Source organism: Pseudomonas sp. PARCl1 (assembly GCF_947311875.1).
Taxonomy (GTDB): Bacteria; Pseudomonadota; Gammaproteobacteria; order Pseudomonadales; family Pseudomonadaceae; genus Aquipseudomonas; species Aquipseudomonas juntendi.
The window spans coordinates 1-40,858 of the sequence record NZ_CAMZMX010000047.1 but is presented as its reverse complement, the minus strand read 5'-3'; the positions used below and the strand labels follow the sequence as shown (position 1 = coordinate 40,858).

The 40,858-nt window shown below is 62.9% G+C and carries 33 protein-coding genes; 17 read left to right on the top strand and 16 right to left on the bottom strand.

Going from position 1 to position 40,858, the window contains the following annotated elements; all coding sequences use genetic code 11:
• Nucleotides 1–128: 128 nt before the first annotated feature.
• Nucleotides 129–1,652, bottom strand: coding sequence for a fumarate hydratase (locus QME24_RS20600; RefSeq protein ID WP_009685641.1), 1,524 nt, complete (start codon nucleotides 1,650–1,652; stop codon nucleotides 129–131).
• Nucleotides 1,653–1,931: 279 nt separating this feature from the next.
• Between QME24_RS20600 and QME24_RS20595 the strand changes: the two genes are divergently transcribed.
• A complete protein-coding gene (locus QME24_RS20595) occupies nucleotides 1,932–2,852 on the top strand; it encodes an iron-sulfur-binding ferredoxin reductase (protein ID WP_054905765.1) in 921 nt (306 codons plus the stop codon).
• 129 nt (nucleotides 2,853–2,981) lie between these two features.
• On the opposite strand, the gene pyk is transcribed toward QME24_RS20595, so the two are convergent.
• Complete coding sequence (pyk, locus tag QME24_RS20590) at nucleotides 2,982–4,436, bottom strand: pyruvate kinase (RefSeq protein ID WP_009685639.1); 1,455 nt, start codon at nucleotides 4,434–4,436, stop codon at nucleotides 2,982–2,984.
• 234 nt (nucleotides 4,437–4,670) lie between these two features.
• Between pyk and QME24_RS20585 the strand changes: the two genes are divergently transcribed.
• The 3 genes from QME24_RS20585 (at nucleotide 4,671) to sbcB (ending at nucleotide 7,033) form a co-directional block, all read left to right on the top strand.
• Nucleotides 4,671–5,057: a hypothetical protein gene (locus QME24_RS20585; protein ID WP_009685638.1), complete on the top strand. Its 387-nt coding sequence runs from the start codon at nucleotides 4,671–4,673 to the stop codon at nucleotides 5,055–5,057.
• A 123-nt stretch (nucleotides 5,058–5,180) separates the two neighbouring features.
• Complete coding sequence (locus QME24_RS20580) at nucleotides 5,181–5,540, top strand: PilZ domain-containing protein (protein WP_009685637.1); 360 nt, start codon at nucleotides 5,181–5,183, stop codon at nucleotides 5,538–5,540.
• 59 nt (nucleotides 5,541–5,599) lie between these two features.
• Nucleotides 5,600–7,033: an exodeoxyribonuclease I gene (gene sbcB / locus QME24_RS20575; RefSeq protein WP_235768043.1), complete on the top strand. Its 1,434-nt coding sequence runs from the start codon at nucleotides 5,600–5,602 to the stop codon at nucleotides 7,031–7,033.
• 74 nt (nucleotides 7,034–7,107) lie between these two features.
• On the opposite strand, the gene mvaT is transcribed toward sbcB, so the two are convergent.
• A complete protein-coding gene (mvaT, locus tag QME24_RS20570) occupies nucleotides 7,108–7,485 on the bottom strand; it encodes a histone-like nucleoid-structuring protein MvaT (protein WP_009685634.1) in 378 nt (125 codons plus the stop codon).
• Nucleotides 7,486–7,769: 284 nt separating this feature from the next.
• Here mvaT and purU point away from each other — a divergent pair, with 284 nt between their 5' ends.
• The gene (gene purU, locus QME24_RS20565; RefSeq protein WP_047149623.1) at nucleotides 7,770–8,621 is read left to right on the top strand and encodes a formyltetrahydrofolate deformylase; all 852 of its coding nucleotides are present in this window, start codon (nucleotides 7,770–7,772) and stop codon (nucleotides 8,619–8,621) included.
• A 209-nt stretch (nucleotides 8,622–8,830) separates the two neighbouring features.
• Here purU and QME24_RS20560 read toward each other — a convergent pair whose 3' ends face one another.
• From QME24_RS20560 to QME24_RS20545, 4 genes are all read right to left on the bottom strand, one after another.
• Nucleotides 8,831–9,823 carry a lysylphosphatidylglycerol synthase transmembrane domain-containing protein gene (locus tag QME24_RS20560; RefSeq protein ID WP_235768042.1) on the bottom strand — a complete coding sequence of 331 codons (993 nt, stop codon included), beginning with the start codon at nucleotides 9,821–9,823 and terminating at the stop codon, nucleotides 8,831–8,833.
• Entirely contained in the window at nucleotides 9,820–10,584 is a 765-nt protein-coding gene (locus QME24_RS20555) for a DUF2334 domain-containing protein (protein ID WP_235768041.1), read from the bottom strand. Before QME24_RS20555 ends, QME24_RS20560 begins: the two co-directional genes overlap by 4 nt.
• Nucleotides 10,577–11,698, bottom strand: a complete 1,122-nt coding sequence (locus tag QME24_RS20550; RefSeq protein WP_235768974.1) for a glycosyltransferase family 1 protein — start codon at nucleotides 11,696–11,698, stop codon at nucleotides 10,577–10,579. Before QME24_RS20550 ends, QME24_RS20555 begins: the two co-directional genes overlap by 8 nt.
• A gap of 159 nt (nucleotides 11,699–11,857) precedes the next feature.
• Nucleotides 11,858–13,732, bottom strand: coding sequence for a methyl-accepting chemotaxis protein (locus QME24_RS20545; protein ID WP_280091754.1), 1,875 nt, complete (start codon nucleotides 13,730–13,732; stop codon nucleotides 11,858–11,860).
• Nucleotides 13,733–13,901: 169 nt separating this feature from the next.
• Here QME24_RS20545 and QME24_RS20540 point away from each other — a divergent pair, with 169 nt between their 5' ends.
• Nucleotides 13,902–15,377 carry a helicase HerA-like domain-containing protein gene (locus QME24_RS20540; RefSeq protein ID WP_192440882.1) on the top strand — a complete coding sequence of 492 codons (1,476 nt, stop codon included), beginning with the start codon at nucleotides 13,902–13,904 and terminating at the stop codon, nucleotides 15,375–15,377.
• 287 nt (nucleotides 15,378–15,664) lie between these two features.
• Here QME24_RS20540 and QME24_RS20535 read toward each other — a convergent pair whose 3' ends face one another.
• Entirely contained in the window at nucleotides 15,665–17,137 is a 1,473-nt protein-coding gene (locus QME24_RS20535; protein WP_009685626.1) for an inorganic phosphate transporter, read from the bottom strand.
• A 308-nt stretch (nucleotides 17,138–17,445) separates the two neighbouring features.
• Nucleotides 17,446–17,646 carry a hypothetical protein gene (locus QME24_RS20530; RefSeq protein ID WP_009685625.1) on the bottom strand — a complete coding sequence of 67 codons (201 nt, stop codon included), beginning with the start codon at nucleotides 17,644–17,646 and terminating at the stop codon, nucleotides 17,446–17,448.
• Between the two features lie 540 nt (nucleotides 17,647–18,186).
• Here QME24_RS20530 and pcaR point away from each other — a divergent pair.
• The 7 genes from pcaR to pcaC all read left to right on the top strand — a co-directional run bounded on the left by pcaR (nucleotide 18,187) and on the right by pcaC (nucleotide 26,210).
• The gene (gene pcaR / locus QME24_RS20525) at nucleotides 18,187–18,996 is read left to right on the top strand and encodes a pca regulon transcriptional regulator PcaR (RefSeq protein ID WP_033690932.1); all 810 of its coding nucleotides are present in this window, start codon (nucleotides 18,187–18,189) and stop codon (nucleotides 18,994–18,996) included.
• A gap of 341 nt (nucleotides 18,997–19,337) precedes the next feature.
• On the top strand, nucleotides 19,338–20,684 hold the full coding sequence (locus QME24_RS20520) for an MFS transporter (protein ID WP_054905772.1): 1,347 nt from the start codon (nucleotides 19,338–19,340) through the stop codon (nucleotides 20,682–20,684).
• A gap of 261 nt (nucleotides 20,685–20,945) precedes the next feature.
• Nucleotides 20,946–22,151, top strand: coding sequence for a 3-oxoadipyl-CoA thiolase (gene pcaF / locus QME24_RS20515; RefSeq protein ID WP_192441727.1), 1,206 nt, complete (start codon nucleotides 20,946–20,948; stop codon nucleotides 22,149–22,151).
• A 201-nt stretch (nucleotides 22,152–22,352) separates the two neighbouring features.
• Nucleotides 22,353–23,642, top strand: coding sequence for an MFS family transporter (locus tag QME24_RS20510; protein WP_280091755.1), 1,290 nt, complete (start codon nucleotides 22,353–22,355; stop codon nucleotides 23,640–23,642).
• Between the two features lie 9 nt (nucleotides 23,643–23,651).
• Nucleotides 23,652–25,004: a 3-carboxy-cis,cis-muconate cycloisomerase gene (locus QME24_RS20505; protein WP_192440879.1), complete on the top strand. Its 1,353-nt coding sequence runs from the start codon at nucleotides 23,652–23,654 to the stop codon at nucleotides 25,002–25,004.
• An 11-nt stretch (nucleotides 25,005–25,015) separates the two neighbouring features.
• On the top strand, nucleotides 25,016–25,807 hold the full coding sequence (pcaD, locus tag QME24_RS20500; RefSeq protein ID WP_280091756.1) for a 3-oxoadipate enol-lactonase: 792 nt from the start codon (nucleotides 25,016–25,018) through the stop codon (nucleotides 25,805–25,807).
• A 10-nt stretch (nucleotides 25,808–25,817) separates the two neighbouring features.
• Nucleotides 25,818–26,210: a 4-carboxymuconolactone decarboxylase gene (gene pcaC / locus QME24_RS20495; RefSeq protein ID WP_047583944.1), complete on the top strand. Its 393-nt coding sequence runs from the start codon at nucleotides 25,818–25,820 to the stop codon at nucleotides 26,208–26,210.
• Between the two features lie 180 nt (nucleotides 26,211–26,390).
• Here the strand turns inward: pcaC and QME24_RS20490 are convergent, their stop codons facing one another.
• From QME24_RS20490 to ttgA, 5 genes are all read right to left on the bottom strand, one after another.
• Nucleotides 26,391–26,903 (bottom strand): Mpo1-like protein, encoded by a 513-nt coding sequence (locus QME24_RS20490; protein WP_029887531.1) that lies wholly within the window; start codon nucleotides 26,901–26,903, stop codon nucleotides 26,391–26,393.
• Between the two features lie 205 nt (nucleotides 26,904–27,108).
• The gene (locus QME24_RS20485; RefSeq protein ID WP_054906003.1) at nucleotides 27,109–28,365 is read right to left on the bottom strand and encodes an OprD family porin; all 1,257 of its coding nucleotides are present in this window, start codon (nucleotides 28,363–28,365) and stop codon (nucleotides 27,109–27,111) included.
• A 199-nt stretch (nucleotides 28,366–28,564) separates the two neighbouring features.
• A complete protein-coding gene (locus tag QME24_RS20480) occupies nucleotides 28,565–30,019 on the bottom strand; it encodes an AdeC/AdeK/OprM family multidrug efflux complex outer membrane factor (RefSeq protein ID WP_054906004.1) in 1,455 nt (484 codons plus the stop codon).
• Nucleotides 30,016–33,168: a multidrug efflux RND transporter permease subunit TtgB gene (ttgB, locus tag QME24_RS20475; RefSeq protein WP_280091841.1), complete on the bottom strand. Its 3,153-nt coding sequence runs from the start codon at nucleotides 33,166–33,168 to the stop codon at nucleotides 30,016–30,018. Before ttgB ends, QME24_RS20480 begins: the two co-directional genes overlap by 4 nt.
• A 3-nt stretch (nucleotides 33,169–33,171) precedes the next feature.
• Nucleotides 33,172–34,326 carry a toluene efflux RND transporter periplasmic adaptor subunit TtgA gene (gene ttgA / locus QME24_RS20470; RefSeq protein ID WP_009685610.1) on the bottom strand — a complete coding sequence of 385 codons (1,155 nt, stop codon included), beginning with the start codon at nucleotides 34,324–34,326 and terminating at the stop codon, nucleotides 33,172–33,174.
• A gap of 259 nt (nucleotides 34,327–34,585) precedes the next feature.
• On the opposite strand from ttgA, the gene ttgR reads away from it, so the two are divergent.
• On the top strand, nucleotides 34,586–35,218 hold the full coding sequence (gene ttgR / locus QME24_RS20465; RefSeq protein ID WP_054906006.1) for an efflux transport transcriptional regulator TtgR: 633 nt from the start codon (nucleotides 34,586–34,588) through the stop codon (nucleotides 35,216–35,218).
• Between the two features lie 105 nt (nucleotides 35,219–35,323).
• Here the strand turns inward: ttgR and QME24_RS20460 are convergent, their stop codons facing one another.
• Nucleotides 35,324–36,775, bottom strand: a complete 1,452-nt coding sequence (locus QME24_RS20460) for an MDR family MFS transporter (RefSeq protein ID WP_054906007.1) — start codon at nucleotides 36,773–36,775, stop codon at nucleotides 35,324–35,326.
• Between the two features lie 438 nt (nucleotides 36,776–37,213).
• Between QME24_RS20460 and QME24_RS20455 the strand changes: the two genes are divergently transcribed.
• Nucleotides 37,214–38,083, top strand: a complete 870-nt coding sequence (locus tag QME24_RS20455; RefSeq protein WP_009685607.1) for an oxaloacetate decarboxylase — start codon at nucleotides 37,214–37,216, stop codon at nucleotides 38,081–38,083.
• A 97-nt stretch (nucleotides 38,084–38,180) separates the two neighbouring features.
• On the opposite strand, the gene QME24_RS20450 is transcribed toward QME24_RS20455, so the two are convergent.
• On the bottom strand, nucleotides 38,181–39,095 hold the full coding sequence (locus QME24_RS20450; protein ID WP_192440872.1) for a LysR family transcriptional regulator: 915 nt from the start codon (nucleotides 39,093–39,095) through the stop codon (nucleotides 38,181–38,183).
• Between the two features lie 103 nt (nucleotides 39,096–39,198).
• Here QME24_RS20450 and QME24_RS20445 point away from each other — a divergent pair, with 103 nt between their 5' ends.
• Together QME24_RS20445 and QME24_RS20440 are read left to right on the top strand one after the other, a co-directional pair.
• Complete coding sequence (locus tag QME24_RS20445) at nucleotides 39,199–40,074, top strand: MBL fold metallo-hydrolase (protein ID WP_054906009.1); 876 nt, start codon at nucleotides 39,199–39,201, stop codon at nucleotides 40,072–40,074.
• A 27-nt stretch (nucleotides 40,075–40,101) separates the two neighbouring features.
• Complete coding sequence (locus QME24_RS20440) at nucleotides 40,102–40,716, top strand: NAD(P)-dependent oxidoreductase (RefSeq protein ID WP_054906010.1); 615 nt, start codon at nucleotides 40,102–40,104, stop codon at nucleotides 40,714–40,716.
• The last annotated feature ends 142 nt before the right edge of the window (nucleotides 40,717–40,858 follow it).

Below are 40,858 nucleotides of genomic sequence, written 5' to 3'. Positions count from 1 at the left end.
TTAAACTGTCTGGTGTACTTGCTCATATGAAACGCCCCTGAGGTTGGATTTTTGTCCAACGTCAGGGGCGCAGTTCACCCTGTAGGAGCGGGTTCACCCGCGAAGCCGGCGCCGCTGTTACATCAGGCTTACTTGACTTCGACTGCCAGGCTCTGGGCAATCTTGCTCTGCCACAGGGCAGGGCCAGTGATGTGCACCGACTCACCGTTGCTGTCTACGGCAACAGTAACTGGCATGTCCTTGACCTCGAACTCGTAGATCGCTTCCATGCCCAGTTCGGCGAAGGCCAGTACCTTGGACTTGCGGATAGCCTGGGCTACCAGATAGGCAGCGCCGCCCACAGCCATCAGGTATACGGCCTTGTTGTCCTTGATCGCTTCGATCGCGGTGGGGCCACGTTCGGACTTGCCGATCATGCCCAGCAGGCCCGTCTGCTCGAGGATCTGGCGGGTGAACTTGTCCATGCGGGTCGCGGTGGTCGGGCCGGCAGGGCCAACCACTTCGTCACCGACTGGGTCGACCGGGCCAACGTAGTAGATGAAGCGGCCTTTGAGGTCCACTGGCAGCGCTTCGCCACGGTTGAGCATTTCCACCATGCGCTTGTGCGCGGCGTCGCGGCCGGTCAGCATCTTGCCGTTGAGCAGGATGGTTTCGCCCGGCTTCCAGCTGGCGACTTCTTCCGGGGTGATATCGTCGAGGTTGACGCGACGTGCGCTTGGGCCGGCTTCCCAGACGATTTCCGGGTAGGCGTCCAGCGATGGCGCTTCCAGCTCGGCCGGGCCGGAGCCATCGAGCACGAAGTGCGCGTGGCGGGTGGCGGCGCAGTTGGGGATCATGCACACCGGCAGCGAAGCGGCGTGGGTCGGGTAGTCCATGATCTTCACGTCGAGCACGGTGGTCAGGCCACCCAGGCCCTGGGCACCGATGCCCAGTTGGTTGACCTTCTCGAACAGCTCCAGGCGGATTTCTTCCAGGCGGTTCTGCGGGCCACGGGCTTTGAGCTCATGAATGTCGATGGACTCCATCAACACTTCCTTGGCCATGACCGCGGCCTTCTCGGCGGTACCGCCAATGCCGATGCCGAGCATGCCAGGCGGGCACCAGCCAGCACCCATGGTCGGTACGGTCTTGAGCACCCAGTCGACGATCGAGTCGGACGGGTTGAGCATGGCCATCTTCGACTTGTTCTCCGAGCCGCCGCCCTTGGCGGCGACATCGACCTCGACCTTGTCGCCAGGCACGATGGAATAGTGGATAACGGCCGGGGTGTTGTCCTTGGTGTTCTTGCGGGCACCGGCCGGGTCGGCCAGGATCGAGGCACGCAGGACGTTTTCAGGCAGGTTGTAGGCGCGACGCACACCTTCGTTGATCATGTCGTCGACGCTCAGGGTGGCACCGTCCCAGCGCACATCCATACCCACGCGTACGAACACGGTGACGATACCGGTGTCCTGGCAGATCGGGCGGTGGCCGGTGGCGCACATGCGCGAGTTGATCAGGATCTGGGCGATGGAGTCGCGGGCAGCAGGCGATTCTTCGCGCAGATAGGCCTCGTGCATGGCCTGGATGAAATCGACGGGGTGGTAGTACGAGATGAATTGCAGGGCGTCGGCGACGCTCTGAATCAGGTCGTCTTGCTTGATCACGGTCATGCAGCGCGCTCCTCTTAAAGACGGGAACATTCATAGAGACGCTCGACGGTGCCGACCAGCATGTCGAGACGCCTTGCAAAGGCGCGCCGGCAGCATGGCCGACGCAAAAGGGCGCGGCAGTATAGCGTGCCTCACCGCGTGACACACCTGCGAGTGGTCTGGACCTTGGTCGGTTGGGGCTGGGCATCCTTTTTGCTGCTGACGCCTGTGGTTGGCCTTACTATCGACGGGCGCGCAGAGCGCCCCCCCACAACCTGAAGCGGGAAGAGATACCTGAAGATGCCCGAACTTTGCGTAGGCGAGCACCGCTGGGCGGTGCCGACCGGCAGCAACCTGCTCGATGCCCTGAACGAGGCTGGGCTCAACGTGCCCTACAGCTGCCGCGCCGGAAGCTGCCACGCCTGCCTGGTGCACTGCCAGGCCGGGCAGCCGCTGGACGCCATGCCTGAGGCCCTGGCCCTGGACCAGCACGCCCTGGGCTGGCGCCTGGCTTGCCAGTGCAGGGTGATCGAGGACTTGAATGTGGCGCTGTTCGACCCGCAGCGCGATGGTGTGCCGGCGCACGTCTGTGCGCTGGACTGGTACGGTGACGTGTTGCGTGTACGGCTACGGCCCGAGCGGGCGGTGCGTTACCAGGCGGGGCAGCATGTGGTGCTGTGGAATGGTTCGGTAGCGCGGCCTTATTCACTGGCCAGCCTGCCGGGGGAAGATGACTTCCTGGAGTTTCACATCGATTGCCGGCGCCCCGGCGCCTTTTGCGACAAGGCTCGTGGTTTGCAGGTAGCAGATGTGCTGCGCCTGGGCGAATTCAGGGGGGGGGCGTTGCACTACGACCTGGATTGGCAGGATCGGCCGCTCTGGCTGCTGGCAGCCGGAACCGGGCTTGCGCCGTTGTGGGGGATCTTGCGTGAGGCTGTGCGGCAGGGGCATCGCGGCGAGATTCGGGTGCTGCATGTGGCGCGCAACAGCGCCGGGCACTATCTGGCTGAACCCCTGATGCAGCTGCAAGGCGTGCAGGTCGAGCTGGTGCTGGAAGCGCAGATGGATGAAGCGCTGGCGCGGTTGCGCCCGCCTTCGCGGCAGACGGTGGCGCTGGTGTGTGGGGCAGCGGGGAGTGTGGATCGGTTTGCGCGGCGGCTGTTCATTGCCGGCGTGCCGCGGGGGCAAGTATTTACTGACGTCTTCGTTGAACATGCCTGAGGCAGCCAGGTTGACTGTGCCGGCCTATTCGCGGGCTCGCCCGCTCCCACAGGGGTGAGGCTGACGCTGTACCTGTAGGAGCGGGCATGCCCGCGAAGGGCCGCAGAGCGGCCCCTCTTTGAGGCAGGCTCAGCCGACCAGCGGATCACCCACATGCAGGATCTTCATGCCATTGGTGCCACCGATGGTGTGGTAGCTGTCCCCTTTGGTCAGGATCACCCAGTCGCCTTGTTCTACCAAGCCACGCTTGAGCAGTTCGTCGACAGCTGCCTGGCTGACTTTGTCGGCGGGCAGCGAAGCGGGGTCGAAGGCAATCGGGTAGACGCCACGGAACATGTTGGCCCGTGCCTGGGTCGCGCGGTGCGGCGAGAGCGCGAAGATCGGCACGTGCGAGCGCAGGCGCGACATGATCAGCGGGGTGTAGCCGCTTTCAGTCAAGGCGATGATCGCCTTCACGCCCGGGAAGTGGTTGGCCGTGTACATCGCCGCCAGGGCGATGCTTTCGTCGCAGCGCTCGAAGGTGGTGTGCAGGCGGTGGCTGGAGCGCTGGCTGGTCGGGTGCTTCTCGGCACCGGAGCAGATGCGGGCCATGGCCTGTACGGCTTCGATCGGGTACGAACCGGCAGCACTTTCCGCCGACAGCATGACCGCGTCGGTGTTGTCGAGCACGGCGTTGGCCACGTCGGACACTTCGGCACGGGTCGGCATCGGGTTCTGGATCATCGACTCCATCATCTGGGTCGCCACGATCACTGCCTTGTTGTTGCGGCGAGCGTGCTGGATGATCTTCTTCTGAATGGCGATCAGCTCGGCGTCGCCGATTTCCACGCCCAGGTCACCGCGGGCGACCATGACGGCATCGGAAGCGAGGATCAGCTTGTCCAGGGTCTCGTCGTCGGCAACGGCTTCGGCGCGCTCGATCTTGGCCACCAGCCAGGCGCTGCCACCGGACTCGTCACGCAGCTTGCGCGCGTATTCCATGTCGCTGGCGTCCCGCGGGAACGACACGGCCAGGTAGTCCAGGTCCATTTCCGCAGCCAGCTTGATGTCGGCCTTGTCCTTTTCGGTCAGGGCCGGTGCGGTCAGGCCGCCACCTTTACGGTTGATGCCCTTGTGGTCCGACAGCGGGCCACCGATGATCACCACGCAGTGCAGGGCATCGGCGGTGGCGGTTTCGACGCGCATGACCACGCGGCCATCGTCGAGCAGAAGTTCGTCACCGACACCGCAGTCCTTGACCAGGTCCGGGTAGTCGATGCCGACGATATCCTGGTTGCCTTCGGTCAGCGGGTGGGCGGTGGAGAAGGTGAACTTGTCACCGATCTTCAGTTCGATGCGCTTGTTGGCGAACTTCGCGATGCGGATCTTCGGACCCTGCAGGTCGCCCAGCAGTGCAACATGGCGGCCGTTCTTGGCAGCGATGTCGCGGATCAGGCGCGCGCGGGCCTTGTGCTCGTCCGGCGTGCCGTGGGAGAAGTTCAGGCGTGCCACGTCGAGACCGGCGAGGATCAGCTGTTCGATCACTTCCGGCGAGTTGCTGGCGGGGCCAAGGGTGGCGACGATTTTGGTACGGCGGATGCTCATGCACAGACTCCTATAGTGAAGCGCAGCGAAAGGCTACTCCTGAATCTCGCTGTAGTCATTGTTCCGTTGCACTACCTGTGACTTCCGGGGTAGGGCAGCTGCAAGCTACAAGCAGTAAGCTACAGAGAAAAGCGCGTGCGGCATTCATGCCCCTCGTGGCGGCCTGGCACTTGTCGCTCGCCGCTGAAGAAAACCCGACAGCGGCCGATAGGTTTGCTATCAAAGGAGATTGCCATGCGAGCCCTGATCGTTTTCGCCCTCGCCGCCAGTGCTGTCGGCTGTACCCGCTGGTCCATGGACCACCACCTGAACAATGCCTATCGCGCCTATGACCGGGGTGATTGCGCGCGGGTGATGCTGGAGCTGTCACAAGTAGACCGTACCAGCCGCGCGCGCCCGTTCATCCACCCCGAAGTGTCGCTGCTGCGCGGCCAGTGCCTGGAGCGCCAGGCGTTGTACGTGGACGCCGCCCAGACCTACCAGTACCTGATCCAGCAATACCCGCGCAACGAGTACGCCTATCGCGCCCAGGCCCGCCTGCAGACGCTGGAGAAGCTCGGCCATTTGCGCGGTACCGAAGCGGCCGTGGCCCGGCCGGCGACTACTGCACCTTGGCGCTAATACAAAGGTGTGGTTTATTTCACGGGATTCGCGGCGCGTGCTGCGCTAATCTGTAACCCAGCTGTTACAACAACCGCCAGTACCTTGTATTCCTGGCATCAGGTACGGAATACACTCGCCATCATGTTCAACAAACGCCGCATCGAACGCCATCAGCTCCCTTGTGCCCTCAAGGTGTTCAACCGCTTTACCGACCAGGAAATCGGCCTGCTCGGCAACGCCTCGGAAGACGGCCTGATGGTCATCAGCCAACTGCCCGTGCTGGTAGGGCCCGATTATGAACTGCAACTTCGCATGCCGCTGGCCGGCGGCGGGTTCCAGTTCGTCAACTTGACCGCCAGTTGCCTGTGGTGCAGTGAGGACCAGACCCCTGGGCATTACGATTCGGGCTTCATGCTGCTGCAGGCCCCGCGCGAGTACGACGATTTCGTGCGCTCGCTGCGCGACTATTTCAGCTTCCGCCCGGCCAACGCCTCTGCCTGAGCCTTGGCGCCCTGGAATCGCGTTAGAATCGGGTCGACCTCGCAAGACAGGACGACCCCGTGACCCCCAGCATTTTCTGGCACGACTACGAAACCACCGGCATCAACCCGCGCTGTGACCGGCCGCTGCAGGTCGCCGGCCTGCGCACCGACTTCGACCTCAACGAGATCGACGAGCCGATCAGCCTTTACTGCCGCCCCGCCGACGATATTCTGCCGCACCCGGCTGCGTGCCTGGTGACTGGCATCACCCCGCAGTTACTGGCCGAGCAGGGCCTGTGCGAAGCCGAATTCATGACCCGCGTGCATGCGCAGCTGGCCCAACCAGGCACCTGTGGGGCGGGCTACAACACCCTGCGTTTCGATGACGAAGTGACCCGCTACAGCCTGTACCGGAATTTTTTCGACCCCTATGCCCGTGAATGGCAGGGCGGCAACAGCCGCTGGGACCTGATCGACATCGTGCGCACGGCCTACGCCCTGCGCCCGGAGGGCATCGAGTGGCCGCAGCAGGACGGGCGCACCAGCCTGCGTCTGGAGCTGTTGAGCAAGGCCAACGGCATTGATCACGGGCATGCGCATGAAGCGCTTTCCGACGTGCGGGCAACCATTGCCCTGGCGCGACTGATCCGGCAAAAACAGCCCAAGTTGTATGACTGGCTGTTCCAGTTGCGCAGCAAGCATAAAGTCATGGAACAGATCCGCTTGCTACAACCGCTGGTGCATGTATCCGGGCGTTTTTCAGCAGCGCGTAATTACCTGGGGGTGGTCTTGCCATTGGCCTGGCACCCGCACAATCGCAATGCACTGATTGTCTGCGACCTGCATCAGGAAACCCTGCCATTACTCAGGGAAAGTGCTGAAGTATTGCGTCAGCGCTTGTACACCCGGCACGAGGATTTGGCCGAGGGCGAACTACCGGTGCCGCTTAAACTGGTACAGATCAATCGCTGCCCGGTACTTGCGCCACTGTCGGTATTACGCCCTGCCGATCAACAGCGGCTGGGTATCGACTTGACGTTGTTACAATCGCGCGGTGAACAGTTGGCCGATCAACAGGCGCAATGGCAGGACAAGCTGGAGCACATTTACGGCAAGGACGATTTCGCGCCGAGTGAGGACCCGGAGCAGCAGTTGTATAACGGTTTTATTGGTGACCGTGACCGGCGTCTATGCGAGCAAGTTCGTGCGCTGGAGCCGGCGCAATTGGGCCGGGGGCAGTGGCTGTTCGATGACCCGCGCTTGCCTGAGCTGTTGTTCCGTTACCGGGCGCGCAACTTTCCGGACACCTTGACCCCCGAGGAGCGCCAGCGGTGGTATGCGTTCTGCCAGCAGCGCCTTAGCCAGCCGCAGTGGGGGGCGCCGAACACATTGGGTGATTTCGAGCAGGCGCGCCTGCAAGCCTGGGAGCGCGCCGACGAGGCCGGGCGGCGGGTGCTGGAGGCATGGCAACTACATGCCCGGAACTTGCAACAACAGTTTGCAATTGACTGAAGGGCAGACAAACAAAAACGCCGGCAATGTGCCGGCGTTTTTGTTTGCGATAAGCAAAGGCCCGGGCTGAACAATCAGTCCAGCAGGGTAGCCCAGCTCTCGACCACGTCGCCGCCCCACTTGGCTTTCCACTCTTTCAGGGTCTTGTGGTTGCCGCCTTTGGTTTCGATCACTTCACCGTTGTGCGGGTTCTTGTATTGCTTGACCTTGCGGGCACGCTTGGTAGCAACAGCCTTGACGGTGCCACGCGGTGCTTTGCTCAGTTTCGACTCTGGGTCGAGCAGGGCAATCACGTCGCGCAGGGACTTGGAGTACTCGCCCATCAGGTTGCGCAGTTTGCCTTCGAACTCCAGCTCTTTCTTCAGCTTGTCGTCCTGCGACAGGTTGGCCAGGCGAGCCTGAAGTTCTTTGATGGCTTCTTCGGTGGCGCGGTACTCGTTGATCAGGGACATGGAGTGTTCCTTAATGCGTGTTCAGAAATGTGTGGGGCAATAATAGACAGCCGATACTCGCAAGTAAACATAATGTTGGGCAATTAACTGTTGATTAAGCTGTGACAATATTTCTCAGGTGAACAAAAATTTACATTAGCGTGTGCCATTTCGCCGGCTGTGTCAGATAGTGTCCACATTGCCAGCGTGGTTGCTACAGTGGCCGCGGCCGCTGCAATCAATACTGCGCTTTTCCTTGCGTGCCGCTAGAATAAGCGCCTTTGCGAAGTTCTGGAGTCTCATTCATGCGCACCTATCGTCTGGTGATCGCCTGCCCCGACCGTGTAGGGATCGTGGCGAAAGTCAGTAATTTCCTGGCCTTGTACAATGGCTGGATCAACGAAGCCAGCCATCATTCCGATGAGCAGAGCGGCTGGTTCTTCATGCGTCATGAAATCCGCGCCGAATCATTGCCCTTCGGTATCGAAGCCTTCCGTGAGGCGTTTGCGCCGATTGCCGAAGAGTTCTCCATGACCTGGCGGATAACCGACTCGGCGCAGAAAAAGCGCGTGGTGCTGATGGCCAGCCGCGAGTCGCATTGCCTGGCTGACCTGTTGCACCGCTGGCATACCGATGAACTGGACTGCGAGATCCCGTGTGTCATTTCCAACCACGACGACCTGCGCAGCATGGTCGAGTGGCACGGCATACCGTTCTTCCATGTACCGGTCGACCCCAAGGACAAGGCCCCGGCCTTTGCCGAAGTGTCGCGCCTGGTCGAAGAACACGCGGCCGATGTCGTGGTGCTGGCCCGCTACATGCAAATCCTGCCGCCGCAACTGTGCCGGGACTACGCGGAGAAGGTCATCAACATTCACCACAGTTTCCTGCCGTCGTTCGTGGGTGCCAAGCCTTACCACCAGGCCGCGCTGCGTGGGGTGAAGCTGATCGGTGCAACGTGCCACTACGTCACCGAAGAACTGGATGCCGGCCCGATCATCGAGCAGGACGTGGTGCGCGTGAGCCACGCCGACAGCATCGAAGACATGGTTCGCTTTGGCCGTGATGTGGAAAAGATGGTGCTGGCACGTGGCCTGCGTTATCACCTCGAAGACCGCGTGCTTGTGCATGGCAACAAGACGGTGGTCTTCGACTGATACCGTTGGGTTGCCTGCAAGCCTTTGGGGCTGCTCGGCAGCCCTATCGCTACGCTTGAGGAACATACCGATGGCCAAACGGCGCAACCAACCCACCGCCACGGCCCCGCCCACCGTAGGTGAAGGCTGCCTGGCGCGCTATGACCCGCAAGCGCTGGCCGACACCGACGGCACCGATTTCCCCGGCGCCGCCGAACTGTGGCAGCGGCTCAACCCGCCTGGCGCCGCCAGCGCGTCAGCAACGGACGCGCCAGCAGGCACACGAACACCGGCCCGCCTGCCAGCAGGTAAAAGTAATAAGTGACTGCCCGCCAGATGAGGATCGCCGCGGCGGCGGTGGAGCTGCCCACCAGCGGCGTCAGCAGGCTTGCAGACGTCAGCTCGGCCGCACCTGCCCCGCCCGGTAGCAGGCTGAATTGCCCGGCACTGAGCGACAGCATCTGCACCAGAAAGCTGGGGATCCATGCCAGCTCCCCGCCCAACCCGCGCAATACCAGGTACAACACGCTGTAGCGCAGCCCCCAGTGGATGCAGGTGAGGGTAAACACCAGCGCCAGCGTGCGCTTGGGCAACTGCCAGGTCTGCGCCAGTGCGGCGATGAAGTGCAGCAGTTTGCGGGCCCAGCGGCGCTTGCGCGGCGCGGCCACGCCCAGGCGTTGCAGCAGCCTGCCGTTGAGGCGCATGAGCGCGCGGCGGTAGCGCAGCAAGCCGATCACCCCAACCAGCGCACTGCACAGCAGCAACGCACTGCCCAGCAACATGTTTTGCTGGCTGTGGCCCAGGCTGTGAAACAATGCGTAGCCCGCAATCGCCAGCATCGCGCAGAAAAAGAACAGCAGGTCGTTCAATTGGTCCATGGCGAACACGGCGCCACTGCGCGCCGGGCCGATGCGCTCGCGTGCCAGCAGCGCCATCAGGGTTAACGGGCCACCACTGCCGCCGGGGGTGGTGCAGATGGCGAACTCGGTGGCCATCACCACGCCCAGGCTGCGCAGGTGCCCAAGCCTTGCGCCTTGCTGGCCCAGCAACAGGCGCAGGCGCATGGCGTTGATCACCCAGCACAGCAGGATCATGCCCAGCAGGGTCAGCAACAGGCCAGGATCGAACCCTTGCAACCGGGGCAGCAGGTCCCTGCCGCCAAGCAGGGCTGGCACCAGCATTGCTGCGACAAGTGCCAGGCCTAGCCAGGCCAGACGGCTCATGCGCTTACCTGGCGGTCAAGCCAGGCGGACTTGGTGAGGGGTTCGCGACCTTGGGCCATCAAGGTGCGCAGGGTATTGAGCCAGTACTCGCGGGAGCTACGGTGGCGCATGTCCACCGGGTGCAGGCCCAGGCGCAGGGTTTCGGCGTTCTGCCACCGTCTGCACTGCCAGTCGCACAGGGCCCGCGACAGCCCCCGGCGCCAGGCACTGCGGGCGCTCCACACCAGCCCTGGCGCCTTGATCGGGGTGAACTCGGGCAAGCGGTACAGGTGCTGCGGTGTGCTGGTGTAGCGCAAAGGCAGCTGGCGCAGCGCCTGGCGGGTGCCTTCGCTCATCAACCAGGCTGGCGCCACGAAACCTGCCACCGGCCATTGCTGTTGTGCGAACACGGCCAGGCCCTGTTCCAGGCGCTGCATGGCCTGCTGTTGATCAAGGCCATAGAACTCGCCTTCGTGGGTATAGATACGGCGCATGAAGAAGTCGCCTGGCGTGCGCGGCGGCGGGCCGTTGTCGGCATGGTAGTAGCCATGCAGCGCCAGTTCGTCGCCCTCGGCCAGGCGCCGTTCAAGCAGGCGGCAGAACGCCGGTGAGCGCAACAGCGGGTTGCGCTGGTGAAAGTCCGGAACCACCAGCCAAGTCATGGGCACACCGCCGATAGCATCCACCGCCTCCACGAAAGGTTGGTAGTCGGGCCATGTTTCAGGCGCGACATCGTGCAGTACCAGCATCAGGCTACGCGGTGCGGGGCGTGACTCAAGCATGGGCGCGCACCAGAGGCTGATGGCCGAGCACGGCCTGGTAGTGCTGCAGCAGGCCCGCGACCACGTTGTCCCATGAATAGTGCTGCTCGACGTGGCGGCGGGCCTGCGCGCCCAGCTTGCGCACACCTGCCTCGAATGCCTCGCGCACGGCTGTGGCCATGGCCTGGGCATCGTTGGCTGTACACAGGCGGCCGCACTGGTCATTGACGATTTCGCCGAAGGCACCCGCGCGCACGGCGACCACTGGCGTTGCACTGGCCATGGCTTCGAGAATCACCAGGCCGAAGGTTTCCTGGTCGCCGGCATGCACCAGCAGGTCGGCGCTGGCCATCAGCCGGGCGACCTCCTCGGGCGGGCAGAACTGGCCGATGACACTGACGTTGTCCGGCACATTGGCGGGCATGCCGGAGCCCACCAACAGCAGGTGGTAGGGGTGGCCCAGCTGCTGCATGCAGGCCAGCAATATCGGCAGGTTCTTTTCCCGGGAGCCACGCCCGGCGTAGATCAGCAGGCGGGTGGTATCGGCGATACCCAGTTCGGCACGCACATTGGCGTCGCGTTTGGACGGGTGGAACGTGGTCAGGTCCACGCCCAGCGGTTGTACGTGTACATCGCGCACGCCCAGACGGCGCAGTTTGTCGGCCATGACCCGGCTGGGGGCCAGCACCCGGTCGAAATTCCCATATAGCTTGCTGACATAGGCCTCGACATTGGGCGTGAACCAGTTGCCCATGCGGTTGCTGACCAGCAGCGGCAGGTCGGAGTGGTAGAAGCCGATTACCGGCACGTCCAGCTGGCGCCGGGCCTCCAGCGCCGCCCAGGCAGTCAGGTACGGGTCGCCGACCTCGATCAGGTCCGGCTTGAGCGAACGCAGGGTTTTGCACCACGGGGCCAGGCGTACCGGGAAGCGGTAGCCTTTGCCAAAAGGTAGCGGCAGTGCCGGTACTTGGTAGATGCCGTCGGCATTGTGGGCGCTGGCACCAGGAATCAACAGGCTATGGCGTACGCCCTGGATGGCGTCGAGGCGGTGATGTTTGGCATCAAGATAAGTTCGTACGCCACCGCTGGCGGGGGCGTAGAACATGGTGATGTCGGCGATGTGCACGATCAGCATCCCTCCGGGATCGTCTTTCGGGTCTGTCATCTGGCGCTTGGTTGGCGGCGATGACACGCCTAAAGGTTGACCTTTCAGAAGGATAGTTTGTTCGATCGGGGTTGCGCGGCAAGCTGCCCCAGGGGAGGAGGTGTACCTGCTCCCCTGGGGCACGTGGGACTAGATCCGGAAACTGCCCACCAGGTGCTTCAGGCGCCCGGCCTGCTGCTCCAGGTCGGAGCACGCACGCAGGGTGGCCTGCAGGTTCTCCACACCTTCCTGGTTGAGCATGTTGATCTCGTTGATATCCATGTTGATGGCTTCGACCACGGCAGTCTGCTCCTCGGTGGCGGTGGCCACCGACTGGTTCATGCCATCGATTTCGCCAATGCGCACGGTCACGCTGTCCAGCCGTTCGCCGGCCTGGTTGGCGATCTGCATGCTGTCGGTGCTGTGGCGCTGGCTCTGATCCATGGTTTCGACCGATGCGCGGGCACCCACCTGCAGTTCTTCGATCATGGCCTGCACCTGTTGCGCCGATTCCTGGGTGCGGTGGGCCAGGTTGCGTACCTCATCGGCCACCACGGCGAAACCACGCCCGGCTTCACCGGCGCGGGCCGCTTCGATGGCGGCGTTCAATGCCAGCAGGTTGGTCTGCTGGGAGATACTGGTAATCACTTCCAGAATCTGGCCGATGTTCACGGTTTTGCTGTTGAGGGTCTCGATGTGTTCGCTGGAGGTGACGATCAGGTCCGAGAGCCGGTTCATCGCCGCAATGTTGCGCTCGACCACCTGTTGGCCTTCTTCGGCCAGCAGCCTTGCGGAGCTGGCGTGCTGCGAGGCCTGGGCAGCGTTGCCGGCGATTTCCTGGGCCGCGGCACCCAGTTCGTTGATGGCCGCGGCCACGCTGTTGGTGCGGTTGGCCTGCTCATCGGAGTTGGTCATTGATGAGTTCGAGGCGCTGATCACCCGCAGCGCCACTTCATTGACTTGCTCGGTGGCCGAGGACACTTCGCGGATGCTGCTGTGAATACGCTCGACGAAGCGGTTGAAGGCGTTGCCGAGAACGCCGAATTCATCATGGTTATGGATGCGCAGGCGCTTGGTCAGGTCGCCCTCACCTTCGGCGATGTCTTCCATGGCGCGGGTCATGGTGTGCAACGGCTGCATCAGTACGCGAATCAGCAAGCCGAGCAAGGCGATGATGATGACCACGGCGACGACCGTGGCAACCACTGCCGAGGTGCGGAAGGTGCTCAGCATCGAGAAGGCCTTGGCCTTGTCCACCGACAGGCCGATGTACCAATTGGCCGAGGGCAGGCCGGTGATCGGAGTGAAGGTCAGCAAGCGTGCCTGGCCGTCGCTTTGCACTTCGGTCAGTTCGTTGCTCAGCTTGGGTGTGTGTTGCGGGAACAGGTCTGACAGCGACTTCATCACCAGGGCCTGGTCCGGGTGTACCAGGATCTTGCCCTGGTCATTGACCAGGAACGCATAGCCCATACCACCAAAGTCCAGCGAGTTGATGATTTGCACCAGGCCGTCCAGCGTCAGGTCGCCACCGACCACACCCACGCTGCTGGAGACCTTGCTGAGGATGCCGATGACCATCTTGTTGGTGGTTATGTCGATGTAAGGTTCGGTCAACATGGCCCCGCTGGCATTCATGCCATCCTTGTACCAGGGCCGGGTGCGAGGGTCGTAGCCGTCGGGCATCTTCGCGTCCGGGCGAACACTGAAGCCGCCGTCGATCTTGCCCAGGTAAACGGTCAGGAAGCTGGAGAGCAGTGCGCGCTGGCCCATGAATGTTTCAGCGTTGGCCGGGTTCTGGGCAATGTTCTGCGCCAGGTTTTCCACCAGTTTGATACGCCCGTCGAACAGGTTGCGGATGTTGGTGGACGTGGAAGTACCCATTTCAGCCAGGTAGTTTTCCAGGTCCTCGCGGATGGCATTACGCTGCAGGTAATCGTTGTAAAGGGTGAAAAGGCTGAAGGCGAGTATGACGATCAGTGAGGCGGCCAACAGTATCTTGTGGCTGAAACGCAGGCTTTTATTCATGGCGTAATCGGTTCCGCTAAGGTTTTAATCAGGGCGTTCGCACGAGTGAGGCCGCAAGGCTGTGCAATATCCGGAAAAATCCCTTTTCGGTTGTTCCTCTCTTCTAAGACGAATATCACCCGAAGGTATCGGCCGGTTTCAGTTAAAGCTTGAGCAGGGGATTAAAGAGATGTTGGAAACTTCGACCATAGTTGTGGGATCGGGCCCGGATGGCCAGCCGCTCGGGCAAGCCATGCGCCTGGCCAACCGCCACGGCCTGGTGGCAGGCGCCACCGGTACCGGCAAGACCGTCACCTTGCAACGCCTGGCGGAAGTGTTCAGTGACGCCGGGGTCGCGGTGTTTGCCGCCGACGTGAAAGGCGACTTGTGTGGCCTGGGCGCCGCCGGTGCACCGCAGGGCAAGGTGGCCGAGCGCATCGCCGGCATGCCGTGGCTTGGGCATACGCCACGGGCCTACCCGGTGACGTTGTGGGATATCGCGGGGCAGTCCGGCCACCCGCTGCGCACGACCCTCAGTGAAATGGGGCCGCTGCTGCTGGGCAACTTGCTGGAACTGACCGACAGCCAGCAGGCGGCGTTGTATGCAGCGTTCAAGGTGGCCGACCGTGAAGGCCTGTTGCTGCTCGACCTGAAAGACCTCAAGGCGCTGCTTGCCCACTTGAAAGACAACCCGCAATTGCTGGGTGAAGACAGCGCGCTGATGACCACCGCCTCGACCCAGGCCTTGTTGCGCCGGCTGGCAACCCTCGAGCAACAGGGGGCCGAGGCGCTGTTCGGCGAGCCGGCGTTGCAACTGGAAGACGTGCTGCGCCCGGACCCCGATGGCCGCGGCCGTATCCACCTGCTTGATGCCAGCCGCTTGGTGCATGAAGCCCCCAAGGTCTACTCCACCTTCCTGTTGTGGCTGCTGGCTGAATTGTTCGAGCAGTTGCCCGAGCGCGGCGATGCCGAAAAACCGCTGCTGGCGTTGTTCTTCGACGAGGCGCACCTGTTGTTCAACGGCACGCCCAAGGCGCTGCAGGAGCGCCTGGAGCAGGTGGTACGGCTGATCCGGTCCAAAGGTGTGGGCGTGTTCTTCGTCACCCAGTCGCCGGGTGACTTGCCGGATGCGGTGCTGGCCCAGTTGGGCTTGCGCATTCAGCATGGCTTGCGGGCATTCACGGCGAAGGAGCAGAAGGCATTGCGGGCGGTAGCCGATGGCTTGCGCCCCAACCCAGCGTTCGACACCTTGAGCGTGCTCACCGAACTGGGCATTGGCGAAGCGCTACTGGGGGCGCTTGAAGAGAAGGGCACCCCGGCCATGGTCCAGCGCGTGTTGGTGGCACCGCCGCAATCGCGGATCGGGCCGTTGAGTGCTGCGGAGCGCGGTGCGCTGATTGCTGCTTCGCCGCTGGCCGGGCGCTATGACAAGCCGGTGGACCGTGAGTCGGCCTATGAAATGCTGACCCAGCGCAAAGGTGAGGCGGTGGAGCCGGCGCCGCAACCGAAGGCCGATGAAGAGAGCTTTGCCGACAAGGCCGGTGAGTTCTTGCAGAGTGCGGCGGGGCAGGCGATCAAATCGGCGGTGCGCCAGGCAGCCAACCAGTTGGGGCGGCAACTGGTGCGGGGGTTGATGGGGTCGTTGTTGGGGGGCAAGAAAAAATAGTTGGCTGCCACCTGGACCGTATCGAGCCTGGGCCTTGCGCACTGCCTGTGGGCCCAGCTGCCGATATGAAAAAGGCGCCCCGGGGTTAATGCCAGTCAGTTAAGTAGTTGGGGTCGCTTTGCGACCCTTCGCGGGCACGCCCGCTCCCACAGGGGATAGCGCATTTCTTGAGTTCAGCGCCAAGCGTGTAGGAGCGGGCGTGCCCGCGAAGGGCTGCAAAGCAGCCCCAATAACCCTTAACTGACAGGCATTAACCCCGTGGGCGCCTTTGTCTATTGCGGTGTCACTCAGCCAATGGCCTTGGACGCCAGCCAGAACAAGCCGGCCGCCAGGCCCATCGAGGCTGGCAGGGTCAGAACCCAAGCCATCAGGATGGTTTTGACGGTGCCACCTTGCAGGCCGCTTTTGTTGGCGACCATGGTGCCGGCCACGCCGGACGACAGCACATGCGTGGTCGACACCGGCAAGGCGAACACGTTGGCCATGCCGATGGCACAGGCCGCGGTGATCTGTGCCGACATGCCCTGGGCATAGGTCATGCCCTGCTTGCCGATCTTCTCGCCAACGGTCAGCACCACACGCTTCCAGCCCACCATGGTGCCCAGGCCCAAGGCCAGGGCAACGGCCACGATTACCCAGAACGGGGCGTATTCAGTGGTGGCGGTAAGGTCTTTGCGCAGTTTTTCCAGGTCGGCCTTTTCGCGGGCTTCCAGGCCAGGCAGCTTCCCAACCTTCTTCGCGGTGTCATCCAGGCACAGCAAGTAGCGGCGTACTTCAACGCGCTTCTCGGCAGCCAGGCTGTGATAGTCGGTCACGCCTTGCAACGAGGTTTGCAGTGCGGCGATGGTCGGCTCGGTCTGCTGCGGGTTGCAACTGAACTGTTCCGGCAGGTCGCTGGCCTTGGCCTTGCCCAGGGCCAGGAACTCGCCCAGGGTGGCGGCGTTGCGCTCGTAGAACTGGCTCATGTGCAGGGTGGCGTCGCGGGTACGCTCGATCTGATAGGTGGTACTGTTCAGGTCGAGCACGAACTTGGCCGGCACGATACCGATCAGCACCAGCATGATCAGGCCAATGCCTTTCTGGCCGTCGTTGGAACCGTGCACGAAGCTCACACCCATGGCAGAAACCACCAGGACCAGGCGGTTCCAGAAGGGCGGGTGCTTCTTATCGTCGAGTTTACGGCGCTGTTCGGGGGTCTTGTGCATCTTCGACAGCGGGCGCCACCACTTCAGGCCGAGCAGCACCAGGGCAGCCACGGCGAAGCCTGCCATTGGCGAGACCACCAGCGACATGGCTATGTCGATGGCTTTCTGCCAGTTAACGCCGTCTCCCAGCGGGATGTCGTTGATCAGGGCATTGGCCAGACCTACACCCAGAATAGAGCCGATCAGCGTGTGCGAGCTGGAAGCGGGAATACCGAAGTACCAGGTGCCGAGGTTCCAGGTGATGGCCGCGGCCAACAGGGAGAAGACCATGGCCAGGCCGTGCCCGGTGTTCACATTGATCAGCAACTCCACCGGCAGCAGGTGCACGATGGCGTAGGCCACCCCGACACCGCCCAGCAGTACGCCGAAGAAGTTGAACACGCCGGAGAAGAACACGGCGAGGTGGGGAGGCATGGCTTTGGTATAGATGACGGTAGCTACCGCGTTTGCGGTGTCATGAAAGCCATTGATGAACTCGAAGGCGAGTACGAAGGTCAAGGCGAGCAGCAGGCTCACCAATACCCAGGCATCCAGTCCGCTGAATAAATCGATCATGAAGGTTGTCTGGCGGTCATAGGGGGGCGGGATTATGCCAGAAAACCTTGGCAATCGATGCACCTCCAGCAGGCCGTTGGCACGGCCAAAAGCGCCAAAGCTGCCCTGCGAGCGGCCCTTGATTACAGGGCAAGTTCAGGTTAAATCGGCGAATTGCTGCGAAAAGCAGGTCAAAAACGTAAAGGTGCAGCTTCGGCGCTAATTAAAACGATCGTTTGAAATTTGTGAAAATCCATTTCACTTCGCTTGGGTAATAAGGCCAACACGCCCGGGCGAGCCGGGCGAACACAGCGCTGCATCGACCCGGGTCAGGGGTTCTCGCTGCGTAGTTCCTTTTCCATTCGTTCCAGTTCCTGGCTGAAAGCCTGGTCGCGCAGGCTGGCGCGTTTGCGCCAGGGTTTGCGCTCCGGTTCCGTTTGTGCGGCATAGGTGGTGACTTCGCCGCCGTAGACATCCTTGTAACGTTCAGCCTGGCGCTCGAGTTCTGCGCGCAGTTCATCTTTCGTCACATGCAGTACCTGAATTAAGTGTAATCACGGGGGTAACGCGTTATGCGCTTGTGCGCCCTGTTCCGGCCGCAACGGCTTGGTTCCACGGAAGGTTCCGTGGGCACAATTGCGTCACGACTGTGGTGCCGATTATAGCAACCGATAATTTGCCGAACATCGTTATTTAACCTGCACCGCCATCATCCGACGCACGTTATGGCATGTGCCGGTAAACAAGTTGGGGCTTTCTTACAAGTTTGAAAGGCATGCCGGATAAAAGTTCGGGCAACAAGCTGGCGAGGGGGGAATGAAAAACGGCCCCGCCGAAAGGCGAGGCCGTTGCCTGGGGACTTCTACGGTGGGTACCTGACCAGTCTCTCCAAAGAAGCCACATGTGGCAGGAGAAAGGTATAAGCAAAAGTGTCAGCGGTCAATTGCGATTATCGGCCGTTTGTTCGATAATCGCACGAACCGGCGTTTTTTTTGAGGTGTGCGATGAGTGACGAAACGGTGGACAACGCTTCTGCCAGCCCAGAGGCGGCACGGCCTGTGTTGGCGGCCATGGCGCCGCCGATCGTGGCCTCGCCGGCCAAGCGCATCCAGGCTTTCACCGGCGACCCGGACTTCATGACATCCCTGGCCCGTGGCCTGGCGGTGATCCAGGCTTTCCAGGAGCGCAAGCGCCACCTCACCATCGCCCAGATCAGCCACCGTACCGAAATACCCCGGGCCGCCGTGCGCCGTTGCCTGCACACGCTGATCAAGCTGGGCTATGCCACCACGGATGGGCGCACCTACTCGCTGCTACCCAAAGTGCTGACCCTGGGGCATGCCTACCTGTCATCCACGCCATTGGCGATTTCGGCCCAGCCGTACCTGGACCGCATCAGCGACCAGCTGCACGAGGCGGCCAACATGGCCACCCTCGAAGGTGACGACATCCTTTATATAGCCCGTTCGGCCACGGTCGAGCGCCTGATTTCGGTCGATTTGTCGGTGGGCGGGCGCCTGCCCGCCTACTGCACGTCGATGGGGCGCATTCTGCTGGCGGCGCTGGATGACACCAGCCTGCGCGAATACCTGGAGCGGGCCGACCTCAAGGCGCGCACCAGCCGTACCTTGCATGATGCCGAATCGTTGTTCGCCTGTATTCAGCAGGTCCGCGCCCAAGGCTGGTGTGTGGTGGACCAGGAACTGGAGCAGGGGCTGCGCTCGATTGCCGTGCCGGTGTACGACGCTTCCGGGCAGGTGCTGGCAGCCTTGAACGTAAGTACCCACGTCGGGCGGGTCACGCGCAGCGAACTGGAGCAGCGCTTCTTGCCGATACTGCTGGCTGCCAGCCGGGACCTGTGCCACCAGCTGTTTGGTTGAGCGCGCAAGGGAGGGGGGCGCAGCAACCTGCGGGGCCGGCGCCAGCGGTTTTTTGAACAGGCAAAACGGTTTCCTGTGCGATAAACGCACAGTGTCGTTCGCGGCGAATTGCTTCACCTGCGCCCGCTGATTAATGTCTCTCGCAACGGTCGGCTGTGCCGACCGAACAAGAAAAACATGAGGCACATACCATGCATACTGTCCCTAGGCTGCTGCGCTCGCACCCGCATGCAGTTTCGTTGTATCCAGGCTAACCCAGGCCATTTTCCCTAGCGTTGCCCACCTGTACCGGCTAGCCGAGTGCAAAGGACTGGCTGTGCCCCTTATTCTGGATAACAACAATGAACCAAGCGCAAACCAACGTCGGCGCGAGCCTCGACGTCCAGTCGTTCATCAATCAGCAACCGTTGTCCCGCTATCAGTGGCGGGTCGTGCTGCTGTGCTTTCTGATCGTCTTCCTCGATGGCCTGGACACGGCCGCCATGGGCTTCATCGCCCCGGCCCTGTCGCAGGAATGGGGCATTGACCGTGCCAGCCTGGGCCCGGTGATGAGTGCCGCGTTGATCGGCATGGTCTTCGGCGCCCTGGGCTCGGGGCCGCTGGCCGACCGCTTTGGCCGCAAGGGCGTGCTGGTGGGTGCTGTACTGGTATTCGGTGGCTTCAGCCTGGCCTCGGCCTATGCCTCCAACGTCGACCAGCTGCTGGTGCTGCGCTTCCTGACCGGCCTTGGCCTGGGGGCGGGTATGCCCAACGCCACCACGCTGCTGTCGGAGTACACCCCAGAGCGGCTCAAGTCGCTGCTGGTCACCAGCATGTTCTGCGGCTTCAACCTGGGTATGGCCGGCGGTGGCTTCATTTCCGCGAAAATGATCCCGGCCTATGGCTGGCACAGCCTGCTGGTAGTCGGTGGCGTGCTGCCGTTGCTGCTGGCCGTGGTGCTGATGGTCTGGCTGCCGGAGTCGGCGCGCTTCCTGGTGGTGCGTAACCGTGGCACTGACAGGGTGCGCAAGACCTTGTCGCCGATCGCCCCGCAGGTGGTGGCCGAGGCGGCCAGCTTCAGCGTGCCGGAACAGAAAGCCGTGGCCGCCCGCAACGTGTTCTCGGTGATTTTCTCTGGCACCTACGGCCTGGGTACCGTACTGCTGTGGCTGACTTATTTCATGGGCCTGGTGATCGTCTATCTGCTGACCAGCTGGCTGCCGACCCTGATGCGTGACAGTGGCGCGAGCATGGAGCAGGCGGCCTTTATCGGTGCCTTGTTCCAGTTCGGTGGCGTGCTGAGTGCGGTCGGTGTGGGTTGGGCCATGGACCGCTTCAACCCGCACAAGGTGATCGGCGCTTTCTACCTGCTGGCCGGGGTCTTCGCCTACGCCGTAGGGCAGAGCCTGGGCAATATCACCTTGCTGGCGACGCTGGTGCTGGTGGCTGGTATGTGCGTGAACGGCGCCCAGTCGGCCATGCCGTCGCTGGCAGCGCGCTTCTACCCGACCCAAGGCCGGGCGACCGGGGTATCGTGGATGCTGGGCATCGGCCGCTTCGGCGCGATTCTCGGGGCCTGGAGCGGCGCGACCCTGTTGGGCCTGGGCTGGAGCTTCGAGCAGGTGCTCACGGCGCTGCTGGTGCCGGCGGCGCTGGCTACCGTTGGGGTGGTGGTGAAAGGGCTGGTGAGCCACGCCGACGCCACCTGATAGCGAGGCCGCCCTTGCCGGCCAGGCGCTGTACGATGGTGGGTAGTAAGGCAACAAATAGTTCGATAATCGCACGAATAACCGATTATCGGATTGTAAGCTACCCACCGGCCTCCTTAATCTGAGCTTACTGAAGCACCCTGACCAGGAGCCTCCAATGCCACGTGCAGACCACCACCGAACCCACCGAAATCAAGCTGCCACCCCGCGTGACCTTGATGCCCGTACCGCCGCGGCCCATGGCCAGCCGGCAGGAGAAGCCTGATGCGAGACGTATTCATCTGTGACGCCATCCGTACCCCGATTGGCCGCTTTGGCGGCGCCCTGGCCGGTGTGCGTGCCGACGACCTGGCCGCCGTGCCACTGAAGGCGCTGATCGAGCGCAACCCCGGTGTGCAATGGGACCAGGTTGACGAGGTGTTTTTCGGGTGCGCTAACCAGGCAGGTGAAGACAACCGCAACGTGGCGCGCATGGCGCTGCTGCTGGCCGGCCTGCCCGAAAGCATTCCGGGCGTTACCCTTAACCGCCTGTGTGCTTCGGGCATGGATGCCATTGGCACTGCTTTCCGCGCCATTGCCAGCGGGGAAATGGAGCTGGCCATCGCCGGGGGTGTGGAATCGATGTCGCGCGCCCCGTTCGTCATGGGCAAGGCCGAAAGCGGCTATTCGCGCAACATGAAGCTGGAAGACACGACCATCGGCTGGCGTTTCATCAACCCGCTGATGAAGAGCCAGTACGGCGTGGACTCCATGCCGGAAACCGCCGACAACGTGGCCGACGATTATCAGGTATCGCGCGCCGACCAGGATGCTTTCGCCTTGCGCAGCCAGCAAAAGGCCGCTGCAGCGCAGGCAGCCGGTTTTTTTGCCGAGGAAATCGTGCCGGTGCGCATCGCCCACAAGAAGGGTGAAGTGATCGTCGAGTGTGATGAACACCTGCGCCCGGAGACCACCCTGGAAGCGTTGACCAAGCTCAAGCCGGTCAACGGCCCGGATAAGACCGTCACCGCCGGCAACGCTTCGGGCGTCAACGATGGTGCGGCAGCACTGATCCTGGCCTCGGCTGAAGCGGTGAAGAAGCATGGCCTTACCCCGCGTGCCCGCGTTCTGGGCATGGCCAGCGGTGGCGTTGCGCCACGGGTGATGGGCATTGGCCCGGTCCCGGCAGTGCGTAAGCTGACCGAGCGCCTGGGTGTGGCGGTGAATGATTTCGATGTGATCGAGCTCAATGAAGCGTTCGCCAGCCAAGGCCTGGCAGTGCTGCGTGAGCTGGGCGTGGCCGATGATGCGCCGCAGGTGAACCCCAATGGCGGCGCGATCGCGCTGGGCCACCCGCTGGGCATGAGCGGTGCTCGCCTGGTGCTGACGGCGCTGCATCAACTGGAGAAAAGCGGTGGCCGTAAAGGCCTGGCGACCATGTGCGTGGGCGTCGGCCAAGGCTTGGCGCTGGCCATCGAACGGGTTTGACCTGTCCTGGCCCCTTCGTGGGGCAAGCCGGGTGTTACAGCATGGTCGTTGCCCACTGCACAACGGCAAACTGTGGCAGCAGGCTTGCCCCGCGAAGGGGCCGGCACCTTCGACTCAAGGCCAAGTGCCAGCCTCAAGGCGGAACGAGGTGTTACCAGGTATGTCTAGAATAACCTGGGACCCTTCAGGAGTAATCTCACCATGACCTCAACCTATTACACCGGTGAAGAGCGCAGCAAGCGCATCTTCGCTATCGTTGGTGCCTCTTCGGGCAACCTGGTGGAATGGTTCGACTTTTACGTCTATGCCTTCTGTGCGATCTACTTCGCCCCGGCGTTCTTCCCCTCCGACGACCCCACGGTGCAGTTGCTGAACACCGCGGGGGTATTCGCCGCAGGCTTCTTGATGCGCCCGATTGGTGGCTGGTTCTTCGGCCGCCTCGCTGACCGCCATGGCCGCAAGAACTCGCTGATGATCTCGGTGCTGATGATGTGCTTCGGCTCGCTGATGATCGCCTGCCTGCCCACCTATGCCAGCATTGGCACCTGGGCCCCGGCGCTGCTGTTGCTGGCGCGCCTGATCCAGGGCCTGTCGGTGGGTGGCGAGTACGGCACCACCGCCACGTACATGAGTGAGGTGGCCCTGCGCGGCCAGCGCGGCTTCTTTGCCTCGTTCCAGTACGTGACGCTGATCGGCGGCCAGCTTTTGGCCGTGCTGGTGGTAGTGATCCTGCAGCAGCTGCTGACCGAGGATGAGCTGCGTGCCTGGGGCTGGCGCATTCCGTTCGTGGTCGGGGCCATTGCTGCACTGATCTCGTTGATGCTGCGCCGCTCGCTGCACGAAACCAGCAGCGCCGAAACCCGTCAGGACAAGGATGCCGGCACCATCAAAGGCTTGTTCAGCAACCACGCTGCAGCCTTCATCACCGTGCTGGGCTACACCGCAGGTGGGTCGCTGATTTTCTACACCTTCACCACCTACATGCAGAAGTACCTGGTGAATACCGCTGGCATGACGGCGAAGAACGCCAGTTATGTGATGACGGCTGCGCTGTTCCTGTTCATGGTGCTGCAGCCGTTCTTCGGCATGCTGTCCGACAGGATTGGCCGACGCAATTCCATGCTGCTGTTCGGCGCGTTGGGAACGCTGTTCACCGTGCCGCTGCTGATGGCGTTGAAAACCGTGACCAGCCCGTTCATGGCCTTCGTGCTGATCAGCCTGGCACTGTGCATCGTCAGTTTCTATACCTCGATCAGCGGCCTGGTGAAGGCCGAAATGTTCCCGCCGCAAGTTCGCGCGCTGGGTGTAGGCCTGGCTTACGCGGTGGCCAACGCGGCATTCGGCGGTTCGGCCGAGTACGTGGCCCTGGGGCTGAAGACCATGGGGATGGAGAATACGTTCTACTGGTACGTGACGGCGATGATGGCGATAGCCTTCCTGTTCAGCCTGCGCCTGCCGAAGCAGGCCGAGTACCTGCACCATGATCATTAAGGAAGCTGCATGAGCAACCAACTGTTCGATGCCTACTTCACCGCGCCGGCCATGCGCGAGGTTTTTTCCGACCGTGGCCGCCTGCAGGGCATGCTGGATTTCGAGGCCGCGCTCGCCCGCGCCGAGGCTTCGGTCGGCTTGGTTCCGCACAGCGCCGTGGCCGCCATCGAGGCGGCCTGCCAGGCCGAGCGCTATGACGTAGGCGCCCTGGCCAATGCCATCGCCAGCGCTGGCAACTCGGCAATCCCGCTGGTGAAGGCGTTGGGCAAGGTGATCGCCACCGGCGTGCCCGAAGCCGAGCGTTATGTGCACCTGGGCGCTACCAGCCAGGATGCGATGGACACCGGCTTGGTATTGCAGTTGCGCGCTGCCCTCGACTTGCTGGAAAGCGACCTTGGCCAGCTTGCCGAAACCTTGGCGCAGCAGGCCTTGAGGCACGCCGACACCCCCATGGTGGGGCGCACGTGGCTGCAACATGCCACGCCGGTGACCTTGGGCATGAAGCTGGCCGGGGTGCTTGGCGCCGTGACCCGCCATCGCCAGCGCTTGCAGGCGTTGCGCCCGCGCTTGCTGGTGCTGCAGTTCGGCGGCGCCTCGGGCAGCCTGGCGGCCTTGGGCAGCAAGGCGCTGCCGGTGGCCGAGGCGCTGGCCGAGCAACTGCGGCTGGCCCTGCCGGAACAGCCTTGGCACACCCAGCGCGACCGCTTGGTGGAGTTTGCCTCGGTGCTGGGCATGATCGCCGGCAGCCTGGGCAAGTTTGGCCGCGATGTCAGCTTGCTGATGCAAACCGAGGCTGGCGAAGTGTTCGAGCCTTCCGCGCCGGGCAAGGGCGGCTCTTCGACCATGCCCCACAAGCGTAACCCGGTGGGGGCCGCCGTTCTGATCGGGGCCGCCACCCGGGTGCCGGGGCTGGTTTCGACGATGTTCAGCGCCATGCCCCAGGAACACGAGCGCAGCCTGGGGTTGTGGCATGCCGAATGGGAAACCCTGCCAGAAATCTGCTGCCTGGTCTCCGGTGCGTTGCGCCAGGCCCAGGTGATTGCCGAGGGGATGGAGGTGGATGCCGAGCGCATGCGCCGCAACCTCGATCTGACCCAGGGCCTGGTGCTGGCCGAGGCGGTGAGCATTGTGCTGGCACAGCGCCTGGGCCGTGACCGCGCCCACCACCTGCTGGAGCAATGCTGCCAGCGCGCTGTGGCCGAGCATCGTCACCTGCGTGCCGTGCTGGGTGAGGAGCCGCAGGTCAGCGCCGAGCTGTCCGCCGAGGAACTCGATCGCTTGCTCGACCCGGCCCATTACCTGGGCCAGGCCCGCGTCTGGGTGGCGCGCGCCGTGTCCGAACATCAACGTTTCACTGCCTGAAGGAGACCGCTGTGGCGCATTTGCAACTGGCCGATGGCGTTTTGAATTACCAACTCGATGGCCCGGCAGACGCCCCGGTGCTGGTCCTGTCCAACTCGCTGGGTACCGACCTGGGCATGTGGGACGCCCAGATGCCGCTGTGGGCCCAGCAATTCCGGGTGCTGCGCTACGACACCCGTGGCCACGGTGCATCGCTGGTCACCGAAGGCCCTTATTCCGTCGAGCAACTGGGCCGCGATGTGCTGGCGCTGCTCGATGGCCTGGACATTGCCAAGGCGCACTTTGTCGGTTTGTCGATGGGTGGCCTGATTGGCCAGTGGCTGGGCATCAATGCCGGTGAGCGCTTGCGTAGCCTGACCTTGTGCAACACCGCCGCCAAAATCGCCAATGACGAGGTGTGGAACACCCGTATCGACACCGTGCTCAAGGGCGGCCAGCAGGCCATGGTCGACCTGCGCGACGCGTCCATTGCCCGCTGGTTCACCCCAGCCTTTGCCCAGGCACAAGCCGCAGAGGCCCAGCGTATCTGCCAGATGCTGGCGCAGACCTGCCCCCAGGGTTATGCCGGCAACTGCGCGGCGGTGCGTGATGCCGACTTCCGTGAGCAACTCGGTCGCATCCAGGTGCCGACGTTGATCGTGGCAGGGACAGAAGATGTGGTAACCACCCCGGCGTACGGCCAGTTCATGCAAACCGGTATTGCCGGTGCCGAATATGTCGAGTTCCCGGCAGCGCACCTGTCCAACGTCGAGATTGGCGAGGCGTTCAGCCGCCGCGTGCTTGCCTTCCTGTTGGCTCACTGAGGACCCTGCCATGGACGAGAAACAACGCTACGACGCCGGCATGCAAGTACGCCGCGCGGTACTGGGCGATGCCCATGTGGACCGCAGCCTGGAAAAGCTCAACGACTTCAATGGCGAGTTCCAGGAAATGATTACCCGCCATGCGTGGGGTGACATCTGGACCCGCCCCGGTCTGCCACGTCACACCCGCAGCCTGATCACCATTGCCATGCTGATCGGCATGAACCGTAACGACGAACTGAAGCTGCACCTGCGCGCAGCGGCCAACAACGGCGTGACCCGCGACGAGATCAAGGAAGTGCTGATGCAGAGCGCGATCTACTGCGGCATTCCAGCGGCCAACGCCACCTTCCACCTGGCGGAGTCGGTATGGGACGAGCTAGGGGTAGAGTCGCGTAGCTGACCCTCACGCGGCCCCGCCTGTAGGAGCGGCCTTGGGTCGCGATGGGCTGCGCAGCAGCCCCGGAATATCAGCTTCGCAGCTACGATTGCCGGGGCCGCTGCGCAGCCCATCGCGACCCAAGGCCGCTCCTACACAGGTGCCGGGGTTACAGCGCGACACAAGGCCGCTCAGGTGCCACGGTTACATCGAGCGTATGGCCACCGGGCCTGCGTTGCTTTCCACAGCCTGCTTCAGGGCCGGGCACAAGCCCAACATGAAGGCCGCTTCTGCCACCACGAACAAAGGCCCGATGATCAGGCCACTGATGTCGTCCACAAACGCTGGTTTTCGGCCTTCGTAATAGTGGCCGACGAACTGGATGATCCAGCCCAGCACGAACGCGCCCACCCCGGCACCGAGCCACAGGCCGGTAGGCTGCACCGCCAGCACCTGGCCAACCCACAGGCACAAGCCCAGCAACGCCCCCATCACCAGCCCGAAGCGCAGGTCCAGGCGCAGGTAGAACCAGACCGAAGCCGCTGCCGCCAGCAGGGCAGGGGACAGCCATATGCCGGCAACCTCCCACCCGGGGCGGGACAGCAGGATGGTGACTGCCAGCACGATCATGGGGATGCCGATGAAGTGGGTGACGATGTTGCGCGGGTCGCGGTGGTAACTGGCGTACTGGCTCAGGTGGTCGACGAGCGTTTTCATTGTTGTGCCTCCCTGGTTTGCCTGGGCTGGTCAAGCTGCCTGTCAGGGCCCTGCGCGGCGGTTACACGCCGCGACAGGCCCGGTACAGGCAATGGGTATAGCTCAGGATAGCCCGCAGCCACCACTATTATCAGCGGGGCGAATGGCAGGGGCGCCCCGCGGGCTTATCCAGCGGGGCCATGGCGCACATTGGCAGGGCTTACACTTACAGCAGGTTCAGCGGGTAGCTCACGATCAGCCGGTTCTCGTCGAAGGCGTTGGTGCTGAAGTCACGGCGCATGGTGGAGTTGCGCCATTTCACCGACAGGTCCTTGAAACTGCCCGATTGGATCACGTACGCCAATTCGGTTTCCCGGGCCCATTCCTTGCCATCATCAACGTTGCCGACGGTCACGTTCTCACCCTTGATATAGCGGTTCATCAGCGTCAGGCCGGGAACGCCAACAGTGGCGAAGTTGAAGTCATGGCGCACCTGCCAGGAGCGTTCCTTGGCGTTGTCGAAGCTGGAGTTGTAGCTGTCGTTGGCCAGGGTCCCGCCGCTGGTGCCGTTGACCCGCATCCAGGCGTTGTCGCCGCTGACCTTTTGCAGGCCCACGTAGAACGTATGGCCCTGGTAGCGCGCCGAGAACAGCGCCGAGGCGGTACGGTTGTCCAGTTTGCCGGCACGCTCGGCGCCGTCTTCCTTGCCGATGAAGTAGCCCAGGTTGGCGCCCAGGGTCCAGTCGCCCAGCGGCTGGCTGTGGGTCAGGTTCAGGTACTGTTGGTGGTAGATGTCCTTGAGCTGGGCATCCCACAGGCCAATCATGGTGCGTTTGTCGTTGAAGGTGTATTCGCCGCCACCGAAGTTGAACCGGTCGGAGGTGAACGCACCTTTGCCGTTCATCGACATGTCTTCCATGCTGGCGTCGTTGCGCGGGCTGTTGCCGCGGAACTGGCCGGCGTACAGGGTCAGGCCGGCGATTTCCCTGGAGGTCAGCTGGCCACCGCGGAAGGTTTGCGGCAGCGAACGGCCGTCGTCCGAACGCAGGATCGGCAGCACCGGCATCCATTCCCCGACCTTCAGTTCGGTTTCGGAAAGCTTGGCCTTCAACGCCACACCCAGGCGGCCGAAATCATCGGCTGGGCGGCCATCGTCGTGCACGGGTAGCAGGTGGGTGTTGGTGGTGCCTTTGCCACCGTCGAGCTTGACCGAATACAAGCCCAGCACGTCCACGCCGAAACCGATGGTGCCTTGGGTGAAGCCGGAACGGGCATCCAGAATGAAGCTCTGCGTCCATTCTTCGGCCTTGCCCTGTGGGTTGGCCGGGTCAACGAAGTTACGGTTGATGTAGAAGTTGCGCAGGTTGAGGGTGGCCTTGGCGTCTTCCAGGAAACCGCCTTGGTCGGCAGCAAAGACGGGGAGGGCGCAGGACATGGCCAACAGGCCGGGCAGCAGCTGGCGTGCGGTTTGCGAAGTGCTCATCTGTCGTGGATCTCTTGTTTTTATTGGGGCGTTGCGTGGGGGGATGGTGCGGCGTGAGGCGGGGATGAGGCAATTCGTCGCAAACGGAAGGGGGCGATAATCGAACGGAATGTTCCAGTTGGTTAATTACTGACACATTTTGCAGCAACCATGAAAAAGGCCCACCGCCAGGGTGGGCCTTGTGCTGTACCAAGCCAGGTCAGCCTTTGGGTGTATCCACCGCGGCTTGCTGGTTGGCTTGGCCAGTGCGCTCGTACCAGCCGCCACCAAGCGCCTTATACAGGTTGACCTCGCTGGTCAGCTGCGACAGGCGATCGCCGATCAGCGCCTGCTGGGCACTGAACAGGTTGCGCTGGGCGTCGAGGAAGGTCAGGTTGCTGTCGATACCGATACGGTAGCGGCGCTCGGCCAGGCGATAGTAGTCCTGGTTGGCTTGCACCAGGTCGCGTTGGGCCTGCAATTGCTCTTCGAAGGTCTTGCGCGCTGCCAGGCCATCGGAGACTTCCTGGAAGGCCGTCTGGATGGTCTTTTCGTACTTGGCGACGTTGATGTCCTTCTGGATTTTCGAGTAGTCCAGGCTGGCCTTCAGGCTGCCGGCGTTGAAGATCGGCAGGTTGATCTGCGGCTGGAACAGCCAGGTGCCCTGGCCGCCCGAGAACAGGTGTCCCATGTCGGGGCTCAGGCTGCCGGCGTTGGCCGTCAGGCTGATGCTTGGGAAGAACGCTGCGCGGGCGGCGCCGATATTGGCATTGGCGGCCTTGAGCAGGTGTTCGGCTTCCTGGATGTCCGGGCGGCGCTGGAGGATGTCGGACGGCAAGCCGGCCGGTACTTCCGCCAGTTGATCGGCGTCGAGCTCCAGCGGCTTGGGCAGGTTGGCAGGAATGCCGGTGCCCAGCAGCACGGTCAGGCTGTTGACGTCCTGGGCGACCAGGCGCTGGTACTGCGAATACTTGACCCGGGCCCCTTCCACGGCGGTGCGCGCCTGGCTCAAGTCCAGTGCCGAGGCCACGCCCACTTCATTGCTGCGGCGGGTGAGGTTGTAGCTTTCCTCGTAGGTCTTCAGCGTTTCTTCGGTCAGCTTGAACAGCGCCTGGTCGGCCTGCCAGGTGTAGTAGGCGTTGGCCACGCTGGCCACCAGGGCAATTTGCGTGGACCGCCGTGCCTGTTCGCTGGACAGGTAGGTTTCCAGGGCTTGCTCGGTCAGGCTGCGTACCCGGCCGAACAGGTCCAGTTCATAGGCGCTGACACCCAGCGTGGCCGAGTATTGGCTGGTGATGCTGGACTGACCGGTTTGCGACATGTTCGCCGGTACCCGCTGGCGGCTACCGCTGGCGTTGGCGGAGACCGCCGGGAACAGGTCGGCCCGCTGAATGCGATACTGCGCGCGGTACGCGTCGAGGTTCAGTGCGGCAACACGCAGGTCGCGGTTGTTGACCAGCGAAGTCTGGATCAGCTGCTGCAGTGCCGGGTCACGGAAGAACTGGCGCCAGCCCTGTTCGGCAGCGGCGACGTCTGCCGACTGCGTGGGGGAATATGCAGGGCCTTGCGGCCACTGCGCAGCCACCGGCGATTCCGGGGTCTGGTAGTCAGGGATCAGCGAGCAGCCGCCCAGAATGAAAGCGGTTACCGCCAGGGACAACAAAGACTTGGTCATTGCCCAGCCTCATAACGTGGAGTTTCAGGGGTGGCGTCTTTTTCCGGCTTTTTGCTGCCGAACAGCGACGACACTGCGACGAAGAATAGCGGTACCCAGAAGATTGCCAGCACGGTCGCGCTGATCATGCCGCCGATCACGCCGGTGCCGATGGCGTGCTGGCTGCCGGCGCCCGCGCCGCTGGCGATGGTCAACGGTACCACGCCAAGGATGAATGCCAGCGAGGTCATGATGATCGGGCGCAGACGCATGCGGCAGGCTTCGATCGCGGCGTCGTACAGGCTGCGACCCTCCTCGTGCAGTTCCTTGGCGAACTCGACGATCAGAATGGCGTTTTTCGCCGCCAGGCCGATGGTGGTCAACAGGCCGACCAGGAAGTACACGTCGTTGGACAGGCCGCGCAGGCTGGTGGCGATCAGTGCACCGATGATACCCAGCGGTACCACCAGCACCACGGCGATCGGGATCGACCAGCTTTCATACAGCGCTGCCAGGCACAGGAACACGAACAGTACCGAGAGGGCGAACAGTGCCGGCATCTGCGAGCCGGAGAGTTTTTCCTCGTAGGACATGCCGGTCCAGGAGAAGCCCACACCGCTAGGCAGTTCGCCGGCAATACGCTCGACCTCGGCCATGGCTTCACCGGTGCTGTAGCCAGGCGCCGGGGCACCGAGAATCTCCATGGCCTCCACACCGTTGTAACGCGACAGCTTGGGCGAACCGTAGCTCCACTCACCCTTGGCGAAGGAGGAGAACGGCACCATCTCGCCAGCGCCATTGCGCACGTACCACTTCTGCAGGTCTTCAGGGCTCATCCGCGCGTTGGCTTCGCCCTGGATGTACACCTTCTTGACCCGGCCACGGTCGATGAAGTCGTTGACGTAGCTGGCACCTAAGGCAATGGACAGGGTGTTGTTGATGTCGGCGATGGTCACGCCCAGGGCGCTGGCACGCTCGTCATCGATGGTCAGCTGGTACTGCGGCTCGTCGTTCAGGCCGTTCGGGCGTACGCCACTGAGCACTTTGCTCTGCGACGCCTTGGCCAGGAACTCGTTGCGCGCTTCCATCAGCTTGGCATGGCCGATACCACCGCGGTCCTGCAGGAACACGTCGAAACCGGTGGCGTTACCCAGTTCCAGCACCGCCGGTGGGGCAAACGCGAACACCATGGCATCGCGGAAGGTGAAGAAGTGCTGCTGGGCGCGTTGGGCCAAGGCGAACACGCTGTTTTCCTGGGACCGTTCACCCCATGGCTTGAGCATGATGAATGCCATGCCCGAGCTTTGGCCACGGCCGGCGAAGTTGAAGCCGTTGACGGTGAATACCGACGACACGGTGTCGGCTTCATCCTTGAGCAGGTATTCGCGCATCTGGTCGACCACCACCTGGGTGCGCTCGGCACTGGAGCCGGCCGGGGTCTGCACCTGGGCGAACAGCACGCCCTGGTCTTCCTCGGGCAGGAACGCGGTAGGGATACGGGCGAACAGCCAGATCATGCCAACCACGATCAGTGCATAGGCCAGCAGGAACGGCACCTTGTTGCGCAGGATGGCGCCCACGCTGCGCTCGTAGCCGTTGACGCTGCGGTCGAAGTTGCGGTTGAACCAGCCGAAGAAGCCACCTTTGGCGGTGTGGTGCTCGCCCTTTTTCAGCGGCTTGAGCATGGTCGCGCACAGGGCAGGGGTGAAGATCAGCGCCACCAGCACCGACAGCCCCATGGCCGAAACGATGGTGATGGAGAACTGCCGGTAGATTACGCCGGTGGAGCCACTGAAGAACGCCATGGGCAGCAGAACCGCCGACAGCACCAGGGCGATACCCACCAGGGCGCCCTGGATCTGCTCCATGGAGCGCTTGGTCGCCTCCTTGGGCGGCAGGCCGTCTTCGGACATGACCCGCTCGACGTTCTCCACCACGACGATGGCATCGTCCACCAGCAAACCGATGGCCAGCACCATGGCGAACATGGTCAGGGTGTTGATGCTGAAACCCGCAGCAGCAAGGATGCCGAAGGTACCCAGCAACACTACCGGCACGGTCATGGTGGTGATGATGGTGGCGCGGAAGTTCTGCAGGAACAGGTACATCACCAGGAACACCAGCACCACCGCTTCGATCAGCGTATGGATTACGCCACTGATCGACTCGGTGACCACCGGCGTGGTGTCATACGGGAATACCGCTTTCACCCCAGGTGGGAAGAAGGGTTCCAGGTCGCTGATGGTCTGGCGCAGCGCCTTGGCCGTGTCCAGGGCGTTGGCCCCGGTTGCCAGCTTCACGGCCAGACCGGAGGCGGGCTTGCCGTTGAACTGGGCGCTGATGGCATAGTTTTCACCGCCCAGGCCAACCTCGGCGACATCCCCCAGGCGCACCTGGGAACCGTCGTTGTTGACCTTGAGCAGGATCTTCTCGAACTGCTCGGCGGTCTGCAGGCGGGTCTTGCCGATGATGGTCGCGTTCAGCTGGGTACCCGGCATGGCCGGCAGGCCGCCAAGCTGGCCGGAGGACACCTGCACGTTCTGCGCAGCCACGGCATTCTTGACGTCGACCGGGGTCAGCTGAAACTTGTTCAGCTTGGCCGGGTCGAGCCAGATGCGCATGGCGTACTGTGCACCGAACACCTGGAAGTCGCCCACACCGGCAGTACGCGAGATCGGGTCCTGCATGTTGGAGACGATGTAGTTGGCCAGGTCGTCCTTGGTCATGCTGCCGTCTTCGGACACCAGGCCGATCACCATCAGGAAGTTCTTCACTGCCTTGGTAACACGGATACCTTGCTGCTGCACTTCCTGCGGCAGCAGCGGGGTGGCCAGGTTGAGCTTGTTCTGCACCTGCACCTGCGCAGTGTCGGGGTTGGTGCCTTGCTCGAAGGTGGCGGTAATGGTCATGCTGCCGTCGGAGTTGCTTTCCGACGACACATAACGCAGGTTGTCGATACCGTTGAGCTGCTGCTCGATCACCTGGACCACGGTGTCCTGCACGGTCTGCGCCGAAGCGCCCGGGTAGGTCACGGCGATGGCGATGGCCGGCGGCGCGATGCTGGGGTACTGGTTGATCGGCAGCTTCAGGATCGACAAGGCCCCGACCAGCATGATCACCAAGGCGATCACCCAGGCGAAGATCGGGCGATCGATAAAGAACTTCGACATGGTTTACTCCGCTTTGGCGTCTGCTTTCGCCGCGTTGGCCTGATCAGGGCTGCCCGGCTTCTTGACGTTGGTGGCTTCGCTGACCTTGACCTCGACGCCAGGGCGCACGTACTGCAGGCCTTCGGTGATCAGGCGGTCACCCGGGTTGAGGCCTTCTTCGATCAGCCAGTCGCTGCCCAGGGTTCGGTTGGCCTTGAGCTGACGCAGTTCGACCTTGTTGTCCTTGTTCACCACCAGCGCGGTTGGCGCACCTTTCAGGTCGCGGGTAACGCCCTGTTGCGGGGCCAGAATGGCGTTGGCGTTGACCCCGGCCTTCAACCGCGCATGCACGAACATACCGGGCAGCAGGGTGTGGTCAGGGTTGGGGAACAGCGCACGCAGGGTCACCGAGCCGGTGGTCTCGTCGACTGCAACTTCCGAGAACTCCAGGCGGCCTTCCTGCTTGAACAGGCTGCCGTCTTCGAGCACCAGCTGTACCGAGGCGGCGTTGTCGCCAGCCTTCTGCAACTGGCCGCTTTCCAGGTCGCGGCGCAGCTTGAGCAGCTCGGCAGTGGACTGGGTAACGTCGACGTAGATCGGGTCGAGTTGCTGGATGGTGGCCATGGCGTTGGTCTGGCCGTTGTTCACCAGCGCACCTTCGGTGACCGCTGAGCGGCCGATACGCCCGCTGATAGGGGCCAGCACCTTGGTGTAGCGCAGGTCGATCTGTGCACTTTTCAGCGATGCTTCTGCTTGCAACCGTTTGGCATTGGCGTCGTCGTATTCCTGCTTCGACACGGCCTGCTCGTCGATCAGTTGCTTGTAACGCTCGGCCAGCGAGCGGGTAGCTTGCAGGTTGGCCTGGGCGTTACCCAGCGCTGCCTCGTACACGGCAGGGTCGATCTGGTAGAGCTGCTGGCCTTCCTTGACGTCGCTGCCTTCCTTGAACAGGCGCTTGAGAATGATGCCATTGACCTGCGGGCGCACTTCGGCAATGCGGTAGGCACTGGTGCGCCCCGGCAATTCCGAGGTCAGGGTGAAAGGTTGTGGCTGGATGGTTACGACGCCGACCTGAGGAGCCTGCGCCGCTGGCGCTGCTTCTTCTTTCTTACAGCCACTGAGCAGTGTTGCCAGGGCGACGGCGGAAACCAGAGCGGTAACGGCTGGCTTGAATTGCATGAGGATCCTCGGGTCGCAGGAGCAGGTAGACGCTCAAGAATAATGGAAGAGTCGAGATCTGGAGAAATTTGCTATCCGGTAGATAAATAGCTTGCTAAGGAATATACTTACATTCATGGTTGTTTGTAAATACCGCTTGGTTGTACCCAGGTACCGCCACAGCCCGTGATTAGCCCCGCCGCGAGGCGCCCTGCAGAGGTGCCCGCGAAATGTTTCCCCGTGCGCAGCGTGCGTTCGGGCCCGATGAGGTTGTACTGCCATGGTCCGTCGAACCAAAGAGGAAGCCCAGGAAACCCGCGCCCAGATCATCGAGGCAGCGGAGAAGGCCTTCTACAAGCGCGGGGTTGCGCGAACCACGCTGGCCGACATCGCCGCGTTGGCGGGGGTGACCCGCGGGGCGATCTACTGGCACTTCAACAACAAGGCCGAACTGGTGCAGGCGTTGCTCGACAGCCTGCATGAAACCCATGACCATTTGGCGCGCGCGAGCGAAAGCGAGGACGAGGTCGACCCGCTGGGCTGCATGCGCAAGCTGCTGTTGCAGGTGTTCAACGAGCTGGTGCTCGATGCCCGAACCCGGCGTATCAATGAGATCCTGCATCACAAGTGCGAGTTCACCGATGACATGTGTGAGATTCGCCAGCAGCGCCAGGCCGCAGTGCTGGATTGCCACAGGGGCATTACCCTGGCCCTGGCCAATGCCGTGCGCCGGGGCCAGTTGCCGGGCGAGCTGGATGTCGAGCGCGCGGCGGTGGCCCTGTTTGCCTATGTCGATGGCCTGATCGGGCGCTGGCTGTTGTTGCCGGACAGCATTGAACTGTTGGCGGATGTCGACAAATGGGTCGACACCGGGCTGGATATGCTGCGCTTGAGCCCGGCGCTGCGCAAATGACTCTTTGTTAAGGATTGTGAGGGAGTGTTTCCGCTTTGTATTAAGGGACGATTAATGCGTTGCGTGCCCTCAGCCAGGCACCGTGCCTGCACCATGGCCAGGTGCTCAACGGCCGCGCAGTTGCCGGTCCGGTAACGCCACCGCCGCGATCAGCCCTAGCACCGCGACCACCGCGCTGCCCAGCAACAGCTGGCGGAATGTCTGCAGCAACCGCCCTTGGGTCGCCTCGTCCACCTCTCCCGCCTTCAAGCTCCCCAGCAACGGGTTACCGAGCAATTCGAAACCGCCCTGGTGCAGCAGTGCCAGCAACAGGCTGGACATGCATGCCACGCCCATGGCCCCGCCCAGCGAGCGGAACAGGTTGGTGGTGCTGGTGGCGACGCCGATGTCCTGGCTGGCCACCGCGCTTTGCGTGGCTACCAGCGAGGTCGGGAACTGCAGGCCACAGGCTATCCCGGTCAACAGCATGAACAGTGCGCTGGGCAACGCCGACTGCGGCGAGGTGAAGGCCATGCCGACGATGGCCAGCGGCATCAATGTTGCGCCGGCAAGGATCTGCGGTTTGTAGCGCCCGGTGAGGCTGGTCATGCGGCCACCGGTGAACGCCCCCATGGGCAGCCCCATCACCAGCGGTAGCAGGTGCAGGGCGGCGCTGTCGGCACCGGCACCGGTGATGCCTTGGTAGCGCAAGGGCATGAGCATGGTCAGGGAGATGGACTGGAAGCTGGCAAAGAAGATCACCCCCCAACACAGCACGGCTACCCGATTGCCGAACAGGCCAAGTGGCAGCAACGGTTCCGCGCAGCGGCTTTCGTGGGCAATGAACAAGCCCAGGCCCAGCACGGCGCAGGCGAACAATGCCAGCACGGCCGGGTCGCCCCAGCCTTGGCCCTGGCCGACCAGGGTAATGCCCAGCAGCAGGCTGCCCAGGCCGAGAATCAACAGTACAGCGCCAAGGTAGTCGACCTGGGCCTGGCGGTGTTGTACCGGCATGCCCGCCAAGGCTCGGTGAATCGACCACAAGGCCAGCAGCCCCAGCGGCAGGTTGATCCAGAAAACGCCGCGCCACGACAGGTATTCGGTCAACCAACCGCCCAGCACGGGCCCGGCGACACTGGCCACGGCATACATGCTGCTGAAGTAGCCCTGATAACGGCCACGCTCGCGGGGCGGCACGAAGTCACCGATGATCGCCTGGCTGACCGAGACCATGCCGCCTGCGCCGATGCCTTGCAGTACCCGGGTCAGCACCAGTTGCTGCATGTCCTGGGCCAGCGCGCAGGCGATCGAGGCCAGGGTGAACAGGCTGATGCCGGTCAGGATCATGCGCCGTCGGCCGTACAGGTCGCCCAGTTTGCCGTAGATGGGCACGGCGATGGTCATGGCGACCATGTAGCCGGAAATGACCCAGGCCAGCAGGCCGACGTCGTTGAACTGGGCCGAGATGGCTGGCAGCGAGACGGCGACAATGGTCTGGTCCAGGGCGCCGAGAAAGATCGCCAGCATCAGGGCGGTGAGCACGTTGCGCAGGGTGGTGGGGGGCAGGGCGGCGGTCACGGGGGTACCTTGGTTATCGGTTTTGGCATCTTCGCGGGCATGCTCGCTCCCACAGGTAACGATCAGGCTCGAGCATGAGCCGTATCCGTGGGAGCGGGCGTGCCCGCGAACAGGCCCTCGAATTGTAACCCGAGTTAGGTAGCTTCCTATGTACTAACTGCATCCCCTATGCCGAATCGGCATTGGCGTATTCATCCAGTGCAGCATGGCCGCGTGATATCGTTGGTATGCCACAGGGGCCGATTGCCGCGGGTTGCACCAGCTTGGTGCAACATTATGCCGCAGGTTTCACGGGCCCCTGTCTCCCACACCTTTTATTCCTCTGCCTGCATGCCGAGCATGACCGCCCACATGGCGACGGTTGCAACAGGTCAGGTAGACCCGATTGCAGGGGTCGGTAGTTACCGTTCAAAATTTGCACATAATTGCGGAGTGATCATGCCCAAGGCTTCCCATCAAGATCTGCGTTTTGCCTTCCGCGAGCTGCTCGCTTCAGGTTCCTGTTACCACACCGCCTCGGTGTTCGATCCGATGTCGGCACGCATTGCGGCTGACCTGGGGTTCGAGGTCGGTATCCTCGGCGGCTCGGTCGCCTCGTTGCAGGTGCTGGCTGCGCCGGACTTTGCGTTGATCACCCTCAGTGAGTTCGTCGAGCAGGCCACCCGGATTGGCCGGGTGGCGCAGTTGCCGGTGCTGGCCGACGCCGACCATGGCTATGGCAACGCACTGAACGTGATGCGCACGGTGATCGAGCTGGAGCGTGCCGGCGTGGCTGCCCTGACCATCGAGGACACCCTGCTGCCAGCCCAGTTCGGGCGCAAGTCCACCGACCTGATCCCGGTTGATGAGGGCGTTGGCAAGATCCGGGCGGCATTGGAGGCCCGGGTCGATTCGTCGTTGTCGATCATCGCCCGTACCAATGCCGGCGTGCTCACCACCGAAGAAATCATCGTGCGTACCCAGAGCTACCAGAAGGCCGGTGCCGATGGCATCTGCATGGTGGGCGTAAAGGACTTCGAGCAGCTCGAAAAGATCGCCGAGCACCTGACCGTGCCGCTGATGCTGGTCACCTATGGCAACCCGAACCTGCATGACGACGAGCGCCTGGCACGCCTGGGCGTGCGCATAGCCGTCGATGGCCACGCGGCGTACTTTGCTGCAATCAAAGCCACCTACGACTGCTTGCGGCTGCAGCGCGGCAAGCAGAACAAGTCGGACAACCTCAGCGCCACCGAACTCTCGCACACCTACACCCAGCCTGAGGACTACATCCGCTGGGCCAAGGAGTACATGAGCGTCGAGGAGTGACCGGCAGCGCGCCGTCAACTCAACGGACGGCGCTCAAGGTACAGCGACAGATGGGACCAAGGTGCATAGCCATGCCGGCTGGCCGGCGATGAGGCCATCATGCCCATGACAGATCGCGGTCCCACTCTGGGTCGTCCTTGAACCGCTCCACCAGAAAATCCAGCATGCTGCGCAAGGTGGCCGGCATGTGCTTGCGCGAGGTGTACACCGCATTCAGGTTCAGCTCGCGCGGCCTGGCGTGTGCCAGCAGCCGCACCAGTTCACCTTTGCGCAGGGCGTCGGCGGCCTGGTAGGTCGGCAACATGGCAATGCCGGCCCCAGCCAGTGCCGCCTTCTGCAAGGTCATTGCCTCATTGGCGCTGATGTTGCCGGCCACCGGCACGCTCACCTGCTGGCCGGCCACGTCGAAGTGCCACAGGCTATGGCCGAAGTAGGCATGGGTCAGGCAGTTGTGCCGGCTCAGTTCCTCGACCTGTTGCGGGGTGCCATGCTTGTGCAGATAGGCGGGTGCCGCACAGACCACCGACCGGCACACGCTCAGCCGCCTGGCAATCAGGTTGGGGTCCAGGTCGTTGCTGGTGCGGATGGCCAGGTCGATGCGCTCGTCTACCAGGTTGACGGTGCGGTCGAGCATCTGCAGTTCAACCTTCACACCGGGGTAACGCTGCACATAAGCCGCGATGGCATCCACCAGTTGGGCCTGGCCGAACGAGGTGCTGACGCTGATGCGCAATGCCCCCTTGGGGGCATCGTCCGGCTGTTGTACTGCGGCCTGCAGTTCACCTGCCAGGTCCAGCAATTGCCGGCAACGTGGCAGGGTTTCCTGGCCGGCGGCCGTTAGGCTGAGCTTGCGTGTGGTGCGTTGCATCAGGCGTGCACCCACCCAGTCTTCCAGCTCGGCCAGGTAACGCGATACGACCGGACGCGACAGTTGCAGGTGATCCGCCGCCGCTGACTGGCTGCCCAGGTCGACAACGGTGACAAAGACGCGCATGGCGTTCAGACGGTCCATGACTTGCTCGCTTTCAGAAACAAACTATGTCCAAGCATCGCATTTTTTGTTACGGATCGGGCAACTAAGCTGTGGGGCATCGATCTAGCGGAAGGCTTACCCAATGCCCCTGTTCACCCCACTGCGTGGCCTGTTGCTGGCCTGCGTCACCCTCGCCGGGCCGGCCATGGCCGCCGAGCCTTTGCACCTGGAAGTCTACAACCCCGGCCACGACGCTATTTTCCCGGTGAGCTCGGTAATCGTCAGTGGCGAGCACGATGCGGTGCTGGTCGATGCCCAGTTCGGCAAGGCCCAGGCCGAGCAACTGGTGCAACGCCTGCGGGCGGGTGGCAAGCACCTGACCAGCATCTACATCAGCCACGGTGACCCGGATTACTACTTTGGCCTGGATACCCTGACCCAGGCGTTCCCCGACGCCAAGGTGCTGGCTTCGGCTGCCACCGTTGCGCACATCCGCCAGACCATGGAGGCCAAGCTGGCCTACTGGGGGCCGCAGATGGGGGCCGACAAACCGGCGCGGCTGGTGCTGCCTCAGGTGCTCGAAGGCGACCGCCTGACCCTGGAGGGGCAAGCCCTGGAAGTGGTCGGCCTGGACGGCCCTCAGCCTGACCGCAGTTTCGTCTGGATCCCTTCGATCAAGGCCGTGGTCGGCGGTGTCGTGGTAGCCGAACACATTCATGTGTGGATGGCGGATACGCAAACGCCCAAGTCCCATGCCGACTGGCTGAGCACCCTGGCGCGCATCGAAGCGCTGGCGCCGCGCACGGTGGTCCCGGGCCACTACCTGGGGGATAGCAGCCGTTCGTTGCAGGCCGTGCGTTTCACGGCCAACTACATTCGCGATTTCGACAGCGAGGCCGCCAAGGCGAAAGATGCCGGCGCGCTGATCAAGGCGATGAAGCAGCGTTACCCGGGCCTGGCCGATGAAAGCTCGCTGGAGCTGGGGGCCAAGGTCGCCAAGGGCGAAATGAAGTGGTAATTCCGTTCAATTGATGGAGCGTATGACATGAGCAAGATTGCAATCATCGGCGCCACCGGTCGTGCTGGCAGCCAGTTGCTGGAAGAGGCCCTGCGCCGTGGCCATGACGTGGTGGCGATTGCCCGCGACCCGTCGCAGCTGCAGGGGCGTGACGGGGTGACCATCAAGGCGCTGGATGCCAAGGACGGCACAGCCCTGGAGGCAGCAGTGACAGGTGTGGACGCAGTCCTGACTGCAGCGCACTTCTCCACCATCGAGCCGCAGGCGATCATCGAGCCGGTCAAGCGTGCCGGGGTCAAACGCCTGCTGGTGGTTGGCGGTGCCGCCAGCCTGTTGCTGCCGTCGGGGCAGCGGGTGATCGACAGCCCGGATTTCCCGGAGGCCTACAGGGCCGAGGCCACGGGCGGTGTGCGTTTTCTGGAGGCGTTGCAGGGCGAGCAGGACCTGGACTGGACCTTCCTCTCACCGTCGGCGGAGTTTGTTGAAGGCGAGCGCAGCGGGCACTACACGCTGGGCAAGGACCATCTGCTGATCGCTGCGGATGGCAAGAGCTGGATCACCTTTGCCGACTATGCGATTGCCATGCTGGATGAGCTGGAGCAACCGCAGCATTCGCGGCAGCGGTTCACGGTCGGGTATTGAGTCGCCTACTTCGCGGGCTCGCCCGCTTGTATGGTTAGACTTGAAGGGAGGAGGAGGGACAAAGTCAGCTTCTGACTGTTAGCGCAGTACAGACCGTGGGAGACCTCGCCCCTCCTCCCTTTTCACCCAAGCGCCGATAAAG

Coding starts and splice junctions, on each gene's coding strand:
- QME24_RS20600 (WP_009685641.1), bottom strand. CDS start 1,652: ATGACCGTGATCAAGCAAGACGACCTGATTCAGAGCGTCGCCGACGCC.
- QME24_RS20595 (WP_054905765.1), top strand. CDS start 1,932: ATGCCCGAACTTTGCGTAGGCGAGCACCGCTGGGCGGTGCCGACCGGC.
- pyk (WP_009685639.1), bottom strand. CDS start 4,436: ATGAGCATCCGCCGTACCAAAATCGTCGCCACCCTTGGCCCCGCCAGC.
- QME24_RS20585 (WP_009685638.1), top strand. CDS start 4,671: ATGCGAGCCCTGATCGTTTTCGCCCTCGCCGCCAGTGCTGTCGGCTGT.
- QME24_RS20580 (WP_009685637.1), top strand. CDS start 5,181: ATGTTCAACAAACGCCGCATCGAACGCCATCAGCTCCCTTGTGCCCTC.
- mvaT (WP_009685634.1), bottom strand. CDS start 7,485: ATGTCCCTGATCAACGAGTACCGCGCCACCGAAGAAGCCATCAAAGAA.
- purU (WP_047149623.1), top strand. CDS start 7,770: ATGCGCACCTATCGTCTGGTGATCGCCTGCCCCGACCGTGTAGGGATC.
- QME24_RS20560 (WP_235768042.1), bottom strand. CDS start 9,823: ATGAGCCGTCTGGCCTGGCTAGGCCTGGCACTTGTCGCAGCAATGCTG.
- QME24_RS20555 (WP_235768041.1), bottom strand. CDS start 10,584: ATGCTTGAGTCACGCCCCGCACCGCGTAGCCTGATGCTGGTACTGCAC.
- QME24_RS20550 (WP_235768974.1), bottom strand. CDS start 11,698: ATGCTGATCGTGCACATCGCCGACATCACCATGTTCTACGCCCCCGCC.
- QME24_RS20545 (WP_280091754.1), bottom strand. CDS start 13,732: ATGAATAAAAGCCTGCGTTTCAGCCACAAGATACTGTTGGCCGCCTCA.
- QME24_RS20540 (WP_192440882.1), top strand. CDS start 13,902: ATGTTGGAAACTTCGACCATAGTTGTGGGATCGGGCCCGGATGGCCAG.
- QME24_RS20535 (WP_009685626.1), bottom strand. CDS start 17,137: ATGATCGATTTATTCAGCGGACTGGATGCCTGGGTATTGGTGAGCCTG.
- pcaR (WP_033690932.1), top strand. CDS start 18,187: ATGGCGCCGCCGATCGTGGCCTCGCCGGCCAAGCGCATCCAGGCTTTC.
- QME24_RS20520 (WP_054905772.1), top strand. CDS start 19,338: ATGAACCAAGCGCAAACCAACGTCGGCGCGAGCCTCGACGTCCAGTCG.
- QME24_RS20510 (WP_280091755.1), top strand. CDS start 22,353: ATGACCTCAACCTATTACACCGGTGAAGAGCGCAGCAAGCGCATCTTC.
- QME24_RS20505 (WP_192440879.1), top strand. CDS start 23,652: ATGAGCAACCAACTGTTCGATGCCTACTTCACCGCGCCGGCCATGCGC.
- pcaC (WP_047583944.1), top strand. CDS start 25,818: ATGGACGAGAAACAACGCTACGACGCCGGCATGCAAGTACGCCGCGCG.
- QME24_RS20490 (WP_029887531.1), bottom strand. CDS start 26,903: ATGAAAACGCTCGTCGACCACCTGAGCCAGTACGCCAGTTACCACCGC.
- QME24_RS20485 (WP_054906003.1), bottom strand. CDS start 28,365: ATGAGCACTTCGCAAACCGCACGCCAGCTGCTGCCCGGCCTGTTGGCC.
- QME24_RS20480 (WP_054906004.1), bottom strand. CDS start 30,019: ATGACCAAGTCTTTGTTGTCCCTGGCGGTAACCGCTTTCATTCTGGGC.
- ttgB (WP_280091841.1), bottom strand. CDS start 33,168: ATGTCGAAGTTCTTTATCGATCGCCCGATCTTCGCCTGGGTGATCGCC.
- ttgA (WP_009685610.1), bottom strand. CDS start 34,326: ATGCAATTCAAGCCAGCCGTTACCGCTCTGGTTTCCGCCGTCGCCCTG.
- ttgR (WP_054906006.1), top strand. CDS start 34,586: ATGGTCCGTCGAACCAAAGAGGAAGCCCAGGAAACCCGCGCCCAGATC.
- QME24_RS20455 (WP_009685607.1), top strand. CDS start 37,214: ATGCCCAAGGCTTCCCATCAAGATCTGCGTTTTGCCTTCCGCGAGCTG.
- QME24_RS20450 (WP_192440872.1), bottom strand. CDS start 39,095: ATGGACCGTCTGAACGCCATGCGCGTCTTTGTCACCGTTGTCGACCTG.
- QME24_RS20445 (WP_054906009.1), top strand. CDS start 39,199: ATGCCCCTGTTCACCCCACTGCGTGGCCTGTTGCTGGCCTGCGTCACC.
- QME24_RS20440 (WP_054906010.1), top strand. CDS start 40,102: ATGAGCAAGATTGCAATCATCGGCGCCACCGGTCGTGCTGGCAGCCAG.